This is a genomic window from Streptomyces sp. AC627_RSS907 (assembly GCF_019049165.1).
Genome location: NZ_JAGMUE010000152.1, coordinates 1 through 55721, shown reverse-complemented (window position 1 = coordinate 55721; position 55721 = coordinate 1). Strand labels below are relative to the sequence as shown.

Here is a 55721-nt window from a genome sequence, read left to right as displayed (position 1 = left end):
CTCCGAGGCGGCCCTTACCGGCCGACTGCCGCAGACCGGTCTGCTCAAGCCCCTGCGCGCGATCCGCTCCACCCGGGACGTCACCAAGGCGGACATGATCCACAACGACGGCCGACCGAAGATCGAGGTCGACCCCGACACCTTCGACGTCACCATCGGCGGCGCCACCACCTCCGACGTCCGCACCACCGTCGACGGACAGGAGGTCGGGCGGAACTACGCCACGGAACTGCCCATGGCCCAGAGGTACTTCCTGTTCTGACTCCCTCTCCTCGTCCGGGTACGGGGCCGGCCCGCGCGGGCCGGCCCCGTACCCCCTCGCGAAAGGCGGGCCTGCCGCCCCCATGAGCCGCACTGCCCTGCTCCTCCTGGCCGACGGCCGCTTCCCCGCCGGCGGGCACGCCCACTCGGGCGGGATGGAGGCCGCCGTCGCCTCCGGACGTGTCCACGACACCGCGAGCCTGGAGGCCTTCTGCCGGGGGCGCCTGCACACCGCCGGGCTGGTCGCGGCCGGCCTCGCCGCGGCGGCCGCCGGGGGACACGACACCCTCGCCCTGGACGAGGCCGCCGACACCCGCACCCCCTCACCGGCCCTGCGGGGCATCGCGCGTCGCCTGGGCCGGCAGATGATGCGCGCGGCCCGGGCCACCTGGCCCTGCGCCGGCCTCGACCACCTCGCCCGCCACCGACCCCAGGGCGCCCATCAGCCCGTCGTCCTCGGCGTCGCCGCCCGTGCCGCCGGACTCACCGCGCGGGACGCCGCCCAGGCGGCCGCCTACGAGAGCGTCGGCGGTCCGGCGACCGCGGCGGTGCGCCTGCTGAGCCTCGACCCGTTCGACGCCACCGCCGTACTGGCACGGCTCGCCGACGACCTCGACACCGTCGCCGGCACCGCGGCCGACGCGGCGGGGCGGGCGGTGACGGAGGGGGTCGCCGCCCTGCCCTCCGCCTCCGCCCCCCTGCTGGACATCACCGCCGAGCAGCACGCCGCCTGGACCGTCCGCCTCTTCGCCTCCTGACAGTCCTGACCAGCTCGGGCAGCCCTGACCAGCCTCGGCAGCCCTGACCAGCCTCGGCAGCCTTGACCAGCCCCGACAGCGCAGACCAGCGCCGGCAGTCCCGACCAGCCCGGCAGCTCACACCAGCCCTGACAGGCCCCGACCAGCCCGGCAGCGCACACCAGCCCTGACAGCCCCCACCAGCCCCCGCAGCCCGACCGACCTGGAGCCCCCTCGTGCATCTCGACCACCCCGTGACCATGCCGCAGCGCCACACCCACGGCGCCGACCCGCTGCTCGCCGACGGCAGCCGCCGTGCCCTGCGCATCGGCTTCGGCGGGCCCGTCGGCTCGGGAAAGACCGCGACCGTCGCCGCGCTGTGCCGCACCCTGCGCGACCGGCTGTCCATCGCCGTGGTCACCAACGACATCTACACCCAGGAGGACGCCGCCTTCCTGCGCCGCGAAGCCGTCCTGCCACCGGAGCGGATCACCGCCGTCGAGACCGGAGCCTGCCCGCACACCGCCATCCGGGACGACATCTCGGCCAACCTCGAAGCGGTCGAGCAGCTCGAACAGACCCTGCACCCGCTGGACCTGGTCTTCATCGAGTCCGGCGGAGACAACCTCACCGCGACCTTCTCCCGCGGACTCGTCGACACCCAGGTCTTCGTGATCGACGTGGCCAGCGGCGACGACATCCCCCGCAAGGGCGGCCCCGGCATCACCACCGCCGACCTCCTCGTGGTCAACAAGACCGACCTGGCCCCCCACGTCGGCGTCGACCTGGGCACCATGAGGGCCGACACCCGCAAGCAGCGCGGAGACCTGCCGTACGCCTTCACCAGCCTCACCACCCCCGACGGCGTCCGACCGGTCGCCGACTGGGTCACCGGCTGTCTCGCGGCCTGGCACGCCGGAGCCTCCCGGTGAGCGGCACCGCACAGACGTCGGCCAGCCTTCGGACACCGGTCGGCGCAACGCCCCTGGCCGACGGCGGACCGGCCGGCCGGCGCCCCGCCGAGGCCGGCCCACCGCCGAACGCGTCGCCCACCACCCGCCCTGCCGGGGCGCATTCCTGCGGTGTCCACGCGACCGCCCGTATCCGGGCCGCCCACAACGGCCGCACCACGACGGTCCCCCTCCTGCACCACGACGGCCCCTTCCACCTGCGCCGGCTACGGGCCCGTGGAGAGCGGGCACGAGTCCGCGTGCTCGGCGCGATGAGCGCGCCGCTGGGCGGAGACCGGCTCGCCCTCGACGTCGCCGCCGGGGCGCGCACCCGGCTGGAGGTGACCACCGCGGCCGCCACCATCGCCCTGCGCGGGTCCACCACCGACCCCGCCACCTACGCCGTACGGATCGCGGTGGGCGAGCACGCGTCCCTGCACTGGCTGCCCGAGCCGCTGATCAGCACCCGGGGCAGCACCCTGCACCAGACGTTCGACGTGGACCTCGCCGCCACCTCCCACCTGCTCATGCGGGAGGAACAGCTCCTGGGCCGCTCCGGCGAGCCACCGGGCCACCTCACCACCCGCCTGACCGTACGCCGCGCCGGTCGGCCGCTCCTCGTCCAGCACACCGCCTACGGCGCCCCGGCCCCGGCCTGGGACGGCCCCGCCGTGCTGGGAGGCCACCGCGCGACCGGGCAACTCCTCCTGGTCGACCCGGAGCTGGACACCCCCCAGGAGCCGCGCGTCATCGGCGACGACCCGGCGAAGGGCCACGCGGTGCTGACCCCTCTCGCCGATGCCCAGGCCCTGGTCGCCACCGCCGTCGCCCCGACACCGGCCCTGCTGCGCCACCTCCTCGACACGGCGCTCGCGGTCGTCCACGCGACGCCGGGGCGCGAGGGCGGGCCGGAGCGAGAGACCCGTTCGTGAACCGGGGAGGCGGCCCGTCCGCTCAAATGCGGGCAGAACGCCCCCGGTTGCTCAGTCGGCCAAACGTTCTGCCCCTGTGATGCTCGTCACAAGTGCGAGGTTCGACAGTGTGTCCGGACGGGCGGGAGTGACCTCTTCCGGGTGGCGTGGGGCGGGTGTTCTCCCAGGTCGCACAGGGTGTCCGAGCGGTGACGCAACGCTGCGGCCTATTCCTGTGCGTGCCGGAGTGATCACCTTGCGTCAAAATCTGGTCGGGAAGGGCATGCGCGTTTGACCCCTCCGATCCGAAATCCTGCAGTCGAGGACCCAGAGCGGTGTCCTCCGCAGCGCCATCTCTCCTGCGCCCAGGACGAGTTGACGCTGTGTTGGCAGGAGAGGACCAGGTCCCGTGACCGTGAACGATCTGCTCGTGCTGCTGGCGGCCACCACCGCCGCGCGCGTCTTCCTCCCCGACGTCGTCGCGGGACTGCGCCGGCTGCTCCGCGCCGGCGCCCGGGTCGGCGTCGCCGAGCTGCTCAGCACGCAGCCGGCACGCGCCGCGGCCACCGAGGCCCTCGCCGCGGCACCCGCCCGGGACGAGGAGGCATGACGATGGCCGTCCCCGAGGACAGCAACACCCCCTACACCCTCCCCACTCCCTCCGGGGAACTGAACACCCTGCGGGGCGTCCACTACGAGATGCCCTCCGACCTGGACGCCTTCTACCGCATGTACGCCCGGCCGCAACTGCGGTACGCGGCCACCGTGCTGGGCGACATGAAGGCCGCCCAGCACGTCGTACGGCGTCTCTACAGTCACCTCGCCCTCAACTGGGCCGTCGTCCTCCTCCAGGACGGCGGACCGGAGGCCTACGCCTGGCGCGTGCTGAAGATGCGCGTCGAACTCCACCTGCGCATGTCCGTCGGCCCCGCCGCCGACGGACGCAGCACCACGCCCGCCGGAACCGCGCGAACCACCGCCGTCCACGACGCCGTCCGTGCCACGCTGGAGCACATGCGCGCGCAGCTGGCGGCGATCGAGTCCCCCCTCGGCCTCTACACGGCCATCGCCGCCCTGCCCGAACGCCAATTCGACGTGATCATCCTGCAATACGTCCTGGGCTACCCCTGCAAGCAGGCCGCCAACATCATGGGCATCAGCCCGGCCACCGCCCGCACCCACCGCCGCCTGGCCCGCAAGCGCATCGCCACCAAACTCGGCATAGAGCTGGGTGACGACGAGGAGAAGGAGTAAGACCGTGCCGCGCAGCATCGACGACTACCTCGACCAGGCCTTCCTCCCGGACACGGTCACCGACGCCGATCTCGACGCCCTGCACCGGGAAATCGTCCGCGACGTCACCGCCACCCTCATGTTCGGCGCCCGCCCCGCACCCGAAGGCCACTACCCCACTGCCCTGGGCAACGCCGAAGCGGCCCTGACCGCCCTGTCCACCGAACTCATCCAGAGCACCGACGCCGCCGAACACCTCGCCCGCATCGCCGACGCCCCCTCCGACGCCGACGGCGCCCTCCACTTCGCCTGCATCCTCAGCCTCGCCCAGGAACCCGACAGCGCCCTGTGGTGGTGGCAGTTCGCCGCCGGCGCCGGCAACGCCACCGCCGCGTACTGCCTCCACCTGCACCACCTGCTGCGCGGCGAACTCCGCGACGCCGACCACTGGGCCCACCAGGCCCTCGACCTCGACAGCGACCTCCACCTCACCCCGGCCACCCCCGGGCCCGCCCGCCGCCTGGACCACCCCGTCCTGGCCCTGCGCGAAGCCGTCGAACGCCTCAAGGTCGAAGAACTGGCCGGCGCCCCCTTCCACCACCCCGACCACCGCCTCGCCGACCAGATCGAAGAACTCGTCGACGCCTGCTGAACCCGCGCCGACCACCGGCCACCGCTCAGTGGCCGAGCGGCCCGGCCTGCGGCCGGGCCGCTCCCCACCAGCACCCGAGGCCCTGCCGACGCGACCGGCCGCACGCGGGCTGCTACGGGATCGCGCGTGCCCCGCTCACGCCGTCGCTTCCGGCTTCTCCGGGGCGATCTCGGCGATGAGGCCCTCGACCAGGGTCCTGATCTCGTCGCGGATCGGGCGCACGGCCTCGACGCCCTGGCCGGCCGGGTCGTCGAGCTGCCAGTCCAGGTAGCGCTTGCCGGGGAAGACGGGGCAGGTGTCGCCGCAGCCCATGGTGACGCAGACGTCCGACTCGCGGACCGCGTCGACGGTGAGGATCTTCGGCGTCTCCTGGGAGATGTCGATGCCGGCCTCGGCCATGGCCTCGACGGCGGCCGGGTTGACCTGATGCCCCGGGGCGGAGCCGGCGGAGCGGACCTCGACGCGGTCTCCGGCCAGGTGGGTCAGCCACGCGGCGGCCATCTGGGAGCGGCCGGCGTTGTGGACGCAGACGAACAGGACGGAAGGCTTGTCGGCCATGGTGATCGTTCTCTCTCGTCGCAGGGCGGAACCTGGCCGCCGGTGACTTCAACCCACGCTGGTATCAGCGGGCGATGATGTGAAAGTATCAGTGCATGCTGACTTCAGTCGATTCTGATGTGATCCGGGTGCTGGGCGATCCGCTCCGCCTGAGGATCGTGACCCTGCTGGCGCGCGAGACGCTCTGCACGACGCACCTGGTCGAGGAGACCGGAGCCAAGCAGACCAACCTGTCCAACCACATGAAGGTGCTGCGGGAGGCCGGGATCGTGGAGACCGAGCCGTGCGGCCGTTTCACCTACTACAGGCTCAAGCCCGAGGTCCTGGCCGGCCTCTCCGAGCAGTTCGCCGAACTGGCCGCCTCCGCCCGTGATGCCGCCGGGAACAAGAGGGCCTGCCCGTGACCTCCACCGAACCCGCCGCCGCCCGCGGCCGGAAGGCCGACGCGGCAGGGGACGACTCGATCGTCAAGAAGCTCTCCACCCTCGACCGCTACCTCGCGGTGTGGATCCTGCTCGCCATGGCCGCCGGCCTGGCCCTGGGCCGTCTCGTCCCGGGCATGAACGACGCGCTGGCGAAGATCGAGGTCGGCGGGATCTCACTGCCGATCGCGCTCGGCCTGCTGGTCATGATGTACCCGGTCCTGGCAAAGGTCCGCTACGACCGGCTCGACCGCGTGACCGGCGACCGCAGGCTGATGGTCTCCTCGCTGCTCATCAACTGGATCGTCGGCCCGGCGGTGATGTTCGCGCTGGCGTGGATCTTCCTGCCCGACCTGCCCGAGTACCGCACCGGCCTGATCATCGTCGGCCTGGCCCGCTGCATCGCCATGGTCATCATCTGGAACGACCTGGCCTGCGGCGACCGGGAGGCCGCCGCCGTCCTCGTCGCCCTCAACAGCGTCTTCCAGGTCCTCGCGTTCGGGCTGCTCGGCTGGTTCTACCTCGACCTGCTGCCACGCTGGATGAACCTCGGCGACGGCCAGGGCCTGGACGTGTCCGTCTGGCACATCGCGCTGAACGTCGTCATCTTCCTCGGCGTCCCGCTGCTGGCCGGCTTCCTCACCCGCCGCGTCGGCGAGCGGAAGGCGGGCCGCGAGAAGTACGAGGCGACGTTCCTGCCGAAGATCGGCCCGTGGGCCCTGTACGGGCTGCTCTTCACGATCGTCATCCTGTTCGCCCTCCAGGGGAAGACGATCACCTCGCAGCCGCTGGACGTCGCCCGGATCGCGCTTCCGCTGCTGGTGTACTTCGCGGTCATGTTCTTCGGCACCTTCCTCCTCGGCAAGGGCCTCGGCCTGGCCTACGACCGCACCACGACCCTGGCGTTCACCGCGGCGGGCAACAACTTCGAGCTGGCCATCGCCGTCGCCGTCGCCACCTTCGGCGTCACCTCCGGCCAGGCGCTCTCCGGCGTCGTCGGCCCGCTCATCGAGGTCCCGGTCCTCATCGGCCTGGTCCACGTCGCTCTCGCCTGGCGCAAGAGGTTCGCCGCCGACGCGGTGACGACGGCCCCGTGACGCGGCCCGGCGCCGCGATGGCGGCCGGCGGCGGCCGGACAGGGCTCGCCGCCGGCCGCCATCGCGGCCTGTCCCGCCGTCAGGCCGCGGTGGGCAGGGCCAGCAGCTTGCCCATGGCGGCGAGGACCGACGGCTCGACCCGGTAGTAGACCCAGGTGCCACGTCGCTCGGAGGTGAGGAGGCCGGCCTCCTTGAGCTTCTTCAGGTGGTGGGACACGGTGGGCTGGGAGACGCCGACGTCGGAGATGTCGCAGACGCACGCCTCGCCGCCCGCGTGGGAGGCGACGGCGGAGAACAGCCGCAGGCGGACCGGATCGCCGAGCGCCTTGAACATCCGCGCGGCCGTCTCGGCTTCCTCGGCGGTCATCGGGCGCTCGGTCAGCGGCGGGCAGCACGGCGCCGCACCCTGGCCGTCGGCGGGCTCGGGCAACGGCAGCACCTTCGCATTCGACATACGTCTATGTTGACACACGTCGAACCAGTGCGGGGAGGTCCGTCACCGGCGCGCGAGGGGCGCCCATGTCGCGCGGTGAGTCCGGTGACGGGCTGCGCCGCCCCTCCCGCTCCCCGCGCGTCGGCCCCGCCGCCTCGGTGGTGACCCCTTGATGGTGCCGGGCCCGCAGCCGCGTCAGGGATGCCGCGTCCTCATGAATTCGATGAATGTCTATGTTGACGTTCATCGATACAGGTGTCATGCTGGCCGCGCAAGCCATCGACAGATGTCGAAACACGCAAGGAGTCGCCGTGAACGCGTCCGCCACCACCGAGCTGCCCGTCGTCGTCATCGGGGCCGGTCCCGCCGGTCTGGCCGCCGCCGCCCACCTCGTCGACCGGGGCCTCGACCCCCTGGTCCTGGAAGCCGGGCCCGTGCCCGGTGCCGCGGTGCGCGAGTGGAGCCACGTGCGCCTGTTCTCCACCTGGGGCGAGGTCGTCGACCCGGCCGCCGAAAAGCTCCTCGCCCCGACCGGCTGGACGCGCCCCGATCCGGCGGCCTACCCCTCCGGCGGCGACTGGGCCGAGCGCTACCTGCGGCCGCTGGCCGACGTCCTCGGCGACCGCGTCCGTGTCGGTGCGACCGTCACCGGTGTCTCCCGGGCCGGCCGCGACCGGATCGTCGACGCCGACCGCGAGGCCCAGCCGTTCGTCGTGCAGGTCGCCTGTGCCGACGGCCGTGAGGAGCGGGTCCTCGCCCGCGCCGTGATCGACGCCTCCGGCACCTGGGCCACCCCGTCCCCGGCAGGCGGCAGCGGTCTGCCCGCCCTCGGCGAGAAGGCCGCCGCGGACCGGATGACCTACCGCGTCCCGGACCTGAGGGACCCCGTCGTCCGCGCCCGGTACGCCGGCCGGCGCACCGCCGTGATCGGCTCCGGCGCCTCCGCCTTCACCGCCCTGGCCCTCCTCGCCGACCTCGCGAAGTCCGACGACGGGGCCGGCACGAAGGCCGTGTGGATCCTGCGCAGGGGCATCTCCGGCTCCACCTTCGGCGGGGGAGAGGCCGACCAGCTCCCGGCACGTGGTGCCCTGGGCCTGGCCGCGAAGGCAGCCGTCGACGGCGGCCACGCGGACGCGGTCACCGGCTTCCGCACCGAGGTGATCGAACGCGGCACCGACGGCCGCCTGGTCCTGGTCGGTGACGACGGACGCCGCCTGGACGCGGTCGACGAAGTGATCGTGCTGACCGGCTTCCGCCCCGACCTGTCCTTCCTCGACGAGCTGCGCCTCGGCCTCGACGAGCGCCTCCAGGCCCCGGTCGCGCTCGCACCGCTGATCGACCCCAACCAGCACTCCTGCGGCACCGTCCACCCGCACGGCCACCGCGAGCTCTCCCACCCCGAAACCGGCGTCTACCTGGTCGGCATGAAGTCCTACGGCCGCGCCCCGACCTTCCTCGCCATGACCGGCTACGAGCAGGTCCGCTCCGTCGCCGCCGCGATCGCCGGCGACCTCGACTCCGCCGACCGCGTCGAACTCACCCTCCCCGAGACCGGGGTCTGCGGCGGCGCCGGCCTCTTCGACGCCCCCGACACCACCCAGGCCGACGACGGCGGCTGCTGCGCGCCCGCGCCCCAGCTCGTCCGGCTCACCCCTCCCGCGGCGGCGCCGGCAGCCGCTGACGAGGCCCCGGCGGGCGGCTGCTGCGCCTCGTGACCGGCTCGGCGCCCGAGGGCGGTGGGCCGTGACCGGGGCGCCCGAGGAGGTGGGGCCGCGACCGGAAAGGGACGGAGCGGTTCACGCCCGGCCGGCAGGCCGCCTCGACGCCCTCAAGGTGCCGTGAGATCCCGGCCGATCGTCGCGAGGGAGCCGTCGACGAGGTCGCGCAGCTGGGAACGGGCGGTGACGCCCAGCCTGGGGAAGCTGCGGTAGAGGTGCGAGCCGACCGTGCGCGGGGAGAGGAACAGCCTTTCGCCGATCTCGCGGTTGGTCAGTCCCCGCGCGGCGAGCCTGACGATCTGCTGCTGTTGCGGGGAGAGTGCGGCGAGTGCGTCGGGGACCGTGTCCGTGACGTCGAGGCCGGCGGCGCGCGCTTCGGCCCGGGCGCGCTCGATCCACGGGCGGGCACCCAGGCGCCGGAAGACCTCCAGGGCCTCGGTGAGCGGCCCGCGCGCCTCCGCGATGCGCCGGCGGCGCCGCAGCCACTCGGCGAGGTCGAGCAACGTCTGGGCGCGTTCGAACGGCCAGTGAACGAGGACCGGGTCGGCCAGGGCGGCCCGGAAGTGCGGCTCGGCGTCCTCCGGGGAGGCCAGCAGGCCACGGGCCCGGTCGAGCAGCGCGCGCAGGCGGGGCGAGGCGTCGTCCGCGAGCGTGCGTGCACTCCGCTCGACGATCGCCGCGGCCTCCTCGCGGTGGCCGCAGCGCACGGCGGCGGCGGCCAGGTCCGCCACGGCGGGGTAGGAGGCGTGGTAGTGCACAGGCGTGCCGTCCGACGTGAAGACCTGGCGGAGCCGGTCGTACACGGTCTCGTACGCGCCCTCCGCGAGGGCCGCCGCGGCGAGCGCACGACGGGCGTAGACCCAGACCGAGCGGCTCTCCAGCGGGTCGACCAGGGTGAGCGCCTCGTCGGCCCGGGCGCGGGCCGCGGCCGCGTCTCCCCGGTAGGCCAACACGGTGGCATCCACGGTGGCCGCGCAGGCCACGGCGTGGTCGAGGCCGGCGGCCCGGCCGATCGCGGTGGTGCGGGCGCAGGCCTCCCGGGCCTGGTCCCAACGCCCTCGTTCCACATAGGCCCAGGCGACCGCGCCGCCCAGCCCCTCCGGCAGGGCTCCCTGCGACTGCCAGCGGTCGAGGGCCGCGTCGAAGGCGCGGACGGCCCGCGGGGTCTCGTCCAGCAGCCACGCCATGATGCCGACGGTGGCGAGCTGCTCCGGCCGGGCCTGTGCCGGGGCGGCCGGTCGGGGGAGCAGGGAGACGAACTCGCGCCTGTGGCCGAAGGGGTCCGACACGGCCCTCACCCAGGTGCGCAGGTCGGCGGATGAAGGGTCCTCGGGAAGGCGCCGCAGAATGTCCTGGATGCGGCGGAGCTGGGTGTCGTCTCCGGAGTAGAAGCGGACCACGGCGGCGCCGGCCAGAAGATCCAGTACGGCGGCGGGCCGGGAGGCGGCCAGCTCCTCCTCGGCGGCGTCGGTCAGTCGTGAGAAGACCGTGGTGTGGCGCAGGGTCAGGATCGCCAGCCGTCCTGCCTGCGCGACGGCGGCGGCCGCCAGCGACGGGTCGTCGGTGCGTGCGCGTGCCGCGGCGGCCAGTTCCTCCACCCAGGCGAGGTCACCGGTGAACACCGCCGCCGAGGCGGCTTCGACCAGCAGCCGGGCGCCGTCCTCGCGTCGCGGTGCGAGTTCCGCCGCGCGCTGGAGGGCCGTGGCCGCCGCGGCGTGGCCGCCGCGCCGGGTGGCCCGGGCGGCGGTCCGCTCCAGCTCCGCCGACACGGCGGCGTCCGGGCCCGGGCAGGCGGCGGCCAGATGCCAGGCACGCCGGTCCGGTTCGTCCCGTAGCAGCTCGGCGAGCGCGAGATGGGTCTCGCGCCGGGCGTCCGGGGACGCGGCGTGATACACGGCCGCCCGGACCAGCGGGTGGCGGAACCGGACGTGCCCGCCGGTCCGCCGGACCAGCCCCGCCTCCTCGGCGGGCGGCCAGGCGCCGTCGGCGGCGCTCGGCAGCCCGGCCGGGACGGCGATCGCGAAGTCGGCGCCGTCCATGGCGGCCAGGAAGAGCAGCGCCCGCGCCGTGGCGGCGGGGAGTCCGTCCAGGCGGGCGGCGAAGACCCGCTCCAGGTGGTCGGTGAGGGGGAGTGGACCCGCGGACGGCAGCTCGGTGGCCGTGCCCTCGGCGGTGGCCGCCCTCGCCAGTTCCACCAGTGCCAGGGGGTTGCCGCCGGCCTGGTCGAGGATCCGTGCCCTGGTGCGGCCGGTGGGGCTCTTCGGCCGCAGGTCCAGCAGCCGGTTCGCCGTGACGTCGTCGAGCGGTTCGAGGACGAGCGTCGGCACGTGCCGGCCGAAGCCCGCGAGGTGGTCGCCGGCGCGGGCCGCGATCAGCATCGTGACCGGTTCACCTGCCAGCCGTCTGGCGGCGAACGACAGTGCGTCCAGGGAGGCGCGGTCGCACCACTGGGCGTCGTCCAGCACCACGAGCACAGACTGTCGGTCGCCCAGGTCCGACAGCAGACCCAGGACGGCGACCCCGATCAGCATCGGACCGGGTGCGCTCGCGTGATGCCGGGGGACGGCAGGTCCCGTGCCGAAGGCGTCCTGGAGCGCGCGGCGCTGCCGCTGTGGCAGTTCGTCCACCTCGGCCGACAGCGGCCGCAGCAACTGGTGCAGGGTGGAGAACGCCAGGCTCGACTCCGACTCGGTGCCCTCGGCGCGCAGGACGCGAGCACCGTGGGCTTCGGCCCGGCGCACCGCACGGTTCAGCAGCGCGCTCTTCCCCGTGCCCGGGTCGCCGACCAGCATCACGGCCGGGTCGGCCGACGGCGAGTCCACCGCACGGAAGAGGCGTGCCCGTTCCGCGTCCCGGCCGACGAACGGCTCACCCGGATCCGGCTCCGGTCCCGTGACCGCGCCGAGGCCGCCTGTGTGCCCGTCCACGAGGTCTCCCGGAACCGTGGCTCCCCGAACCGGAGCCGCCTTGCCCTGCCCGACCAGGTTACAAGCGGCCGGCTGCTGCCCGTGCCGCGCACGGGTGCAGTCACCTGACGGATACCCCGACCGCAGGGGCCGCTCGTACGGTGCGGGAAACCCCCGGATTCCCAAGGACGCCCATGGACCAGATCACGCTCGGCAATGTCACGGTCACCCGTGTACGGGAGTACTTCGGCCCCGTCGGCATGACGCCCGACGCCTTCTTCCCGGAAAGCCCGAAGGAGGTGTGGGAAGACGGCGGCTCCTGGCTGGCCCCGCATTTCCTGGATTCCGACACCAACATCGTGAACTCCGCGATCCAGACGTGGCTGCTGCGCAGCGAGGGCAGGACCATCCTCGTGGACACGGGTGTGGGCAACCACAAGGAGCGCCCGTACGCGCCGGTGTGGAGCCACCTCAGCACCGGCTTCCTGGCCAATCTCGCCCGCGCCGGTGTCGCGCCCGAGGACGTGGACATCGTGGTCAACACGCATCTCCACATCGACCACGTCGGCTGGAACACCTACCTGGACGGGCGGCAGTGGGTGCCCACCTTCCCCAACGCCACCTACCTGATGCCCAAGGACGACTTCGACTTCTGGAACCCGGAGAACGGCCACGAGCCGCTGCTCGGCCGCGGCAACCAGAACGTCTTCGAGGACAGTGTCGCCCCGGTGCACCGGGCCGGCCAGACGCTGCTGTGGGAGAACAGCCACCGGATCGACGCCGGCCTGCGCCTGGACGCGGCTCCCGGACACACGCCCGGCTCCTCCGTCCTGACCCTCACCTCCGGGACCGACCGCGCGGTGTTCGTCGGCGACCTGCTGCACAACCCGGTGCAGATCCTCGAACCGGACGCCAACAGCTGCTTCTGCGAGGACCCCGCCGGCGCCCGCGCCACCCGCCACAAGGTGCTCGGCTGGGCGGCCGACCACAACGCCCTGGTGATCCCCGCGCACCTGGGCGGCCACGGCGCCGCCGAAGTGGCGCGCGAGGGAAGCAAGTTCGCCATCAAGGGCTGGGCACCCTTCGCCCCGTACACCGAGCAGGCCTGAGTCCCCCGGAAGGGCACCACCGTGAACCACCACCCCGGACCCGTCGTGACCACCGCGCTGGGAGCCGTCCGCGGCCGGCGCCAGGACGACGGCACCACCGTCTTCCTGAACATCCCCTACGCCGCCCCGCCCCGCGGAGCCGGCCGGTTCGCACCCCCGCGGCCGCACGAGCCGTGGGACGGCGTACGGGACGCCACCGTGCCCGGGCCCAACGCGCCGCAGGCAGAGCGCAGGCTCGGCGGCATCGACATGTCCCCCTACTTCGGCGCCGGGTGGAGCCGCGCCGAGGACTACCTCACGGTCAACGTCTGGACGCCCACGGCCCCCGGGGGCGACCTGCCCGTCATGGTGTTCGTCCACGGCGGCGGATTCGTCGCCGGATCGACGCGGTCCGCGCTGTACGACGGTTCCGCCTTCGCCCGGGACGGCGTCGTCCTCGTCACCCTCAACTACCGGCTCGGCATCGCCGGGTTCCTCGACCTCCCCGGCGCGCCCGCCAACCGCGGCCTGCTCGACGTCGTCGCCGCCCTGCGCTGGGTGCGGGGGAACATCGCCGTCTTCGGCGGTGATCCGCGCAACGTCACCCTCTTCGGTCAGTCGGCGGGGGCGACCATCGTCGCAGGCGTGCTCGCCACCCCTGACGCCGCGGGCCTCTTGCGCCGGGCGATCGTCCAGAGCGGCAGCGGCCTGGGGGCGTTCACCACGGAGCAGGCCGCCCGTGTCACCCGGGCGGCGGCCGAGGCCCTCGGCGTCGAGCCGCACGTCGACGCCCTGGCGGAGATCCCCGACGAGCGCCTGGTCGAGGCTGCCTCGCGGCTCGCGGGCATCGACCTGCGGACCGGGACGCACCACGACCCGCTGATCGGGCTGAGCCCCTTCAGCCTGGTCCTGGACACTCAGCCCGCCGACTCCGTCGCCGCCGGCCTCAGCGCCGGCGTCACCCTGCTCGTCGGGACCAACACCGAGGAGGGAAACCTCTACCTGGTCCCCGTGGACCAGTACGCCGCCTCGACCGCCGGGGACGTCGACGACGTGGCGACGCGCTCACACCCGGATCCGGCGCGGCTCGTCGAGACCTACCGGGAGACACGCCCCGGGGCGTCCTTTGGTGAGCTGCGCTCCGCCATCATGGGCGACGCGCTGTTCGGCGCGGGCAGCTGGGCCCTGGCCGACGCCCATGCCGCCCGTCCGCGGTCCGCCACCTACGCCTACCAGTTCGCCTGGCGCTCCGGGGCCCTGGACGGACAGCTCGGCGCCACCCACGCCGTCGAGCTGCCCTTCGTCTTCGACCTCGCGCACCTGCCCCGGCTGCACGGCCGCACCGCCCTGCTCGGACCCGACGAGCCCCCCACGGATCTCGCCGCCCGCGTGCACGAGACGTGGATCCGGTTCGCCAGGAGCGGCGACCCCGGCTGGGACCCGTACGACACCGAGCGCAGGGCCACCATGCGCATCGACGCCGAGTGGGCCCAGGCCGACGACCCCCGCGGCCGGGAACGGCAGGCCTGGCGCCGGCCCTCGTAGGGGAGCGTCCCCGCCCCGGCGGCCCCGCTGTCCCGAGGCATCCGCGAGGGCTCCGCCCCGAAGGTCTCCGGGCACGGGCGAGGTCATCGGCGCCACTCAGCCCGTGCCCGGCAGAGCGTGGTCCAGGAGGACCTCTGCCGCTGCCCGCGCGTGTCGTCCGTAGTCCGCGTCACCGAGCACCATGGCGCGGCTGGCGGCGCCGTCCGCGAGAGTGACGAGTTGTTCGGCGAGTGCGGCGGGCTCGCGGCAGCCCAGTTCCGTCACCAGCGCGGTCACCAGCCGGACCATCAGCAGCTTCTGCTCGCGGGCGTAGGAGTGGACCGCGCTCTGCGGGTCGGGGAACTCCGCGGCGGCGTCGATGAACGGGCATCCGCGTACGGGCGCCGCGTCCGGCGCGGGCAGGACGAACAGCGCGAGGATCCGGTCCCTCGCCGGGATGTCCTCGCGGGTCAGCGCGCTCTCCAAAGTGTGCCCCGTCGAGGCGAGGTCCTGAAGGTGGGCGATGACCAGGTCGCTCTTGGTCCGGAAGTGCGCGTAGAGGGTGCGCTTGGACACCGGTGCCCGCTCCGCGACCTGTTCCATGCCGGTCGCGTTGATCCCTTGGGCCGCGAACAGTTGGGCGGCGGCGGCCAGGATGCGTGCGCGCCCCCCACGTCCCTGCCGCCGAGGCGCCGTCGTCACCGTACTCATGAGGGAAGTATACGTTCTCGTTTACTTCAGGGGGAGTGGGTGGTTACAGTGGGGTCCGCGGGTAAACAAACCCGTTTACTTAAGCGTCCTTTGAGGAGAGTTCCATGAGCGGGCTTGTTCCCACCGACCTGAGTGACCACAGCGACCACAGCGACTACAGCGATCTCAGCGACTACAGCGACTACGCCGAGAAGCTGATACGCGGCCGCCACGCGACACGCGCGTTCCGTCCCGAACCCGTTCCCGAGGACACCATGCGCGCGATCTTCTCGCTCGCCGGTGCCGCGCCCTCCAACTCCAACGCGCAACCGTGGCGGGTCGAGGTGGCCAGCGGTGCGAGGCGCGAACGCCTGGCCGACGCCTTGCAGGCGGCCCACGCCGAACAGCGCACCTCGGCCGACTTCCCGTACTCCGAGGACATGTACGCCCCCGTCCACCAGGAGCGGCGGGCGGCGTTCGGCGCCGGTCTGTACGGAGCGCTGGGCATAGGCCCCGACGACCACGCGGCACGCGCGGCCTACGACGCGGAGAGCCTGCGCTTCTACGGGGCACCCCACGCCGCGTTCCTGTTCGTCACCGGCGACGGCGGGCCGCGGCTGGCCGCCGACGTCGGCGCCTACATGCAGACGCTGCTGCTCGCCATGGCCGCCTACGGCGTGGACAGTTGCCCGCAGGGCCTGCTCAGCTTCTACGCCGACACCGTCCGGGCCGAACTCGGCGTCACCGAAGGAAAGCTGCTCGTGGGCATCTCCTTCGGCCACGCCGACCGGAGCGCGCCGGTGAACCGGGTCACGACCGGGCGGGCCGCCCTCGACACCACCACCGCCTTCCACGCCTGAGCGCCCCGGGGAGCGGACCGGCCACGTCGGCGTGCGCTCGGGCAAGCGGTCAGCGAGCCGGTGTACCCGCCGTCGGCCCGCACACGAAGTCGGCCCCCGCGCCCGGCTCGCCCGCCACACCGGCGCCCGCGCCCGCCACACCGGGGCCCGCGCCCGCCACACCGGGGCCCGCGCCGGTCACAGCGTCGGAACGCGCCGGTCGTCCCAGGTGAACACCCCCGTGCCCTTCGCCCGACTGAGGCCGTGGATCCCCACCGGCGTCAGGATCGCGGAGGCACTCGCCGCATCCTGCCGGGGCCGGTGGAACCGGGTCACGTACCAGGCGCCCCGGGTCCGGTCGCGGCAGTACTGCCACGGCGGTACGTGGCACTTGGGGCAGGCCACCGCGGCGCACGCGTTCCAGGCCCGGCGGAGGGCGGCTTCGACGCCGGACGGGTCATGGCCGGTCGGCTTCGTGGTGAGGGTGAAGTACTTCATCCGCCGATGACGGCAGCGGGCACCCCTGCTCGTCCGGCGTACCCTCCCGGGCCGACGCGCCGCTCACGCCGGGCGGGCGCGGGATGCCAGACGACCGGCGAGCGCGGTGACGAGGTCGCGCAGTTCGTCGGGGCGCTCGATGACGAACGGCCGGTCGAGCGAGGCGAGCACCGGTGGCAGCCAGTCGAGCCGTGCCGCCCGTAGCTCGACGCGCAGCCAGCGTTCGGCCGCCCGGTCCCGGCCTGCCGCGGGCTCGTGCTCCTCCAGGCTCGCGACGCCGGCGGGGAGGTGGGCACGGATCTGCTCGACCGTCCCGTGGATCCGCAAGGTCACCTCGTGCTGGTACTCAGCCGTGGCGAACCCCGACAGCACGCGCTGTGCCGGACCGGGACCCGCGGGCACCTCGAACGAGCCGGGCAGGGTCCTCGCGTCTGCGATGCGCTCGAGCCGGAAGGTCCGGTCCTCGCCGATCCCGGCGTCGACGCCCGTGACGTACCACCGGCCCGCGTGGGCGACGATCCCGTACGCGTGCAGCGTGCGTTCGCTGCGCCGTCCGCCGCGGTCGGTGTAGCGGATCGAGACCGGCCGGCGGTGGCGCACCGCGTCGGCGAGGGTGAGCAGGACCCCGGCGTCCGGGGTGTCGAACTCGCCGGGCTGATCCGTGAAGGCGAGAGTCTCCAGGAGGGCGTCGAGCCGGCGGGCGACGTGCCGGGGCAGCACCCGCCGGATCTTCGCCGACGCCGTCTCGTTCGCCGTGCGCTCCGTCGTCGTCAGCCCTGCTCGGCGGCCGGCGACCAGCCCGAGCAGCACGGCGAGTGCCTCGTCGTCGCTGAGCATGAGCGGAGGCAGGCGGTACCCGGGGGCGAGCCGGTACCCGCCGTAGCGGCCGCGCACGGATTCCACGGGCACGTCCAGGTCGATCAGATGGTCCACGTACCGCCGCACGGTGCGCCCTTCGACCCCGAGCCGGTCGGCGAGTTCGGCCACGGTCCGGGTGCCCCCCGACTGCAGCAGTTCCAGGAGTGTCAGCACGCGGCTGGTGGGTCGGGACATGGACCCAACGTAACGCGCATACCGGACCGATTCTGTCCTCTATCTCTCCTAGCCTGCGACGTGCACGCCTCCCGTACAGCCAAGGAGATCCCCATGGACTTCGTCTCGATCCGCGTCATCACCAGCGACGTGGCGCGCCTCGTCGAGTTCTACGAGCGCGCCACAGGGGTGGGGGCGGTGTGGGCCACCGAGGACTTCGCCGAGCTCAGGACCGCGGGGGCCACCCTCGCCATCGCCGGCATCCGCACGGTCCCGCTGTTCGCCCCGGGCTCCGCACGCCCGGCGGACAACCACAGCGTGATCACCGAGTTCCTCGTCGACGACGTGGACCGCGTGCACCGGAACCTGACCGGCTTCGTCACCGACTTCGTCAACGGGCCCACCACGATGCCCTGGGGCAACCGGTCCCTGCTGTTCCGCGACCCCGACGGCAACCTCGTCAACTTCTTCACCCCCGTCACTGCGGAGGCCGCCGGACGACTGGCACGGTGACGCCGCGCACGGCCCGCGCTCAGCCTGCCCGGGCGGGCAACCGGCGTCACCCGGGGCGCGTGTGTCGGCGACGGGCCGTGGCGGACGCCCCTCAGCGGGCGCCCGGCACCACCCGCCACACGCGGAAGTCGGTGATGCGGAAGTGGCTCCACGTGGTGCGGAAGGCGAAGTGCCCGGCGGTGTACGGCTCCGGGTCCCGGTAGTCGAAGACCAGGCGGCCGTTGTTCCACCAGCGCACCGTCGGCCCGTCGGAGACGATCCGGACGTGGTGCGGCCGGTCGGGCACGAGCAGGGGTTCCCTGTAGTCGCGCACCAGCGGGCGCACGCCCGCCTCGCCGATGTAACGGCGCAGCCGGGTGGTGGTGTTGGTGTTGGCGCCGTAGCCGACGTAGTACGTCCGCAACCGGTCGTAGTCGGCCAGCGTGCCGTCCCGGTGGGTGGCGAAGAGGTCGCGCGGGGAGCGCGTGTCGGTGGCGTTCCAGAAGTTGTTGAGATCCGAGACCCGGTCGTCGGGGCCGCTCCCGGAGACCGGCGTCGCGGTGTACTCCAGGACGTACGGGCCGGTCAGCCGTTCCCTGAACCAGACGGTGGCGCCGGCGGGCACGTCGATCTCCAGGGTGCCCCGGGAGGCGGTGACGCTGCCGCCGTCCTCCAGCTCGACGGCCCACCGGCGCAGGCCGTGCCGGAAGTCGTCGTGGGCGAGGAGACGTCCGCGTCGGCGGTGCGGCGCCGCCTGCGCGGTGCCCGCGGGGACGGTGGCGGCCAGCGCCGCTCCTGCCGCCAGGGCGGTGAAGGTCCTACGGGTGGTGGTCATGGGAGCCGGCTCCTTCGGGGGTGGTGAGGGCGGGCCTCGGGACCCGGCGGGTCTCCGTGCCGAGGTAGTAGTCGGTGTACGTGGACTGCAGATAGCCGCGCACGGTCCAGCCCAGCCGGTAGGCGGGGTTCTGCGCGAGGGTGTAGAGGCGCGTGGAGGTCGGCTCGGTGGTGGTGTACAGGCGCAGCGCCCCGTGGTCGGCCGTCTCGGCGAGGATCTCCTCGCGCCAGTCGCCGAGCAGGTCGCCGTAGAACGGGGTCGCGTTGCGGGCGCCGGAGACCACGCCGGAGGGGGCGAAGAGCTTCGTGCTCGTCCCCGTCGACGGGTCCCACTTCTCCACGTGGGTGAAGTCGAGGAGCTCGGCGGCCCGGTCGCCGTCCCACCAGATGCGGAAGTTGACGCTCGGGGTGGTCGCGGCGACCTTGCCGTCCCGGACGTTGAAGACGCCCGCGCCGGGCCGGGTGACGTCGGCGGTGGACGTCCAGTACTCGTAGCCGGGGTGCCCGGGGTCGATGTCGGCGGCGTTGCCGCGGCCGACGTCCAGGTCGGCCTCGCTCACCGGGCCGGCCGGGTGCGTACCGGTCGCCAGGCGCTCACCGGTCGCCGCGTCGTAGTAGTACCAGGGGAAACGGGAGAGGACGCCCAGCTCGGACTGCTGGACGGCGAAGCCCTCCAGGCCGGGGCGGGCGGGGTCGAGGTCGGCGATGGCGAAGCGGTCGCCGTGGCCGGCGCCGTCGACGACGTAGCGCAGGGTGCCGTCGTCGTCGACGACGTAGTTGCCGTCGGCGATCTCGTCCCGGCCGTCGCCGTCCAGGTCGACGGTGCGGAGCTGGTGGAAGCTGGTCGCGCCGCTGCCGGCGGGCACCACGTACTTCCAGCGGCGGGTGAGGTCGGTGCCGTCGAAGTCCCAGGTCTGGAACAGGACGCGGAAGGCGCCGCGCTTGGCGCCGACGCGGGTGACCAGCTTGGTGACCAGGCTGGGGCGGGAGCCGTCCAGGTAGGCGATGCCGAAGTGGCCGCCGGAGGGGCCGTCGGCGGTGAAGTCGTCGGGCACCGGCTGCCGGGCCCGTTCCCTGCCGGTGCGCCCGTCCACGACGGACACGAACTGGGCGGCGGGCGACGCCGCTTCGACGCTCGCCCCGTCGGCGAACGCGGTGCCGTCGGCGGTGTGCAGCAGCACCTCGGCGCGGCCGTCGCCGTCGAGGTCGTAGACGGTCACGTTGTCGTCGTTGCGGTAGCCGCCGATGGCGGTCGAGCCGCTGACGGCCGCGGGGGCCGGGTCGTTGGCCCCGTTGCCGGGCGCCCGGGCGAGCGAGTTGGGCCCGAGGTCGACGCGCCACAGCCGGCGGCCGGTGAGCGTGTACGCCTCCAGCAGATCGGTCCCGGTGCGGTCCGTGGAGAGCCGGCTGACGACGAGTTCGTACCGCCCGTCGCCGTCCAGGTCACCCGGCCAGGCGTGCTGCACCGTGTAGCCGTCGGCGGCGGCGAGCGGGATCTCGGCGTACCCGCCGGCGAGTCGGAGCGCGGCACGGCTCGGCCGGCCCTCCCGCCCGTCGACGACGGCGCGCACGGTGTACGTGCCCCTGCGCGCGCCCGCGGAGACGTCCCGGTACGTCGTCGAGCGGGTGACCGGCGTGCGGTTGAGCCTGCGCCCGTTCCGGTAGACGTTGAAGGCGATGCCGTCGCCCTCGCGGGCGTACTCGGTGCCGAGCAGCCGCCAGCTCAGGAAGGTCCCCCCGTCCAGGGGGACCGCGACCAGGCCGCGGTCGAGGTCCTCCGTCACCCGGCGGGGGGCCTGCTGCGCGGTGGTGGCGGCGTCGGCGGTGTGCGTGCCGAGCAGGGCGGTCAGGACGACGGCTGCGGTCGCACCGGTTCTTCGGCGGCGCGTGGGCTTCATGGGACGGAGCTCCTTCGAGGGCGGTGTCACGTGCCCTCACTCTGCCGTCCCGGTCGCCGCCCGGACCGTCCTGCCACAAGGCCGCAATGAAATGATCACGAAGGGCCCGCGGGGACGCCGGTGCGACCGCTTCGGAGGCCGACGTCCGGAAGGGGGCCCGTGCCGGAGCGCGTGCCGTCCACGACGGTCGCCTCTCGGCGTCGACGCCGGGTTGCGTCGAGGACGGCGCCCCCGCGGCCGGCACCCTCCTGGGACACGCCGCCCGACGCGTGACGCCGCTGCCCCCGCCGGACGGCCGCGGCGCGGCACATCGCGTCACGCGTGGGGTGCGCGCTTCCGCGCGGTGACGAGGACCGGGGGAGGAGGGCGAGAGCGAGGACGGCGCCGGTGAGGGCGAGCAAGGGGTAGCTGCCCGCTGCGACGACGACGCCGGAGGCCATGCCGCCGGTGGCCCCGGCGATGGCGATGGCGACGTCGACGATGCCCTGGGTCTTGGCGCGCGTGGCCAGGGGGTCGGCGTCGGTGATGAGGGTGGTGCCGCTGACGAGCCCGAGGTTCCAGCCGATGCCGAGCAGGACGAGGGCGAGGGTGAGGAGGAGGACGGAGTCGGCGGGCGCGGCGGCGGCGCCGGCAGCCAGCAGGGTCAGGCCGGAGGCGACGGCCGTCGTGGTGGGTCCGTAGCGGTCGGTGAGGGCTCCGGTCAGGGGCGGGGGCAGGTACATCGCGCCGACGTGCAGGGCTATGACGAGGCCGGAGGCGGCGGTGCTGTGACTGACCGTGGTCGTGCATGTGCACGGGGGTCATCGTCATGATCCGGTGCGCGACCCCGCCCCGCCGCCGGTGCGCGAGACCCGCGCCGGGGCGTGGGTCTCGCGCACCCCCTTCGTCCCCGACGAGAACACCCCCGTCCGAGCGCTGACCGGCCGTTAGACACGTGATCCTCGGGTACTCGCCTCAGCGTGCCGAGGCCGGGCGCCGTTCGCCGGTCCCGGCCGCGACGAATCCGTAAAGAGGGAGGTTCCCAGATGAGCACGGTCAAGGAAACGGTGGAAGTCGAAGTCCCGGTGCACACCGCCTACAACCAGTGGACCCAGTTCGAGGAATTCCCGCAGTTCATGGAAGGGGTCGAGGAGGTCAGGCAGGTCGACGACCGCCACAACCACTGGACCACCAAGGTCAGCGGGGTGAAGCGCGAGTTCGACACCGAGATCGTCGACCAGCTCCCCGACGAGCGCATCACATGGCGCACCACCACGGGCGACACCAAGCAGAAGGGCACGGTCCGCTTCCAGCGCCTGGACGACACGCACACCCGGGTCGAGCTCGTCATGGACATCGAGCCCACCGGCGTCGCGGAGAAGGCCGGTGACATGCTGGGAGTGGTCGACCGGCGGGTGAAGGGCGACATGCGGCGCTTCAAGGAGTACATCGAGGGCCGCGGCGGCGAGTCCGGATCCTGGCGCGGGCGCATCAAGCCGGGTGGGTGACCCCGTCCCGCCCCCGAAGCGCGTCGCTGTCGGCGCCGGTGACCGCATGGTGCCGCCGGCGCCGACGGCCGCGACCGTGTGTCACCATCACGGTGCCGGCCCGACCCCGTCCGCGCCCCTCGGCGCCACTTGGGCGCGGCTCCCGCGGCGAGCAGGACGAGGCCGGCCTCCGCGGGGCCGCCCGGCGTCAGGACGCGCCGGAACGGGGCCGCGGCGGCGTACCCCACACCCGCCGGGCACCTTCAAGGCACACGTGAGCCGCATCCTGACCGCGTCGGGAGTGAGCAGCCGAGTGCAGGCGGCACTTCCGGCACGCGACGCGGGACTGACCGTCTGACCGCGGGTTCCGCACGCCCGGACCCCGGGGAAGGCTCACCGGACGACGCGGCGGGAGCGCCGGCGCCGGCCAGGGCGTCCTCGAGGCAGCGCGACGGGCGCCGCCGAGGACCGGGTATCAGTTAACCCCTTCATCATTCACGGGACGCATTCCGTTTTCCTTTCGGTCGACGGAGTGCGTCCCGAATTGTTGCGACGCGCCCCGCGCGTATTTCGTCATTCACCATTCGCCCACCGTTCACCGGCCATGACACAACTCTGGGGGAATACCCCCGGTCTAATCGGTCGAACAAAGCGCGCAGGGAGTGACGTCCCCACAAGAGGCGCTGTACGCAACGAATTCCTGGGGGCCCGCCGAGAATGGATCGCTCAACCCTGCGCGGCAGACCGCGACAGGCCGCCGCACTGCTCGCCGCGGCCATCACCGTCACCGCGTTCTGCGCGGCCGACGCCGTCGCCCGCAGCTATCCGTTCGGCCCGCGCACCCGCGCGGTCAACGACCTGGGCAACCAGTACGTGCCGTTCCACGCCCACCTGTGGGACCTGCTGCACGGCCGCTCCGACGGCGGCCTGCTCGTCAACTGGCAGTCCGGGTTCGGCTCCAGCTTCCTGCCCGACATCGGGACGTATCTGAGCAGCCCGTTCGCCCTGCTCGTGGCCCTGTTCCCGAGGGACCAGATCGACCTCGCCGTCTATACGGTCACCGTCCTGAAGACGGCGTGCGCCGGCGCCGCCATGGCCTGGCTGCTGCTCAGGCTGCGCCCCGGCCGCTGGTGGGCGGCGGGGCTGCTGGGCGCCGCCTACGCCCTGTGCGGCTGGTCCCTCGCCGACGCCTCGTACAACCCGATGTGGGTCGACGGCCTCATCGCCCTGCCCCTGCTGTGCCTGGTCGGCGAATGGGCGCTCACCGGACGGCGCCGGCTGCTCGGCGTGCTGATCGTGGCGCTCGCCTGGATCGCCAACTTCTACACCGCGTACATGGCCACCATCGGCGCCGGCCTCGTCCTGCTGCTCCGGCTGTGGCTCTCCGGACTCCCGCGCCGCCGGGCCCTGGCGGCGACCGGCCGGGCCGCGGTCACCGTCGGCCTGGGCGTCGGCCTGGCAGCACCGCTGGTCACGGTCATCTACTTCGGCACCAAGCACGCCTACCCGGGCCGGGTCACGCACTTCGCGCCGGTCGCCACGGAGGACCTGCTGGCCCGGCTGCTGCCCACGACGTACGGCTTCGGCAGCCCCGCGCTCTTCGTCGGCACCACCGCGCTGCTGCTGGCCCTCGCCCTGCCCTTCCACCGGGCGGCCCCCGTACGGGTGCGCGCCGGATGGAGCCTGCTGGTGGCCGCCGTCACGCTGTCGATGCAGTGGACGCCGACCCATCTGGCCTGGCACGCCTTCTCCACCCCCAACGGCAGCCCCTACCGCCAGACGTTCGTGCTGTGCGCGCTGCTGGTGATCGCGGCCTGGCACACCCTGTCCTACGGCGTGCCCGGCCGGCGCGCGCTGGCCGCGGCCAGCGGGCTGTTCGCCCTCATCGCCGCCGTCGCGGGCGGGAGCGCCCTGGTGCACTCCTACGCCTGGCCGGTGCTGCTCCTCGCCGTCGCCGGTGCCCTCGGGGGACTGCTCCTGCTGCGCCGCGCGGAGGCCGTCCGGCCCGCCGCGCCCACAAGCCCCGACGCCGAGAGCGCCCCCGCCGCTGCGGACGGTCCCGGCGCCGGGGACGGCACCGGGACCGGGGACGGCCGCGTCGCCGAGGCGGGCGCCGCAGCCGGCGGTACGACCGCGCGCCGCCGCACCGCGCTCGCCGGGCTCGCCGTCACCCTCCTGGTCGGCGCCCAGCTCGGCGAGGCCACCGCCACCGCCGCCGTGGCCACCCGGCTGCGGCTGAACCACATGGACGACTACGCCTCCTGGGGGGACCGGCAGGAGCGTCAGGCGGAGGCCATAGCCAGGGCCGACGGCTGGCCCGCCTACCGCACCGACCCCGGCCGTGAGCAGACCGTGGGCAACGACCCGATGATGGTGGGCGGCCAGGGAGCCCAGTACTACAGCAGCCTCACCGCGGACGTCCTCAGCCGTACCCTCACCGCCCTCGGCGGCGGCTGGACCTCACGCGGCCGGAACCTGCAGAGCCTGGACAACTCCGTCACCGACGCGATCTTCTCCGTGGGCGCCCGGGTGCACTCCCCGCCGGACCAGCACCAGAGGTGGAACCCCCGCGACCGCAGTCCGGCGACCGTGTCCCGGCAGGACGTACCGCCGCTGGTCACGGTCCGGCCGTCCCCGGCGGCCACCGCCCGCACCGGCGTCTCGGCCTTCGGGCCGTCGCCCTACCGCAACCAGGAACTGCTGCTGGGCACCCGCGTCTACACCGTGCCCGCGCTGACCGTGCGCACCGGCGACGGCGGGCAGCCCGACCGGGCGGCCGGTGACCGGGCGGGCGGTGACCGGGCGGGCGGTGACCGGGGGGGCGCGGTGATCGAGGCCCCCCGCAGGAAGGCCGCCGCACACCGGCCGACGATCGCGGCCCAGTGCCCGGCCGGCAGCGAGGTCTACCTCTGGGCCCCGCACTTCTCGGGCACCGCCCGCCTCACCGACACCCCGGCCCACCCGCTGACCGGCCGGTTCACCTCCGACGCCGCCAAGATCGCCGCGATGCAGCGGCTCGGCACGGCCCCGACGTCCGGCCGGGTGCGGATCGAGCTGTCGCCCACCCGGGCCGGCACCGTCCCGGACGGCGCGGTCGGCTGCCTGGACACCGCGCGCCTGAGCACCGCCGTCCAGCGGCTCAAGGCCACGGGCGCCGGAGAGGTGACCGTCTCCGACGGCACCGTCCGGGCCCAGCTCCCGGCCGGCAGCAAGGGCACCGCCGTGCTCGCCGTCCCCCGGATCGCCGGCTGGCGGTGCGCCGCGGGCGGAGCCCCGGCCGAGCCCGCCCAGACGCACTACGGCCTGGTCGCCGTCCCCCTGGACGGTTCCGCGACCAGCGTCACCTGCACCTTCCACCCGCCCGGCCTGCGACTGGGCGCGGCCGTCGGGGGCGTCTCGCTCCTGACCCTCGTCCTGCTCGGCATCGTCACCGCCGTCCGCGGACGGCGGCACGCACACCGCCCCGCGCTCCGCACCGCCACGCAGCCGCGCGAGCGCACCACCAGCACCCTCTGACCGCGCCCTCTGACCCGCGCCCCGGAGACAACCATGCTCATCTCGATCGTCGCCCCCTGCTACAACGAGGAAGACGTCATCGAACGCTTCCACGCCGCCGTGCAGAAGGTCGCCGACGACCTGCTGCCGCTCGGCCACGACATAGAGTTCGTCTACGTCGACGACGGCAGCCGCGACCGGACGCTCCCCCTCCTGGAACAGCTCGCCGACCGCGACCCGCGCGTCCGCTACGTCTCCTTCAGCCGCAACTTCGGCAAGGAGGCCGCCCTCCTCGCCGGTCTGCGCCACGCCACCGGCGACTCGGTGGTGGTCATGGACGCCGACCTCCAGCACCCGCCGGAGCTGATCGGACGCATGGTCGAGCTGCACGGGCAGGGCTACGACCAGGTCCTCGCCCGGCGCAGCCGACGCGGCGACCGCTTCACCCGCACCCTCACCGCCCGCCTGTACTACCGGCTGGTCAACCGGCTCGTCGACGTCGAACTCATCGACGGCGTGGGCGACTTCCGGCTGCTGTCACGACGCGTGGTGGACGCGGTGCTGGCCCTGACCGAGTACAACCGCTTCTCCAAGGGCCTGTTCGCGTGGGTCGGGTTCCCCAGCACCACCTTCGAGTACGAGAACGCCGTACGCGAGCACGGCCGCAGCTCCTGGACCCTGAAGTCCCTGCTCAACTACGGGCTCGACGGGCTGCTGTCGTTCAACAACAGGCCGCTGCGCGCCGCCCTCCACCTCGGCATGGCCCTGCTGACGTGTGCCGGGCTCTACACGGCCTGGATCGTGGGCGCCGCACTTGTCAACGGCGTGGAGACACCCGGGTATGTCACCATCATCACCGTCGTCACCGCGCTCGCGGGGGTGCAGATGGTGATGCTGGGCGTCATCGGGGAGTACACCGGCCGGATCTACTACGAGGTCAAGGGACGCCCGCACTTCCTGGTGAAGGCGACCAACGTGGAACGGACGAAAGACCTCATTCCCTGATGCTTACTGTCATGAACCGTCCGATGCCGAGACAGATGGCGACCTTCGCCCTGGTCGGCGTCGTCAACACCGGTACGTACTACGGGCTTTACCTGTTGTTCCTCATGCGCTTGCCCTACCTCCTCGCGCATGTTCTCGCCTTCCTGCTCAGCATGGCCGGGTCCTTCTTCCTGAACGCGCGCTTCACCTACCGGACCCGGCCGACCTGGCGGAAATTCCTGCTGTTCCCGCTGACGAACGCCGCCAACTTCGTGATCACCACGGCCGGCGTGTACGTGATCGTCGACGTGCTGCAGGCCGGGAGCCGGTTCGCCCCCCTGATCGCCTCCGCGGCGGCGATCCCGGTGACCTTCGTGATCTCCCGCCGGATCATGCTGTGACCAGGAACGCCGACGCCCGTCACCACGGCGTCCTGGCCGCCTGAGGCAGGGAGGCAGCGGCGGCGCCGGGCGACGCACCGCTCGGCGGCCGCCGACGAGCCGGGGTGTCACCGCCGGTCGGTGACGTAGAACTCCATCCACTCGATTCCTGGGACGGTGAAGCGGGAGCCGGTGTTCGCCGCGGCGATTCCGTCGAACTCGCCATCCGTCCCCGGGGCTCCGAGAACCCAGGGCGTCGCGATCCGCCACGCGCTGTGAAGGACGGTGAGGAGCGTGGCCTCCGGGCTGACCGTTTCGAGTGGCGAAGTCAGGCGCACCTCGGCGAGCTCGGGGTACTTCCCGTACCGCTCGTATGTCTCGAACCGAATGGTCCTGTCCAGCCGGGCCGCGAGCCGGCCGACCACGCGCTCGGCCCCGCGGCGGTCATGGGTGCGTACGTGGCAACGCCACCGAATCGTCTCGAACACGCAAGGACCATAGAGGCGTTCGCCGAAGTGCCCGGCTCCGTGCTCGTAGCGGTGGTGGAGCCTTCCCCGGCCGGCCACGACGCCGCGCCCCTTCCGCGCCGGCTCACGGCCGGTCGGGATACGGCGGTCCCCGGGCCCGGTTGTGCGGGCATACTCCTGTCGTGCTGTTGACGTGGATCGCTGAGGTGGCGGACGAGCCCCTGGTGCTGGAGCCGGCTGACCGGCGGGTGGAGTGGGAGACCAACACGTGGTCGCTGGGTGCGGCTGACGAGGACAGGAGGTCGTTGTCCGTCGCCGAGGTGGTGGCTGCCTTCGAGCGGACTGCTGCCGCCATCCGGGAAAGGATCCGTGATCTGGGCTTTTCCGGGGCGGCGACGTTCTACGTGTGGCACGACGAACAGGCGGGGCAGCTCCGGTGCTCGACCGGTTCCGTGCCCCCGGACGCGTTGCCGTTCGGCGGTACCTCTGTGGCGTGCGAGGACCTCGGTCGGATCGTCGAGGGATTCCTGGCCGCCGGCGAGCCGGGCCTCGTCGCCTGGTCGGACCGGTACGACGCGCAGAGCCTCTCGGCGCAGACCGGGACCGAGCCGGAGACCAGGCCCTTCGACGTCTGGGTCAGCGGTGTCGGAGCCTCACACTGACTGACCGGTGGCGGATGCCGCGCTTGCGGAGCCACCCTTCACTACCGCACCACGGTCGGTCCTGTGAGACGCCCCCGGGACCGGCATGGACGAAAGTCACGAGGTGCTCGACTTTCGGCCGATGTCCCCGTCCGGTGCGCGCCGTTGACTGGTGGGATGACGACCCAGGTATCCGGACCGACCACTGTCGCAACGCGTGCCCTCGCGCCTGACCTGGCGCGGGGCTTCATGCTGCTGTTCATCGCGCTGGCCAACTCGCACTATTTCCTTCGGGGCCCGGCGGTGCTCGGTGGCTATCCACAGGACGGCTCGACCATGGACTCGATCGTGATCTGGCTGATCTCGACCTTCGTCGACGGTCGGGCGTTCCCGATGTTCGGGCTGCTGTTCGGATACGGCGTCGCCCACATCGTGCGTCGGCAGGAGCCCCGGAAGCCGCGGTCGGTGCGCCGGCTGCTGTGGTGGCGCAGCCTGGTGCTGGTCGTCGTCGGTTCCCTGCACGCGGTACTGCTCTACGTCGGTGACATCCTGGCGGCATACGGGGTGCTGCTGTTCGTGGGCGCATGGATGGTCCGCTGGAAGGACCGCTGGCTGCTGCTGACCGCTCTGCTGTTCTTCGTGCTCGTCTCCTTGCCGAGCGGCGACTCCTCGACCATCAGCGTCGATCCGCCGGACAGCTCGATGCTCCCCGCGGACGTGCTCACGATGGTCACCGAGCGGGTCCAGGTGGCGCCGTGGGTCGCGTTGCTCGGCCCTCTCGGGTTCGTGTGCCCGTTCGCGGTCGGCCTGTGGGCAGGACGTCGACGGATCCTGGAGCGGTCCGAGCGGTACCGAACCCTGCTGCGTGTCGTGGCATCGGTCGGAATCGGCGCCGCCGTACTCGGCGCCCAGCCGATCTCGCTGATGCTCTCCGGCGTCGCGTCCGTTCCGGGCCGACCGACACTGGAGCTGATCGGCCCGCTGCACGACTCGACGGGCCTCGTGGGTGGCTTCGGGTACGCGGCACTGGTGTCACCGCTCGCGCGTCGTCTCGAACTCCGACGGGGAACGGTGGTGAGCGCGATCGCCGCCGTCGGGCAGCGGTCGATGACCTGCTATCTGGCGCAGTCGGTGGTCTGGGCACTGGTCTTCACGCCCTTCCTGCTCGACCTCTCCGAGACCCTGACCGTCACCACCACGGCGCTCCTGGCCCTCGCCACCTGGACCGGGACCGTGCTGCTGGCCCAGCGCATGCACCGAGCAGGACAGCGTGGCCCCTTCGAACTGCTGGTCCGCCGTGTCACCTACCGACGACCGGCCTGAGCCGCGGGCCGCGGGCCCGGCACCCTCGCGCGGGCGCCGGTGCTGCCGCTGACCACCGGTGACGCCGAGCGGCCCGGACCGCCGGGCTCCATCAAGGGGCTGCGATTCGTCCGGATCGAGGCGTTCGACACCGACGCCGCGGTCACCGCCACCGAGCTGCTGCGGTTCGGGTACTCCTGGGCCGCCGTCCACGCCATCCCCGCCGCCCGGCCGTCGGCCGCCCACCCCGCCGGACGGTTCCTCCTCACGCCGGCTCCCAAGGCGTACGCCGGCACCGGCGTCCAGGCCGTCCACCCCGGCCAGGAGGGCCGTGTGCCAAGCCGGAGGCCGCACGCCAGGCCGCGCCCGCCCTGACCGCGGTGAGGCCTGCCGAGTGGGCGGCGGCGAACGCGTCCCGGCTGCGAAGGCGCGCCGCCTGATCTCCCGCCGGAACACGGCAGGCCGACCACCTCTCAACCCTCAGGAGCGAACATCAGCACCCCGGCGGGCATCGGCTCCCTCGCCGGGATACGTACACACAACCGGTGCGGCCCGCGCGGTTCCCCGAGCGCGCGGGCGGGTGGATGCTGGACGACGGGGGTGGTCGGCCATGGCTGGTGAGCAGGAACGGCAGATCGTGATCGAAGTGGGGGAGATGAGGTGCTACCCGGAGCCACTGGGGCGGACCGGATACTCGTTCCACCCGGTCGGAGCCCGGCAAGGCGGCATGCTCGGCTGGAACGCCGTCCGGGGTACCGCGGCCGAACGCGACGAGTGGCGGGCGGCGGGCGAGTTGTTCCGCCGCTCGGTGCGCGAGGCGGAGGACGCGTATCAGGCCGTCACCCGACGGGGCGTGGGCCGTCACCTGCCCGGGGCACGGCGGCGGAAGGAGCGCGCCGCGGAACGCTTCCGGGACGTCCTGGCCGCGGCCGAGGAGCGCTATGCGCCGGTGCGGGCGGAGATCAGGCGCCGTCTCGCCCTCGCGAAGGAGGAGTCCCGCCGGGAGCAGGAGGAACGCAAGCGCCGCTGGGCGGCGGAGGAGGCCGAGAGGAAGGAGCGGGAGCGGGTGAGACTGGCGCGCGCGGAACGCTGCCACGCGCTGGCGAGCCGGGCGATCTGGGGCTGGCTGCTGATCGGCGGGGACGGCACGACCGCTCTCGTCCACCGTCACGACGTGCGCCCCGCACAGCCGCTGCCGACCGCCTCAAGACGGTCTTCGGACCCCCTGGACGCGTACGCGCTGGCGAGCGAACTGGAGGAACTCGGACAAGGGGAGGGGCTCACCTCCGTCCAGTGGGAGAAGGCAGCCCGCAAGAGGGTGGTCAGCGAATGCTCGACACCGGAGGACCCGGTGCAGTTCGGGCAATGGTGGGCCGAGGTCACCAGCCACCGCTGGCGGTCACCCGGTGAGCTTCCCCCGCCCTCGCCCGGCCCGGGCCACGGACACGGCCACGGCCACTCGGGCAGCGACTACGGCGGCATCGGCGGGGACTTCGGCAGCGGACACGGCGGCGGCTTCAGCTGTGGCTTCGGCGGCGGCTATTAGGCCGCTGCTCCGGAGGGGGGACCCAGGCCGGACCAGAGGGTCCTTCCACGCTTGCTGTCCTGTCCCGCTCTGTCCCCCGCCCCCGTCGCCGAGCCGGAGACTTCTGACGTGTCCTGGCTTCGCCGGTAGGCTGCGGCGGTGCGTACGGTCGAGCTTCTGTTGGACGAGGCGGCGGAACTGGCGGTTCGGGAGGCCTGGCGGCGGCTCGCGGACGCGGGGCTGCCCAGTCAGGCGCGGCGGCGTTCGCCGACCAACAGGCCGCATCTGACCCTGGCCGCCTGTCCGGAGCTGACCGCCCCGATCCGCTGGGAGCTCGCCGAGGTGGCCGCCGCCCTGCCGCTGCCGGTGCGGTTCACCGGCGTGGTCCGCTTCGAGCGGCCCACCTCGGTGCTGGCCTGGGCGCTGGACTGCGACCCCACGCTGGCGGGCGTGCACCGCCGGGTGTGGGAGGCGGTGGCCTCCGACAGCCCGCCCGCGACCCTCAGCCCCTTTCACGCACCCGGGCGCTGGAGCCCACACATCACCCTCGGCCGCACCCGGCGGGCCGGTGCCTTCGCCGGCCGGCGCGTCCCCGAACTGCTGCCGGCGCCACCGCTGACGGCCCGGCTCACCATCCTGCGCAGTTACGACACGGAAACCGGCGCCCTGGAGGTGCTGGAGCCCCGCCCCTGATACGCCCCCGGACACCGGCCGGCCGGCGCCCCGATGTGCCCCCGCCTGGTCCGACCCCTCCAGCACGCCCGGCCTTCTTCCCCTTTCCTCTTTCCTCGTCGCGGTCGCCTTGCCGGTGATGGCCGGGAGCACGTCTATCCGGCGTCGGCGTCGGTGCCGTTCCCGTCCGGACCGGGAGTGTCCTGTCCCAGGCCCCGGCGGATCGCGATCTCCACGGGTGAGTACGCGCCGTCGGCCCGCTCCAGTTCGTACGGCACGGCCGGCAGCAGCGGCGGCTGGGCCATGAAACGCGGCCGCACCCCGTGGTGCGGTTGCGCCGCGTGCACCAGGAACGGATGGCACAGGAAGACGTCGCCCGGGGACCCGGTGGCGAGGGCGACCGGCCGGTGGTCGGAGGCCGCCACCAGGTCGGGGGCGAGGGTCAGTCCGCTCGCCCCGTCCTCCCCGTACTTCTCCAGCACCTTCGGCACGTCGAGGTGTGAGCCGACCCGGATCCGGGTCGGGGCGTCCTCCTCACCGACCTCGCTGAACAGGAACAGCATCAGCAGCGCCCGGCCCCGCGAACGCAGATTCGTGAAGTACCAGCTCTCGCCCTCCGGAAGATAGCTCCCCTCGATGTGCCAGCCCGTGTCTGCCGGCTCCTCCTCGTGCGGGAAACGCAGCGGGAACGTCCCCAGCGAGTAGCGCGGCTCCCAGCGTCCCGCGCCGACGAGCAGGTCGTACGCGTGGTGCAGGGACGGGGAGTTGGGTGCGGCGGCGAACGGTCCCTGCGCCATGCCGCCCACCCAGTGCACGGGCCGTGTCCACGTCGAAGGGTCGTCCGGGGCGCAGCCCGTCTCCCGCCACAGCAGCCGTGCGCAGTCCGCGGCCACGCGCGGCGCGACGGCGCCCTCCACCTTCACGAAGCCGTCGCGGAGGAAACGGGTTACCAGGGTCGTGTCGTCCATGCCCCCATCGTGCGGCGACACCGGTGCCGATCACCCGACATTCCCCGCACCGCCTTTGTCGGGCACGAGGCTGGGCGTGTGGTTCCCGGTCACGCCGTTCACGCGGCAGGCGGAGCTGCGACAACTGGTGGGTTGAGGCGGGCGAAGCCTTCCTGGCGCTGGTAGGGGAAGTACGGGTAGGGCGCTGTCCTGGCGCTCGCCGCGTCGAGTTTCGCCACCTGGTCGGGCGTGAGCGACCAGCCGACGGCACCGAGGTTCTGGCGAAGCTGGTTCTCGTCGCGGGCACCGATGATGACGGAGGAGACGGTCGGTCGCTGGAGCAGCCAGTTGAGGGCGATCTGCGGAATGCTTTTGCCGGTCTCCTGCGCGATCTCGTCGAGGGCGTCGACCACGCGGTAGAGATGTTCGTCCTCGACGGGCGGGCCGTAGTCCGCGGTGTGGTGCAGTCGGCTGTTGGCCGGGAGCGTCTGGCCGCGGCGGACTTTGCCGGTGAGCCGTCCCCAGCCGAGCGGGCTCCACACGAGGGCTCCGAGGCCCTGATCGAGCCCGAGGGGCATCAGCTCCCATTCGTAGTCGCGGCCGATGAGTGAGTAGTAGACCTGATGTGCGACATAGCGCGGGTGGCCGTATCTCTCCGCGCTCGCGAGGGACTTCATCGCCTGCCAGCCGGAGAAGTTGGAGATGCCGAGGTAGCGGACCTTCCCTGCCCGTACGAGATCGTCGAGCGTGGACAGGACTTCCTCGATCGGCGCGCCGGCGTCAAAGGCGTGCAGCTGGAACAGGTCGATGTAGTCGGTGCCGAGCCGGCGCAGGGCGTCCTCGCATGCGGTGATCAGGCGTGAGCGAGAGGTACCCGCATCGCCGGGGCCGTCGCCCATCGGCAGGCCGGTCTTGGTGGACACGATCACCTGGTCCCTGCGGCCTTTGATCGCTTCGCCCAGCACCTCCTCGGAGGCCCCGCTGGAATAGACGTCGGCGGTGTCGAACATCGTGATCCCGGCGTCGAGGCAGATGTCCACGAGACGGCGTGCTTCTCGCGCGTCGGTGTTGCCCCAGGCACCGAACAGCGGTCCTTGGCCGCCGAAGGTGCCGGCACCGAAGCTCAGCGCGGGGACCTTGAGGCCGGATGCGCCCAGCCGCCTGTATTCCATAGCTGTTCCTCTCGTCGCCTGATCTGGCTAATGGTTCTGTAGTTCCGTTAGTGTGTGCCTCAACGTAGCAGGTGTGAGTGATTAAGGGAACTGGAGTCCCGTTATGAGTCTTGAGGGTGCGGATCCGGGGACTGTCCGTCCTGGTGGGCGCACGGCACGGGTGCGGGCGTCTGTGCTGCGGGCGGCTGAAGACGCGTTGGCGGAGCATGGCTTTGCCCAGTTGGACCTCGCCGACATCGCGCGCCGTGCCGAGGTGGGCAAGACCACCGTCTACCGCCGCTGGGGAACGGTCACCAGCCTGGTGGCCGATGTGCTGCTGGACATGGCCGAGCAGTCACTGCCGCGTACCGAGACCGGCTCGCTGCTCGGTGATCTCCAGGCCAACGCCCGGCTCGTGCAGCGCACCTTGGCCGACCCGCGGCAAGGAGCGCTGTTCAAGGCAGTGATCGCCGCCGCCACCTGCGAGGCGAAGACAGCCGAGGCCCTGCACCGTTTCTACGACATCCGCGTCAAGGAGTGGGCACCCTGTGTCCAGCAGGCCATCGACCGGGGCGAGGTCCCCGAGGGTACCGATGCCCACGAGGTGATCCGCGCTGTCTCCGCTCCCCTCTACTACCGCCTCCTGACCAGCGGGGCCTGCCTGGACGAAGCCGCCGCGGACCAGGCCGCCGAAGCCGCAGCGGCCGCGGCACGCGCGGGAGCGTACCTGCGGAACGGCAAAGACTGAGCCTGACCGGACACCTCGTCCGGGACGCCCGTCAAGCGGGTGCCGGGCCCGCATCAGCGGGTGCCGGGCCACCACCGGCTGCCCCGCGCCCCGGGACGGTGTCCAGGGCCGGCGCGATGACGGCGAAGGCCCGGTCGGTCAGTGCGGCCGGATCCGCGGCACCGTTGCTCTCGCTCCAGCGCTGCAACACGGTGTGGAAGGCCGTCAGCGCCATCCCCGCGGCCATCTGCGGATACAGCTCCTCCGCGGGCTCGATGCCGAGCCGACGGGCCACGGTCACCGCCAACGCGTCCCGCCACTGCGCCTGGTGCTCCAGGAAACGTGCGTGCAGGGCCGGTGTCCCCAGGATCAGCTGAACGACGGGCAGCGCCCGGTCCGCATGCCCCGCACAGGCGTCGATGGAGCACCACACGGCGTGCCGCAGGGCGGCCGACGGCGGCTCCTGCGCCGGGCGCCCGGCGAGCTCGTTCCGCATGCCGGTACCCATCTCGGCCAGGAACTGGACGACCACGTCCTCCTTGGAGGAGAAGTACCGGAAGAACGTCCGCTTGGACATACCCGCGGCGGCGGCGATCGCGTCCACCGTCACCGTGTCGAAGCCCTCGCGTGCCAGCAAGTTCAGCGCGGCCCGTGTCAGCTCGTCCGCGACGAGCTGACGTTTGCGCTGGGCCAGGGTCTCTGCGGGGCGGGAAGTCATGCGCCCATCGTATGCAACGTGCCGTTGCTGTCCTGAGGTGTCACTCTTGACACTCGATGCCACGTCGGGCACGGTGAGTCATATGACGAGTCAGAAACGCTGGAGCGCCGACCAGATCCCGGACCAGAGCGGACGGGTGTTCGTCGTCACCGGGGCGAACAGCGGCCTTGGCCTGGCGACCACCCGCGCCCTCGCCCGCAGGGGCGCCCGAGTGATCCTCGCCGTACGCGACGAGGAGAAGGGCCGCAGGGCCGTAGCGGACCTGACGGCCGAACTGCCGGGCGCACGCCTGGAGGTGCGCCGACTGGAGCTTTCCGACATGGAGTCGGTCCGCATGTTCGCCGACCGGCTGAAGTCCGACGGCGTGCGGCCCGACGTGCTCGTCAACAACGCCGGCGTGATGGCCCCGCCCCGCACACTCACCGGGCAGGGCGTGGAGGTGCAGTTCGCCGCCAACCACCTCGGCCACTTCGCCCTCACCGGCCTGCTGCTCGGTCGGATGGCAGAGGGCAAGGACCCCCGCGTGGTCACGGTGACGTCGGCCAACCACCGTCAGGCGAAGATCTTCTTCGACGACCTGACGGGCGAACAGAAGTACTCACCGATGGGCTACTACAACCAGTCGAAGCTCGCCAACGCCGTCTTCGGCTGGGAGCTGCACCGGCGGCTGACGGCGGCGGGCAGCCCGGTCCGCAGCATCCTGGCCCACCCCGGCTACACCTCCACCAACCTGCAGACCAGCGCCCCCGTCGGGATGGTGAAGCTGCTCTTCGGCCGCCTCCTGGTGCCGCTCGCCCAGTCCCCGGACCAGGGCGCGCTGCCTCAGCTGTACGCGGCGACCGCGCCCGACGTACGCGGCGGCGAGCTGTTCGGGCCTGACGGTACGGGGGAACTGCGCGGGGCGCCCAAGCGGGTGCAGCTGGCACCGCGGGCCGCCGATCCGGAAACCGGCAGCCGGCTGTGGCAACTGTCCGAGCCGCTGACCGGCGTGCGCTTCGCGCTTCCGGCCGCCGCCTGAGCCGCGAAGTGGCCCTGCTCACGAGAACCGAGAACCGAGAACCCAGAACCGACGGCACATGACCATCGATGCCGGCAGTAGGCAGCGGGCCCGAGTGATGCGAACGGTCCGGGACCGATGGCGCCGGACAGACCTCGGGCCCGAGGCGCGCAAGAGGCGGTTGCGAGGCTAGCGAGGTGCCGCGAGTACGTCCCGGAGTACGTTCGCGAGCGTGACGCGGGCCAGCTCCTGTCTCAGGGTCTCCTCGATGCCGTCGTAGACGCTCTGCATCACCGGCTGGATGCCGTGACCCACCACGCATTCCTGGTCCGGCGTGGTGCGGTGCATCGCGAACAGCGGGCCGGGTTCCACTGCCTCGTACACGTCGAGCAGGGTCATCGACTCCAGCTCGCGCGCCAGCGACCAGCCCGCGCCCACGCCCCGCCGGGACTCCACGAGCCCGGCCCTGCGCAGCTCGCCGAGCAGCCGTCTGATCACCACGGGGTTGGTGTTCGCGCTGGTCGCGATCTGCTCGGAGGTGGCGACCTCGTGGCCCTGGCGCTGGTAGAGGCCGATCCAGGCCAGCGCGTGGGCGGCGATGGTCAGCCTGCTGTTGGCACTCACGGACTCCTCCTCTCGGCCGCAACGCTTCATGTTACGACAGCGCAGTCGTAACAGAGACGGTTGCGACAATCTGTCGTAACAACTAATGTTGCGACTGCCGGAAAGGGTCAATCAACGAGGTGAGAAGAATGAGCAAGCCACTCAGGGGCAAGGTCGCCCTGGTCACCGGGGGTTCGCGCGGGCTGGGAGCCGCGACCGTACGGCTGCTGGCCGAGCAGGGCGCCGACGTCGCCTTCACCTACGTCAGCTCCGAGAAGCAGGCGCGGGCCGTCGTCGACGAGGTGCACGGCAGGGGAGCCAAGGCCGTCGCCTTCCAGTCCGACCAGGCGGACACGAGCCGGGCGCCGGCGCTGATCGACGACGTGGTCGCGCACTTCGGCGGCCTGGACATCCTCGTCAACAACGCGGCGATCTCCGTGGCCGGCACGGTGGACGACCCGGACGCCGACACCGCCGCACTGGACCGGATGCACGCCACCAACTACCTCGGCGTGATCGCCGTCATCCGGGCCGCCTCCCGAGTGCTGCGCACGGGCGGCCGCATCATCACGGTGAGTTCCGGACTGGGCTCCCGGGTCGGCACCCCCGGCCTTGCCGACTACTCGGCGACCAAGTCCGGCATCGAGAGGTACACCATGGGCGCCGCACGCGACCTCGGGCCCCGGAACATCACGGCCAACGTCGTGGAGGCCGGACTGATGGAGGGCGGCATGCAACCGCCGGACCCCGAGACCCTCGATGCCCTGGTCAGCTCGCTGTCCCTGCAACGCATGGGGCACCCCGACGAGATCGCCGCGGCGATCGCCTTCCTGGCGAGCCCCGCCGCGTCGTACGTCACGGGCGCGGTGCTGGACGCCCACGGCGGCTACAACGCCTGAATCCGTACCCCTGGCGCGCGCCCCGAAGGACATCGCGCCGTCGGGGCGCACCGCCGGCGGCCCACGACAAGGCGTACGGCTCGAAGGCTGGGCGCGGTGAGCTGCGACGGACGTCAAGGGCCCGGGCAAACACCGCCAGGGCCTGTGTGATGCCGGGACCATCTTGTCGATCCGGGTCCGCCCGGACAGCGGATCCGGTAGGAAGGTGGTCGTGACGCGCAGGCGACTCGTCGATGAGCAGCGGAAGTCGACCGAGCCGTACCTGCCGACGGGCGACACGTCCCGTCCCGGGAGCCGGCGGGGAGACCAGCGGCGCGTTCTCATCGTCGCCTACAACGACGCGCAGATCCTCGACATCGCCTGTCCCAGCGGCGCCCTGGACATCGCCAACCGGTACGGCGCACAGCCGCCCTACGCCATCGAGCTGGGCACCCTCGGCCGCCGGGCCGCCCGGAGCTCGGCCGGGATCCTGCTGGCAGCCGGGCAGAGCCTGGAGGCGGTCGTGGGGCGGCTGGACACGCTGATCGTCGTGGGCGGCGTCGGCTGCGAGGACGCGGCGGCGGACGAGCGACTACTGGGCCAGGTGCGACGGCTGGCCGCACACAGCCGGCGTGTGGCCTCGGTCTGCACCGGCGCTTATGTGCTGGCCGCCGCCGGACTGCTCGACCACAGACGGGTGACGACCCACTGGGGATGGGGAGACCGGCTCGCCGAGCGCCACCCCGCCGTGGCCGTGGACGCGAACCCCCTCTACATCCGCGACGGAAACGTCTACACCTCGGCCGGGGTCACCAGCGCCCTCGACCTGACACTGGCCCTGATCGAGGACGACCACGGTCCGACGCTCGCCCGGACCGTCGCCCGCGAACTCGTGACTCACCTGCACCGGCCCGCCGACCAGGCCCAGATATCGATGTTCCTCGCCGCACCGCCGCCGGAAGACCGGCTGGTACGGGACCTGATGGGCCATATCGCCGGCCACCTGGCCGAAGACCTCACCCCCGCGGCCCTGGCGGCCCGGGCGGGGGTCAGCCCACGGCATCTGACCCGCCTGTTCACCGCACACCTCGGTACGACTCCCGCGCGGGCCGTCCGCGCGGCACGCACCCAAGCGGCGGCGCACCTCGTGCGCTCCAGCGCACTGTCCATGGCAGCAGTCGCCCGGCGCTGCGGTTTCCGGTCGCCGGAGACGCTGCGGCAGGCGTTCCTCGACCACTACGGGGTCACGGGGGACAGACTTCGCAGGATGCCGGACATGCCACCCCCACATGCCGCTCCGGGACAGAAGACTCCGGGCCCATGAGCCATTCCACGACACGCAGAAACGTCCTGCGCGGGACCGTGGCCACCGCCGCGCTCGCGGCCACGGCTGCGGCCGCCCGTACCGAAGCGGCGTACGCGGCCCCGCACGGCGGCGGCACGGGCCCGAACATCGGCATCCTGCTGTACGACGGCTACAGCCTGCTGGACCCCACCGGCCCGGCCGAGATCCTGTCCCGGCTGCCGGACGCCACCGTGACCATGATCGCCGAGAGACGGGGAGCCGTCCGCACGGACACGGCAGACGTGGCCGTGCTGGCCGAGCGCTCCCTCGCCGAGGTCGACCGTCTCGATGTCCTCCTGGTGCCAGGCGCGGGCAACCGCGGCACCACCGGGGCGATGAACAACCAGGCGCTCCTGCGCTGGATCCGCAAGATCCACCGCCACACCCAGTGGACCACCTCCGTCTGCACCGGCAGCCTCGTCCTCGCCGCGGCCGGCCTGCTGCACGGCCGGGAGGCGACGACCTACTGGGCCTCCGCCGACTACCTCCAGTCCACGTTCGACGTCACCTACCTGCCACAGCGCCACGTACGCTCCGGAAAGATCATCACCGCGGCCGGGGTATCGGCGGGAATGGACATGGCCCTGTACCTCGCGTCCCTGATCGCGGACGACGACACAGCGAAGGCCATCCAACTCGCCGTCGAATACGACCCTCATCCCCCCTTCGACTCCGGCAACGCCGCAGAGGCCAGTCCCCAACTGAAGGCACACGCGCTGCGATTGCTCGCCGCGTCACAGGTACAGGGGACGCCGGCGCTTATGCGCATGAGCCGATGAGCGGACGGGACCCTCGCGGCCCGCCAAGAACCCGGCGGCTGCTCCTCCGTCGGCCAGGACGAGATGGGTCCGGGGGGAGCCGGCCATGGCCAGGCGTCGGTCGAAGCGCCCGCCGGTGAAGGTGGCGGCGAACATCATGAACCCGGTGACCAGGGTGACGGCGGTGAGGACCCCGGTGATCTGGGTCAGCTCAGTGCCGGCGCGCGCCGGCTTCTCTCCGGTGGAGGCCAGACGGAAGGGGGCCGCCTTGTCGGGGATGGTGAGGTGGACCAGGCCGAGCCAGGTGGGAATGAAGAAGACGACCAGCAGCACGGCGAACCGGTTCCGGGCGTGCTCGATCAGGTCGTACCGGGTGGCTGTGGTGAACAGGTCCAGGTGTGCCTCATGCCGGTGCCGCCGTCTCCAGGCGCAGCGCCCCCGCCTCCAGACGCCACAGCTCATCGAGGCGTTCGGTGTCGTAGGCCAGGTGGGAGACCACCAGGACAGAGCGGCCGGCGTCGCGCAGCTGGGCAGCCAGTTCCCAGAACCGCTGGTAGGTGTCCCAGTCGAAGCCCTGGTACGGCTCGTCCAGCAGCAGAACCTGCGGATCGTGCATGAGCGCGAGCGTGAGGTTCAGCTTCTGCCGGGTCCCGCCGCTGAGCACCCCGGCGCGCACATCGACGTACTGGGAGAACTGCAGCGCCTCCATGACCTTCTCGGCGTGACGCAGGTCGGCCAGCGCGAAGGCCGTCCTGAAGAATTCCAGGTGCTGCCGGACGGTCAGGGCGTCGTTGAGGACCACATCCTGGGGGCAGTAGCCAAAACGCCCCCGGTGACGCACCGTGCCACGGTCCGCACGCAGTTCACCGGCGAGGATCTTCAACAGGGTTGTCTTGCCCGCACCGTTCTCGCCGACGATCCCGGCCAGCGCACCGGGCCCGAGGCGAAAGTCGATACCCCGCAGGACCGCCCGCCGACGGTAGGCGTGATGCACCCCGCTTACTTCCACCGCGCCGCCCCCAGCCCGTCCGGCAAGCACTCTCGTCATGTCAACCGCAAGTGTGATGACACGGAAACGGGCAGGCCCACAATCTGATCACCAAACCGCCCGAAACGGTGAAGCGAGTGAGGTCGCCGATCAACGGGCGGCGGTCAACCGGCTGCGCTGCCCCGGTTGCCGGCACCCGAGGCAGCCAGTGCACGGCGTCGGCGCGGAAGGACGGGTGAACGGGGGCGTCCGGCTGCTGGAGCAGACGGCGTCACCGCCAGTGGCAAGGGGCCTGGCCCAACGGTGTCCGGCTGGGCGGGGGAGAGCCCCGGGCGGCCGTCGAGCGGGTACCGGTCGGCGAAGTCCTCGTCCCGCCGGCAGAGCCGGGCGTGCCCGTTGATCACGCTGCCCCGCCGGGATCCCCAAGGCCCCCCGCAGAGTCAGGCCAGGAGAACTTGTATCCGGCGAAGTCGGCGACGTGGACATACCCCATGCGCTGGTAGAGGGCGTTGCTGGTGGGGTTGTCCGGGTCCGTGAACAGGACGACGTCCGACGCCCCCGCGGCCAGCGCGGCCATGCTCACCTCGGCCGTCACGGCTCCGGCGTAGCCACGGCCGCGGAGGTGGGCCGGGGTGTAGACGGGGTCCACCCGGACCATGCCGCCGACGAGCGAGGTCGCGGCCGCCATCGAGACGGGGGTGCCCTCCGGGCTCTCCCAGAACGTGAAGTGCCTGTCGCCGAAACGCGACTCCTCCCAGGAGCCGGCGTCGATCAAGTCGATGGAGGACTGCTCCCCGACGTCGACACAGAACTCACGGCACCAGCGCACGACGTGGTCCCGGTCCTTACCGTCCGTGAGACGCCCCTGGCCCGCCGGGCGCGGCTGCGGCGGGGTGAGCGCGCCGAGACGGTAGAGACGCGTCCGCCAGAAGGGTGCCGACGCCGCGCCCGTGTGCCGCTGCCACGACTCGGCGAAGGCACCCGCGGTGTCGTGGTCGGCGATGACATTGGCGGGTGAGTGGCCGAGGCCGGCCAGGTGCGCGGCGAGGGTGTCGGTCTGGTCGACGGAGAGAGGCGTGAGGCCCAGGCGGCCGCGGGAAGTGAGATAGAAGATCGCGCGGACCTCGCCCTCTGCCTCCAGTCGACCGAGAACGGCGGCTTCGGCGTCGTGATCGGCCGCCCTGCGCATCCGCAGCTTCTCGATGTCCGTCAGCGGCGTGTTGTGCAGGGCGGCGCGCGAGCACAGGAACTCCCCCGCTCGGGCGAGGAAGTCGTCGACGTCTTGGGTGAGGTGCCAGTCGTCCAGGGCCATGCTTCATGGTCCCGGACGACCTCGGCTCGGGGACCGCTTCCTCAGCAGGTTTCAGCCACGCGCCCTCACCCCGTCCAGCGCGGGCGCGTACCGGTCGCACAAAGAACACTGGCCGGGGTGCAGTTGAGCACGTTTCACGCGCGCGGTCCGGCACCGGCAGCCCGTGCGCGTCACCCGGTCCCGTTCGACGTTCTCACCCGGCAGTCGAAGTCGCCCAGCAGGAGGAGGACGATGTCGCGCGGGTCGGCGGTGAGCGGTCGCGGACGACGTCGGCGTACGACGGTGAGCCAAGACCGCGGACCACCGGGACCGGGCTGCCTGCGTGGTCGGGCCAGCCGGTCAGTTGCCGACGCAGCGTGTCGCGCCGACTCTCACTCGACGGGGTCGAGGCCGCGGGACTACCCGGGCGGCAGGAACACCGCCGGCCAGGCACGCTCGGCGATCAGCTCACGCATGGCCGCGGGAGACGGGGGCGTCAGCCGGTCCCACACCGGCACGACGGGCGCCGTGACGGAAGCCGTGCGGCCAGGAGATCGTCCGCTCGACGACCCGGCGGAAGGTGCCCAGGCGGGTGCCGTGGGGCTCGCCGCGTTCGTCGAAGAGCGGAACCGTCCTGTGGCGACGCCGGCACCCGGGCGTCCGGACGGGTCAGCCCTTGCCGCTGCCGTAGTCGTCGTAGAAGCCCTGCCCGGTCTTGACGCCGAGACGGCCCGCGTCGACGTACCTCTTCAGCAGCTCACGTGGGCCGGCGGGCAGGCCGGGGCGCTCGGCGGCGTAGTGCTCCTCGATGTCCAGGACGACGTCCAGGCCGACATGGTCCATCATCCGGAACGGGCCGGCCGGGGTGCCCATGTTGATCTCCCACATCCGGTCCACATCCTGCGGGGTGGAGACGCCCTCCGCGACCACTTCCAGGGATTCGCGCTTGATGGCCGCCCAGATGCGGTTGAAGATGAAGCCGGTCGACTCCTTCCGCGCCTCGAACGGGAAGACGCCGTACTTGGGCAGCTCCTCCTTGAGGAAGGCGAGCACCGCCGGGTCGGTCTGCCCGTCCGACATCAGGTCGACCGCGTTCTGCACCGGCGGCATGTAGAAGTGCATGTTCACCACCCGCTCGGGGCGGCCGACCCGGTCGATGAACTGGCCGGTGGGATAGGAGGAGGAGTTGCTGGCGAGGATCGCGTCGGGCTCGGCCATGGCGTCCAGGTCGGCGAAGACGCTCTTCTTCAGCTCAAGCCGCTCCGGGACCGCCTCGACGGTCAACCAGGCCCCGGCGAGTGCCTCGGTGAGGTCGTCGGTCACCTCGACCCGCCCCGGTGTGCCGCCCTCGACGCGGCCGGCCACCTCCGCGACGTTCTCCTCGACGTACGCCTTCGCCGCCTCGCCCGCGGGCTGCGACTTGTCGTAGACACGCACCACGCCGCCGCGGGTGGCGAACATCAGCGCGATCCGGCGCCCCAGGGTGCCCGCGCCGATGACGGCCACCGGCCGCTGCTCCACATCGGTGGGAAGGGTGAAACCCATCTGCTGCTCATCTCCTCTGCCACACCACTCGTCGGTGGTGGCTCGTATGGTTGCCAAGAACTGGTTGCTGCCAGGGTCCGGGCCGGGTCACGCTGCGGGCAGCAGGCACAGCCCGGTCAGCGGTGTGCCGAGCGCGGCGACCTCGCGCGGTGGGCGACCGGCGGCCGGGCCGTCGGGCAGCGGGACCTCGCGGATGTGTCCGCCCAGGTCGGCGACGTAGGCCAGGCCCGCCTCGCCGTCGACGGCCAGGCCGATCGCCTCGGAGAAGCCGCCGGCCAGGATCTCGGGGGCGCCGCCCAGGGCGCCCGGGGCGGGCACGGGCGCCCGGTTGAGGGTGTTGCCGTGCGGGGCGGCTCCGCGGTCGGTCCAGTAGAGCCAGTCGCCCTCCAGGTGCAGGTCGATGGGCTCGGGCAGGCCGCTCCACAGCACCTCGATGTCGGTGCGGTGCTCGGCGCTCCGGCCGGTGGGCAGGTCCAGGCCGGCGCGCAGGATGCGGCCCTGGCCGCCCTTGGCCGGGCCCTTCTGCGTCCAGTACAGGTATCCGCGGGCCGGGTCGACGGCGACGCCGACGCACTCGCCCAGCACCCCCTCCGAGGCAGGCGTCACCACGAGGTCGCTCAGGCCGCTGCCGTCCGTGCGGACCCGGCTGACCCGGTGGCCCTCCCGGTCGCCCCAGTACAGCGTGCCGGCGCCGTCCGAGGCCAGTTGCTTGCCGGTCGTCATCGCCCCGGCCGCCACGACGCCGCGCCGGACGTTGCTGTCCGGGCTCCAGGCATGGACGCCGCCGTTGCGCCGGGAGAAGTCGTAGCCGGCCTCGCCCGGCGTGCCGGGATCCACCTCGGGGGCGCCCATCGTGGTCCAGTACACGGTGCCGGACTCCACGACGACACCGTCCGGCGCGGCGCCGGCGTCGTCGACCAGGGTCTGCACCCCGCCGTCCGGGATGCCCACCTTCAGCACGCGCCCCGGGAACGGCTGCAGCACCAGCAGATACCGGCGCTCCGTCCCCGCGCCCGCCGGGCCGGCCCCGGTCACGTCCCCGGTCACTTGAGCCCTCCGTCCCGGACCTCCCAGCCGGCCTCGCCGAACAGGCGCGCCCACGAGATGCCGATGACGCCGGCACCGACGATCGTCACGACCGCCATGAAAATCACCCCAGACGAATCAGGAGAACCAGACAGCCCGGCGGGCCCGACCGCTCACGGGAACCGCTCCCGGCGAACGGGCGCGGGGAAGACGCGAAACCGACCACGCCGAACGGGGCCGGACGGGCGCCCGTGCCTCCGGGCTGTGTACGACGCAGTCCACACCCGCCGACCAAGGTCTGTCCAATATATGATCCATGCATGGAAGATATGGCTGATGATATTGCCCTGTCGCGGCGCCTCCTCGAGCAGTTTCTCGCCGTGGTCAGGGAAGGGCATTTCGGACGGGCCGCCGAGCGGCTCGGCATGAGCCAGCCGCCGCTCAGCCAGTCCATCCAGCGCCTGGAGCGGATGCTCGGCGTGCGCCTGCTGGAACGCGGCCCCGGCGGCGCGAAGCCGACCGCCGCCGGTGAGGTCTTCGCCGCCGACGCGCAGCGGCTGCTCGACCTGCAGACAGCCGCGGTCGCACGGGTGCGCCGGGTGGCCGGTGGTGTCGAAGGCGACATCCGGATCGGCTACGTCAGCCTCCTCAGCCACCTCCACCTGCCCGCGATGCTGCGCACGGTCGCCGAAGAACTCCCGGGGCTGCGGGTGCAGCTGCACCACGGGGCCGCGGAGGCCGTCGCCGACCTGGTGCGCACCGGGGCGCTCGACCTCGCCTTCGTACGCGATCCGGCCCGGCTGCCCGCCGGTCTCGTCAGCACGGTCGTGGCGACCGAGCGCATCCAGGCGGCCGTTCCCGAGACCCACCGCCTCGCCACCGCCGGCGAGATCGCCCTCGCGCAGCTGCGCGACGAGGACTTCGCGATGCCCGACCCGACAGCCCTGCCCGTCCTGGCCGAGCAGGTGCACCTGGCCTGCCACCGCGCGGGTTTCACGCCCCGAGGCCTCGTCCTGGCCGACGACCTGAGCGGCCTGTTCAGCTACGTCGCCGCCGGCCTGTGCGTGAGCCTGCTACCCGAGGGTGTCCAGCACTTCGCCGCCGACGGCGTGACCCTCCTGGCGCTGCGCGGAGACGCCGGACTGCTGGACACCACCGTGCAGGCCATCCGCCGAGCCGACGCCGACCCGACGGTGACCCGCCTGCTGGAGGCGGTCGCCGGCCCGCGGCCCCGACGGACCTGAGCTCGTGCGGAGTGACTCGCTGAGCCGGTTCAGTGCGGAGGGCTCAGGAGCCGACCAGGTCGTCGAGCAGAGCAAAGGCCAATGCGTCAAACGTACGTGCGGCATCGCTGTATGTGTTCACCATCACCACCACCGCCGTTCCGCTCTTCCGCTCGAACGCCGCACAGCTGCTGAAGCCGAAGGTGCCGCCGTTGTGCCAGGTCACCGTCCGGCCGTCGGACGGCGCACGGAAGTGCCAGCCCAGCCCGAGCCGCAGGCCCGTGACGGGATCGGTGAAGTGGTGACGCTGCGTCAGCTCGATCGCGTCCCGCAGCGGCGAGCGCTCCGGATGGAGCTGGGCCGCCAGGTACCGGAGCATGTCGTCGGCGGTGCTGTACATCGAGGTGCCCGCACCGCTGAGGACGCCGTCGCGCCAGTCGGGAACCACCTCCCCGGCCATATGGCCGACGGCCTTGCGTGAGGCCATGTCCGGCCGCAGGGTCGTGGTCGTGTCCGACAAGCCCAGTGGTGCGGCCACCCGGCGCCGCAGCATCGCGTCCACGCCGTCGAAGGCCAGCGCCTGGCCGAGCAGCCCGAAGCCCAGGTTGGAGTACGCGTACGCGCTGCCCGGCTCGTGGCCCAGAGGGGTCTGGGGCAGACCGGCGGCCAGGTCCTCCAGCGTGTAGTGGGCGTACGGGTTGTACGGGTCCGCCCCGGCCAGGAGGTTGGCGGGAAGACTGGGCAGGCCGGAAGAGTGGGTCGCCAGGTCGCGCAGGGTGATCCGCCGGGTCTCACCGCGGGGGACGGCGAACCCGGACGGCAGGCTCAGTGGCGTGGACAGGCGCACCGTGCCCTCGCCCACCGCGCGCGCCAGCGCGGTGGCGGTGAGCGTCTTGCCGATCGAGCCGAGCTGGAAGACGGTTCTGCCGTCGGGGGCGGGGCCGTCCTGACCGGCACCGGCCACATAGCGCCGGCCACCGCGGATCACACCGAACACCGCGGCCGGGGCGCCGGCGGCCAGCGCGCGGTCGAGGTAGGGCCGCACCTGCGCGGCCAGACTGTCCCCGGTCGCCATGGCCCTGCCTGGTATCAGCGCCACACCGGCCGCGGCCGCCACCGAACCCAGCAGCCTTCGTCGGTCCACGGTCCACTCCTTCGTCACCCGGCACGGCGTGCGGATGCGCACGCCGACGCCGAGTCAAGCCGCTACAGCCGCCGACATCAACAGCCGCATCGAGCCGCGCGGCCACACCAAACCCGAGCGGACGCCCGTGGTCAGCATCGGACGATGTGTCACGGTGATGTTCCCAGGTCGGTGAAGCCGCGTGCGGTGACCGGTTCCGTCCGCCGGGCCCTCCGGCCCCGGCGGACGGACGTCGGCTACCGGTGCGCTGCCAGGAACGGCAGGACCACGTCGGCCATCTCGTCGGGTACTTCCTCCGCGAGGTCGTGGCCCGCGTCGAAGACGTGCCCGGTGACGTTGTGGGCCACGAGCCGTGCCTGGTCCTCGTTGCGTGCGCCGATGAAGGCGGAGCCGCCGAGTGCCAGTACCGGGATGTCCAGCTTCTTCCGGGCGGCCTGCCGGTTCTGTTCGGCGTCGGTGAGCATCGCCCGGTAGACGGCGAGCATCGCGCGGATGCCGCCGGGCATGGAATAGCAGCGCACGTACTCCTCGATGGCGTCGGGGGTGGCGGTGTCGGGGTGGCTGCGCTCGTTCTTGATCATGTAGGTGATCAGTTCGCGTTCGTGCCCGGCGATCAGCATCTCGGGGACGTCGGGCTGGAAGTAGAAGCCCAGGTGCCACAGGTGCATGCCGCTGGAGACGTTCTCGGGGGTGAGGGCGGTGTGGTCCTCGAAGCCGAAGCCGGGGAACAGCGCCTCGGCGAAGACGAGGGCGGTGGCGTGGTCACGGTGGCGGGCGGCGAGCTGGTAGCCGATCACCGCGCCCCAGTCCTCGCCGATCACGGCGTAGGTCTCGTGTCCGAGGCGGGCCATCAGCTCGGCGATGTCGTCGCTCATCGTCGCGGAGTCGTAACCGTCCGCGGGGCGGGCGGAGTCGCCGAGACCGCGCAGGTCGGGCACGACGACGGTGTGGTGGGGCGTCAGCTTCGGGACCAGGTGGCGCCAGTGGTAGCCGGTCTTGGGTACGCCGTGCAGCAGTACCACGGCGGGGCCGGACCCGGCCGTCCGGTAGTGCAGGCTCGTTCCGTTGACGGCGGCACGTCCGGTGCGCAGGGACGTGGTGGTGTGGTCGTACATCATGACGTGGTGCTTCCTGTCCTGGACGGGTGTTGGTGGGCTGATGAGGCCGGCAGGCGGCTCGGACCGTCGGAGCTGACGGGGGTGCTGCCGGCGCGACCGGACGGCATTTTCTTTATCGAGCGTTACAGATTCAAGGCATGAAAAACGTCCGGCCGGGGCCGCGGGACCCCTCTCAGTCGAGAGCGGACAGCGCGACCTCCACGAGGGGTTCGAGGGCGTGCGCGTCCGGTGTGATCTTCGAGGAGACCAGCAGCCCGTTGAGGAAGGTGACCAGGAACGCGGCGACCGTGTGCGGGTCGTGTCGCGCCGCGATCTCGCCCCGCTCCCTCGCGATCCGCAGCACCTCGGTCAGCGCCTCCCGGCTCGCGTCCTGCATGTCGCGCACGCTGCGCCGGGTCGCCGCGTCCTGAGGCAGCCGCTCGCAGACGGCGTTGACGGCCAGGCAGCCCTGGCCGCCGTTTCCGACGGCGATGCGGATCCGTTCCGTGAGCAGCGTACGGATCGCCGAGCGGGCGTCCGCCCCCTCCTCCAGACTGCGCAGGGCGGCCGCCGCGAGGGTGGTGCGGTAGTGCTCCAGCGCGGCCCGGTACAGGCCGTCCTTGTCGCCGAACGCGGCGTACAGGGACCCCTGCCCGATCCCCAGGTGCTGGGTCAGGTCGCGCACCGAGGTGGCCTCGTAGCCTCGCGTCCAGAACAATTCCATGGCGCGGCTCACCGCCGCCTCGGTGTCGAACTCCCGGGTCCTTGCCATGCCTCCACCGTAAACGATCTGGATCGATCGCTCAAGAAAGAAGGCTGCGGCCTGACCACGCCCTGTCGCGCAGCGGACGCAGACACCGTGGGCCGCCCGGCCGGCCGCGCGTGTCGGAGCGGCAGGTCGTCAACGGGTGATCTACCAGATCCGTACCGGCCTCTCGTGGCGTGACCTGCCCGAACGCTGCGCCTGGTGATGCGTCCGGGTCAGCGGCATCTCGGCCGGGCCGCACGCCGTCCTCGAACTCCCGGCGAACACCGAGGAGGCGGCGCTGCGCGCAGCCCGCCGCCAGGGGCCGGCCCTCGACGGACTGCGGCCCTACCGTCACCCCGCCAGCACCATGCCGCCCCGCGACGGCCTGGTCATCGGCTACGGCACCCCGCCCGACCACGCCTTCCCCGCCGCCCTGGACGCCCTGTGCCTGGCCCTGCCGGACCCGCCCCGGGACGACCGCCCCGCCCCTGTGCGGCAACCGGTGGCCCGCTGATGACCGGCCCGGCCGGCTCGCAGAGGAACATGGTGCGGCGGGCATGGCCGACGCGCTCTTCGTCGGGGTGGAGAGTTCCTCACTCGCCGTGCCGGCCGGCCTCTTCCCGCCTCATGGCCCGTCCACCGCCCCGGTGGCCGCGGGCCATCCCCTGAGCACGGTCACTCTGTCCAGCAGCGACTGCGGAGGAGTTCCACTCCGCCGCCTTCGAGGTCGTCGTAGTACGTCGTGCGACCGGTCATGGCCGTCGTCAGGGCCAGGGCGGGGCCGGAAACGAGCGGCCGCAGCCGGGGGTGTTCGGCTCGCGTGAGGGTTTCCGCGCGAGCGACGTCAGGGGAACCCGTGGGGGGCGGTTGGCGGAGCCGGCCAAAGAGCCGGGTCTCGGCGTAGTCGCGTTGTGTCCGGTTTGTGATCATCCGAGGCCGAGGAGTGCGCGGGGCCACCGGGGATCGCGGGCGTTGCGTCGCAGGCCCGCGATGCACCGTGGGAGCACAGCGGTCCCTCACAGCGGGTCGCCGCAACTCCTACAGGTGTCTTCGCCATCCTCGTACATAACGCCGCAGCAGTACGTGGGCCCGCCGCTGACTTCAGCACAAGCGCTGCACATCTGGGACTCGTCGTCCCAGTCAGTCGCGTTCTCGACGGGATCGTCACACCCTGTACAGACAAGCGCTGTCACCGCGCCTCAACCCAGCAATCGGAGGAGGTGAACGGAGAGCAGTAATCGCTGTCGTGTCGCTCGGAGTAGTCGCTCATGTTGGCTGTCGGCTTACCACAGTTCGGACACATGGGGTGTTCACCCGGACATGTGCGATTGTTGTGCCCACCGAGTCCACACACCCTGCATGCCATGACGACAGAGTAGATGAACCTCAGCCGTCGGACTCAGGGCTTCGGCAAAGACTGGATGACGTCCGGTTTGTGATCACGCGAGGCCGAGGAGCGCGAGGGGGCGGCAGGCGTTGCGTGCGTTGCGGCGGAGGCCGTGTCCTTGATGCCGCCCAGCCGCGTGGCGCCGATGGCGAGATGGCGCCAGGTCGCCATCGCCCGGGGTGCATTGCCTGTCCGCAGTTGGGAGGCGTCCTCGGCGAAGGTGGTGTCGCGGACGTGGTGCAGTGCCTCGGTCTTCCAGTGGTCCCGGACCAGTTGTGCGAGCCGGGCGAGGACGGCCTGCTCGGCGGTCAGGCTGGTCACCGCGTAGACGGTGGTGATGGTGGTCTTGCCCGCGCGGACCGCGGCGATGAACCGGGTGACGGTGTCCTGGGAGGCCACCGCGTCGTCCAGCACCGTGGAGTCCAGTGCCCGCCGGTACTTGCCGCGCAGGACCCCGGTGGCCTGCACGACCTCCCGCACGGCCTCGGAGACCCGGTCGGGCCGGGCGGAGCGGGACAGACGGCGACGGAAGTAGGCCAGCAGCGACGGAGCGAACGACATGTCGTGCAGGCCCAGCCCGCACGCGGCCTTCCACCGCAGGTCACACCGCAGCTCCTGGACCGTCTCGAAGTCCGGCAGCCCGCGCAGGGCCTGCAGTGTGATCGCCGCGGCCAGGATCTGCGTCTGCGGCGGCATGCTCGGTCGCCCGTTCGCCGAGGGGTACATGTCCGCGAACATCTCCGCCGGGAAGCGCACCACGGTGCTCGGTCAGGAACGCGAACACACCCCGGCCGGGATCAACTCCCGGCAGGTCTCCCACACATCCGGCCCGACCGGCTCCCCCCGGCCCATTCCCCCATCACCACGAAAATGAGTCCGGCCCCTCCGCTCACGCGGGCCAGAACCCCAAGATCCTGATGAGCCTTCTAGCCGGACACGGGTGTCAGCTGCTCATGCGCCCACTCGGCGAAGGTGGTGACCGGGATGCCCAGCTCCCGGGCGAACTCGGGCCGGGCGGGCTGGAGGACCGCGTTGTTCCACTCGTGTCCGGCTCCCCACGTCGGCATGCCTGCGGCGAGGGCCTCTTCCAGGCTCATGGAGGGTGCGGTCACGGGCACGCTCCAGGCGGCGGACAAGGTCTGCGCGATCTGCTCCATCGTGCGCAGGTCACCGGCCAGTTCCAGTTCCACCCGGTGGAACCGGTCAGGGTCTCGAAGGGCGTGCGCCGCAGCCGTGCCGATGTCCCGCACGGCCACCAGGGCCAGTTCGGTCTCCGGTTTCAGTACCGTCAGCAGTCCGCCGCGCGGCCCCTTGGGTGCCAGCAGGGGCAGGTTCTCCATGAAGAAGGCGGGCTTGATCACCGTCCAGCGGGCAAAGCCCGCACCCCGCACCGCCTCCGTGATCGCCTGCTTGGTGTGGAAGTAGTCCGCCATCGCCGCCCAGCGGCCCTCGGCCCAGCCGGCGACCCGGGTGTGCTCACCGACTCCACTGGTCGAGGACTGCACGAACTGCCGTACTCCCGCAGCCTTCGCCGCGTCCACCAGGTTGGTGGCCTGGGCGAGCTCGCCCGCGAAGTCCACGCCGGTCTCGGTCATGGGCGGCCTCTGCACCGAGAACACCGCGCGGACCCCTTCGACCACCGGGCCGAGGGAGGCCCGGTCGGAGAGATCCGCCCGCACCAACTCGGCGCCCAGCGCCTCGATCGCTCGGGCGGACTTCGACCGCGGATCGCGTACGAGTGCACGTACGGGCACCTCGGCGGCCAGGAGTGCGCGGGCCGTGGCCCCGCCTTGCTGGCCGGTGGCTCCGGTGACCAGGACGGTACCGCTGTTGCTGGGCATGGTTGCCGCTCCTCACGAGCCGGAGAAAGAAAACGGCGGGGCCCGCCGCTTTGCCTGCCGCTAAGATATGGCGGGGCCCGCCGTTTAGCAATGAGGAGATCATGACCGGTCAGCGCTCGGACGCCCGACGCAACTACCAGCGCATCCTCGCCGTCGCCGAAGCCGAGGTCGCCGCGCACGGCGCCGAGGCATCCCTGGAGCAGATCGCCCGCACCGCAGGCGTCGGTTCGGCGACCGTGCGCCGTCACTTCCCCACCCGCCGTGCCCTGCTCGAAGCCGTCTTCCAGGAGCGCATCGAGGGCCTGTGCGAGCGCGCCCACCGGCTCAGTGCGACCGAGGACGGCCGCACGGCCCTCCTGGAGTGGCTCCACGCCCTCGTCCTCTACGCCGTCTCAGCCCGCGGATTCGCCAACACCCTCAGCTACGAGCCTCCCGCCGAGGAATCCTCCCCGCACTCCTGTGGCAACAGAATCGCAGCGGCCGGAACCCCCCTGCTCCAGCGGGCCATTCGCGACAAGGCGGTCGCACCGCACGTCACCTTTCACGACCTGCTGACCCTCGCCGTCGGCATCGCCCTGGCCACCGAGCACCACAAGGACCCCGAGACCCAGGCCGACCGCCTCTTCCGCCTCGCTGTGGAAGGGCTCAGCCCTGAGCACGGCATCGCTGGGGTATCCGGGAGCTAGGGATCTTCGGTACTGGTGACAGGAAGTCTGCCGAACGCTCGTCGTTCAAGGAAGCCGTTGCCCTGACGCTCACGGAGCTGGCCCGCCGGGGGATGGCCCTCGCGCCGGCGCCGTGGAGGACATGACCGAGACGCAGATCACCACCGTTTCCGAGCGGCTCCGCATCCAGGTGCGGTCCGCCTGGCGGGTACTTCGACGCCTCCGCCACGGCCGACCGCCTCGCCGAGAGCAGGGCCTCCTGCGAGGAGAGCGGCAGCGAGAAGGACGCCGGGCGGGCACCGATGCCGCCGCCCGACAATCCGGAGCTCGCCCTGGTCCTGGCCGGGGTGCCGGACTCTCTGGCGCAGACCGGCGGCGACCTGTACGCGGTCATCGTCAACGTGGCCGTCAACGCCTGGATGGCCGGCCACATCCACGGCGAGGACGGCTGCATCGGATGCGACGGCAGCCGCGGCCCGGCCGGACACGACTGGGAAGCCCGGATGCGCACCATCACCGAGCTGCAGCCGGACGTCACCAAGTGGTGCGACCGCGACGTGCGGACCCGCGCCGTCAACGATGCGGGCTACGCCGTCACCCGCCGCTGCTGTCAGCGAGCCGGGACCGCTTGTCCGGGCTCGCTCGCGTACCGGGATGACGTCACGCCTGGAGCGTCATGTCCAACGCTGGGCGGCGGGGGGCCGGTACGACGGTGCCGTCCTGCTCGGCGGAAAGCGTCTGCTCGACGAACTCCCTCACGAGCGTCGCCGTCTCAGCGACCGTGACGTCCTTCGTCCACGTCGCCCGTGCCACCAGAAGGACAGCTCGAATCGGTACGCGCCATGGGCGTGCCCCACGTGCGCGATCCACGGCACGTGCCGTGCCTGCATCGGCGGGAGCGGATGATCTGGCGTTCCGTCCCCTCCACGGGCATCCGGGCGAGGGCGGCGTGGTTCCGGACGGGCAGGATGCGGCGCTCCAGGTATCCGCTTCACTCCAGCAGGTGCGAGGCGGCTCTGTAGGAAGGGTCTGTCAAACGAGCGGTGTAACACCGAGAAAATCGAGCTGTTGGACGGTTGGATGTAAGCCCTCAGGGGGTGCGGGCGTCGTAGCTTTCCCGGTTTGCGAGGACCTCGGCCATGTGTGTCTGCGCCCAGTCTCTGAGCCCGCGCGTCATGTGGTGGAGTGAGAGGCCGAGGTCGGTCAGCTCATAGGAGACGGTGACAGGGACGGTTGGCGTCACGGTACGGGTGAGCAGACCATCCTGCTCCAGCGACCGTAGCGTCTGGGTCAGCATCTTCTGGCTGACCCCGGCCAGAAGACGAGAGATCTCGGAGTAACGCATCGCCTTCGGAGCGTCCGGGTGTGCTGCACCGGGCTGGCCAGAGCTGTTGTCGCCGCCCAGCGCACACAGGACCAGAACGACCCACTTGTCCGAGATTCGGTCGAGCAGCTGCCGGCTGGGGCACCCTGCCAGGAACGCGTTGTACTCCACCTTGGCCTGAGCCCTCTTCTGGGCCGCCTTCATCGTCGTCACTGATCGCACCTCTCACCGATGGGTGGGTTACGCACTTCCAAGTGCCTACTTCCCGACAGGAAGTTTCTCTCCAATGCTGATGCAGGGAGGCAGCAGGCGCCACCCCCAAGTGCACGACGAAAGGCAACAGGATGAGCACACCCTCCATCTCTCTTCCCGGCGGAACCCGGACTCTGGGTGACCTGACCGTCACCCGGTTCGGCTACGGCGCCATGCAACTGGCCGGCCCGTGGGTCATGGGGCCGCCCACCGATCGCGAGGGTGCCCTGGCCGTTCTTCGTGAAGCGGTCGACCTCGGTATCACCCACATCGACACCAGCGACGCCTACGGGCCGGGCGTCACCAACGCGTTGATCCGCGAGGCACTGCACCCCTATCCCGAGTCGCTGCACATCGTGACCAAGGTGGGCGCGACCCGTGACGAACAGGGTGGCTGGCCCACGGCCCGGCGACCCCAAGACCTGCGCCGTCAGGTCCACGACAACCTCAAGTCCCTCCGGCTCGACGTACTCGACCTGGTCAACCTCCGACTCGGCAACGCGGAAGGTCCCCAGCCCGGCTCGCTCGCCGAGGCGTTCGAGACGCTCGTGGAACTCCAGCAGCAGGGCTTGATCCGCCACCTCGGGGTCAGCAACGCCACCGATGAGCAGGTCACCGAGGCACAGAGCATCGCGCCGATCGTGTGCGTGCAGAACCTGTACAACCTCGCCCACCGCCATGACGACAAACTCATCGACCGGCTCGCCGCCGAAGGCGTCGCGTACGTGCCCTTCTTCCCCCTCGGGGGCTTCACCCCGCTTCAGTCCTCGGCGCTCTCGGCGGTCGCCGCTCGATTGAAGGCGACACAGATGTCCGTCGCACTGGCCTGGCTGCTGCAGCGATCACCGAACATCCTGCTCATCCCCGGCACGTCATCGACGGCACACCTGCGCGAGAACATCGCCGGCGCGGGGCTCTCCCTCTCTCATGAGGACTTGATCGAGCTGGACGACATCGGCCACTGAACGCCCCGTAGCTGAACGGCCCACAAGGCACGGCCGAAGCCACCGTTCAGGTTTCGGCCCCGGTCACCTTCGCGCGACCGGGGCCGGAGCAGGACGACTCGCCCTCACCTGGTTGACTTCAGATCATCGACCGTCAGGAACTTGTGTCCACCGGCGGTGGCAGCTGACCCCGCGTCAGTGGCCGGGTATGCGTCGAGGTCTCCGAAGAAGGGGGTTCCTAGGCCGTGTTTTAGGTCGGGATTCTGATCCACGCCTCGTGCTGTGATGATCACGTTGTGGGGCGTGGGGATCTTTCTGATGAGCAGTGGTCTGTGTTGGAGTCGTTGCTTCCTGCGGCGGGTGTGAGTCGCAGGTCGCCGGGTCGTCGGCGGCTGGTGGACGGTGTTCGGTGGCGGG

At 72.1% G+C, this 55721-nt stretch carries 54 protein-coding genes and 4 pseudogenes (1 of these 58 running past the window's edge); 32 read left to right on the top strand and 26 right to left on the bottom strand.

The features are described from left to right. The 7 genes from KUM32_RS28975 to KUM32_RS28945 form a co-directional block, all read left to right on the top strand. On the top strand, window positions 1-262 hold the end of the coding sequence (locus KUM32_RS28975; protein WP_217144927.1) for an urease subunit alpha. 1577 nt of this gene lie to the left of the window's left edge; 262 of the gene's 1839 nt are visible here — the last part of the coding sequence; the start codon falls outside the window, past its left edge; it ends in the stop codon at window positions 260-262. A gap of 82 nt (window positions 263-344) precedes the next feature. Then, a complete protein-coding gene (locus tag KUM32_RS28970) occupies window positions 345-1019 on the top strand; it encodes an urease accessory protein UreF (RefSeq protein WP_217144926.1) in 675 nt (224 codons plus the stop codon). A 215-nt stretch (window positions 1020-1234) separates the two neighbouring features. Beyond that, window positions 1235-1930 (top strand): urease accessory protein UreG, encoded by a 696-nt coding sequence (gene ureG, locus KUM32_RS28965; RefSeq protein ID WP_217144925.1) that lies wholly within the window; start codon window positions 1235-1237, stop codon window positions 1928-1930. Beyond that, window positions 1927-2880 carry an urease accessory protein UreD gene (locus KUM32_RS28960; protein WP_308408743.1) on the top strand — a complete coding sequence of 318 codons (954 nt, stop codon included), beginning with the start codon at window positions 1927-1929 and terminating at the stop codon, window positions 2878-2880. Before ureG ends, KUM32_RS28960 begins: the two co-directional genes overlap by 4 nt. A gap of 388 nt (window positions 2881-3268) precedes the next feature. Further along, window positions 3269-3469: a hypothetical protein gene (locus KUM32_RS28955; RefSeq protein ID WP_217144924.1), complete on the top strand. Its 201-nt coding sequence runs from the start codon at window positions 3269-3271 to the stop codon at window positions 3467-3469. After that, window positions 3466-4113, top strand: coding sequence for a sigma-70 family RNA polymerase sigma factor (locus tag KUM32_RS28950; protein ID WP_217144923.1), 648 nt, complete (start codon window positions 3466-3468; stop codon window positions 4111-4113). The genes KUM32_RS28955 and KUM32_RS28950 overlap by 4 nt, the downstream gene beginning before the upstream one ends. A gap of 4 nt (window positions 4114-4117) precedes the next feature. Continuing rightward, window positions 4118-4744, top strand: a complete 627-nt coding sequence (locus KUM32_RS28945) for a hypothetical protein (protein WP_217144922.1) — start codon at window positions 4118-4120, stop codon at window positions 4742-4744. Window positions 4745-4879: 135 nt separating this feature from the next. On the opposite strand, the gene KUM32_RS28940 is transcribed toward KUM32_RS28945, so the two are convergent. Next, window positions 4880-5302, bottom strand: a complete 423-nt coding sequence (locus tag KUM32_RS28940) for an arsenate reductase ArsC (protein WP_217144921.1) — start codon at window positions 5300-5302, stop codon at window positions 4880-4882. Window positions 5303-5397: 95 nt separating this feature from the next. Between KUM32_RS28940 and KUM32_RS28935 the strand changes: the two genes are divergently transcribed. After that, entirely contained in the window at window positions 5398-5706 is a 309-nt protein-coding gene (locus tag KUM32_RS28935; protein ID WP_217144920.1) for a helix-turn-helix transcriptional regulator, read from the top strand. After that, window positions 5703-6821 carry an ACR3 family arsenite efflux transporter gene (gene arsB / locus KUM32_RS28930; RefSeq protein WP_217144919.1) on the top strand — a complete coding sequence of 373 codons (1119 nt, stop codon included), beginning with the start codon at window positions 5703-5705 and terminating at the stop codon, window positions 6819-6821. The genes KUM32_RS28935 and arsB overlap by 4 nt, the downstream gene beginning before the upstream one ends. 79 nt (window positions 6822-6900) lie before the next feature. Here the strand turns inward: arsB and KUM32_RS28925 are convergent, their stop codons facing one another. Continuing rightward, complete coding sequence (locus KUM32_RS28925) at window positions 6901-7275, bottom strand: helix-turn-helix transcriptional regulator (protein ID WP_217144918.1); 375 nt, start codon at window positions 7273-7275, stop codon at window positions 6901-6903. Window positions 7276-7565: 290 nt separating this feature from the next. Here KUM32_RS28925 and KUM32_RS28920 point away from each other — a divergent pair, with 290 nt between their 5' ends. Next, window positions 7566-8969 (top strand): NAD(P)-binding domain-containing protein, encoded by a 1404-nt coding sequence (locus KUM32_RS28920; protein ID WP_217144917.1) that lies wholly within the window; start codon window positions 7566-7568, stop codon window positions 8967-8969. Between the two features lie 113 nt (window positions 8970-9082). Here the strand turns inward: KUM32_RS28920 and KUM32_RS28915 are convergent, their stop codons facing one another. Beyond that, window positions 9083-11899, bottom strand: coding sequence for a helix-turn-helix transcriptional regulator (locus tag KUM32_RS28915; RefSeq protein ID WP_217144916.1), 2817 nt, complete (start codon window positions 11897-11899; stop codon window positions 9083-9085). Window positions 11900-12072: 173 nt separating this feature from the next. Between KUM32_RS28915 and KUM32_RS28910 the strand changes: the two genes are divergently transcribed. Continuing rightward, window positions 12073-12987, top strand: coding sequence for an MBL fold metallo-hydrolase (locus KUM32_RS28910; protein ID WP_217144915.1), 915 nt, complete (start codon window positions 12073-12075; stop codon window positions 12985-12987). A 21-nt stretch (window positions 12988-13008) separates the two neighbouring features. Then, entirely contained in the window at window positions 13009-14511 is a 1503-nt protein-coding gene (locus KUM32_RS28905) for a carboxylesterase/lipase family protein (RefSeq protein ID WP_217144914.1), read from the top strand. A 96-nt stretch (window positions 14512-14607) separates the two neighbouring features. Here the strand turns inward: KUM32_RS28905 and KUM32_RS28900 are convergent, their stop codons facing one another. Next, complete coding sequence (locus KUM32_RS28900) at window positions 14608-15201, bottom strand: TetR/AcrR family transcriptional regulator (protein WP_217144913.1); 594 nt, start codon at window positions 15199-15201, stop codon at window positions 14608-14610. 104 nt (window positions 15202-15305) lie between these two features. Here KUM32_RS28900 and KUM32_RS28895 point away from each other — a divergent pair, with 104 nt between their 5' ends. Next, window positions 15306-16040, top strand: a complete 735-nt coding sequence (locus tag KUM32_RS28895; RefSeq protein ID WP_254406284.1) for a nitroreductase — start codon at window positions 15306-15308, stop codon at window positions 16038-16040. 177 nt (window positions 16041-16217) lie between these two features. Here the strand turns inward: KUM32_RS28895 and KUM32_RS28890 are convergent, their stop codons facing one another. Continuing rightward, entirely contained in the window at window positions 16218-16517 is a 300-nt protein-coding gene (locus KUM32_RS28890) for a hypothetical protein (protein ID WP_217144912.1), read from the bottom strand. Window positions 16518-16580: 63 nt separating this feature from the next. Continuing rightward, the gene (locus KUM32_RS28885) at window positions 16581-17570 is read right to left on the bottom strand and encodes a YafY family protein (protein WP_217144911.1); all 990 of its coding nucleotides are present in this window, start codon (window positions 17568-17570) and stop codon (window positions 16581-16583) included. A gap of 93 nt (window positions 17571-17663) precedes the next feature. Between KUM32_RS28885 and KUM32_RS28880 the strand changes: the two genes are divergently transcribed. Further along, window positions 17664-18062, top strand: a complete 399-nt coding sequence (locus KUM32_RS28880; RefSeq protein WP_217144910.1) for a VOC family protein — start codon at window positions 17664-17666, stop codon at window positions 18060-18062. Window positions 18063-18153: 91 nt separating this feature from the next. Here the strand turns inward: KUM32_RS28880 and KUM32_RS28875 are convergent, their stop codons facing one another. From KUM32_RS28875 to KUM32_RS28865, 3 genes and pseudogenes are all read right to left on the bottom strand, one after another. Further along, window positions 18154-18876: a DUF6250 domain-containing protein gene (locus KUM32_RS28875; protein WP_217144909.1), complete on the bottom strand. Its 723-nt coding sequence runs from the start codon at window positions 18874-18876 to the stop codon at window positions 18154-18156. Further along, window positions 18860-20773, bottom strand: a complete 1914-nt coding sequence (locus KUM32_RS28870; protein WP_217144908.1) for a hypothetical protein — start codon at window positions 20771-20773, stop codon at window positions 18860-18862. Before KUM32_RS28870 ends, KUM32_RS28875 begins: the two co-directional genes overlap by 17 nt. A 356-nt stretch (window positions 20774-21129) precedes the next feature. Beyond that, window positions 21130-21586, bottom strand: a pseudogene (locus tag KUM32_RS28865) (MFS transporter); the annotation flags it as partial. Window positions 21587-21798: 212 nt separating this feature from the next. Here KUM32_RS28865 and KUM32_RS28860 point away from each other — a divergent pair. The 4 genes from KUM32_RS28860 to KUM32_RS28845 all read left to right on the top strand — a co-directional run bounded on the left by KUM32_RS28860 (window position 21799) and on the right by KUM32_RS28845 (window position 27119). Continuing rightward, window positions 21799-22260, top strand: a complete 462-nt coding sequence (locus tag KUM32_RS28860; protein ID WP_217144907.1) for an SRPBCC family protein — start codon at window positions 21799-21801, stop codon at window positions 22258-22260. Window positions 22261-22956: 696 nt separating this feature from the next. Beyond that, on the top strand, window positions 22957-25755 hold the full coding sequence (locus KUM32_RS28855) for a YfhO family protein (RefSeq protein ID WP_217144906.1): 2799 nt from the start codon (window positions 22957-22959) through the stop codon (window positions 25753-25755). Window positions 25756-25788: 33 nt separating this feature from the next. Continuing rightward, window positions 25789-26739, top strand: coding sequence for a glycosyltransferase family 2 protein (locus tag KUM32_RS28850; RefSeq protein WP_217144905.1), 951 nt, complete (start codon window positions 25789-25791; stop codon window positions 26737-26739). Next, window positions 26739-27119, top strand: a complete 381-nt coding sequence (locus tag KUM32_RS28845; RefSeq protein WP_217144904.1) for a GtrA family protein — start codon at window positions 26739-26741, stop codon at window positions 27117-27119. Before KUM32_RS28850 ends, KUM32_RS28845 begins: the two co-directional genes overlap by 1 nt. Window positions 27120-27226: 107 nt before the next feature. Here KUM32_RS28845 and KUM32_RS43920 read toward each other — a convergent pair whose 3' ends face one another. Then, window positions 27227-27586 carry a hypothetical protein gene (locus KUM32_RS43920; protein WP_254406283.1) on the bottom strand — a complete coding sequence of 120 codons (360 nt, stop codon included), beginning with the start codon at window positions 27584-27586 and terminating at the stop codon, window positions 27227-27229. A gap of 161 nt (window positions 27587-27747) precedes the next feature. Here KUM32_RS43920 and KUM32_RS28835 point away from each other — a divergent pair, with 161 nt between their 5' ends. The 5 genes from KUM32_RS28835 to KUM32_RS28815 all read left to right on the top strand — a co-directional run bounded on the left by KUM32_RS28835 (window position 27748) and on the right by KUM32_RS28815 (window position 31726). Next, the gene (locus tag KUM32_RS28835) at window positions 27748-28227 is read left to right on the top strand and encodes a hypothetical protein (RefSeq protein WP_217144903.1); all 480 of its coding nucleotides are present in this window, start codon (window positions 27748-27750) and stop codon (window positions 28225-28227) included. Between the two features lie 156 nt (window positions 28228-28383). Next, window positions 28384-29529 (top strand): DUF418 domain-containing protein, encoded by a 1146-nt coding sequence (locus KUM32_RS28830; RefSeq protein WP_217144902.1) that lies wholly within the window; start codon window positions 28384-28386, stop codon window positions 29527-29529. Between the two features lie 39 nt (window positions 29530-29568). Beyond that, the gene (locus tag KUM32_RS28825; protein ID WP_254406282.1) at window positions 29569-29883 is read left to right on the top strand and encodes a hypothetical protein; all 315 of its coding nucleotides are present in this window, start codon (window positions 29569-29571) and stop codon (window positions 29881-29883) included. A gap of 235 nt (window positions 29884-30118) precedes the next feature. After that, window positions 30119-31054 carry a hypothetical protein gene (locus KUM32_RS28820; protein WP_217144901.1) on the top strand — a complete coding sequence of 312 codons (936 nt, stop codon included), beginning with the start codon at window positions 30119-30121 and terminating at the stop codon, window positions 31052-31054. A gap of 138 nt (window positions 31055-31192) precedes the next feature. Next, the gene (locus KUM32_RS28815; protein WP_217144900.1) at window positions 31193-31726 is read left to right on the top strand and encodes a 2'-5' RNA ligase family protein; all 534 of its coding nucleotides are present in this window, start codon (window positions 31193-31195) and stop codon (window positions 31724-31726) included. 134 nt (window positions 31727-31860) lie between these two features. On the opposite strand, the gene KUM32_RS28810 is transcribed toward KUM32_RS28815, so the two are convergent. After that, window positions 31861-32673, bottom strand: coding sequence for a phytanoyl-CoA dioxygenase family protein (locus tag KUM32_RS28810; protein ID WP_217144899.1), 813 nt, complete (start codon window positions 32671-32673; stop codon window positions 31861-31863). A 98-nt stretch (window positions 32674-32771) separates the two neighbouring features. After that, window positions 32772-33824 carry an aldo/keto reductase gene (locus KUM32_RS28805; RefSeq protein ID WP_217144898.1) on the bottom strand — a complete coding sequence of 351 codons (1053 nt, stop codon included), beginning with the start codon at window positions 33822-33824 and terminating at the stop codon, window positions 32772-32774. Window positions 33825-33927: 103 nt separating this feature from the next. Here KUM32_RS28805 and KUM32_RS28800 point away from each other — a divergent pair, with 103 nt between their 5' ends. Next, window positions 33928-34551 (top strand): TetR/AcrR family transcriptional regulator, encoded by a 624-nt coding sequence (locus tag KUM32_RS28800; protein ID WP_217144897.1) that lies wholly within the window; start codon window positions 33928-33930, stop codon window positions 34549-34551. A gap of 31 nt (window positions 34552-34582) precedes the next feature. Here the strand turns inward: KUM32_RS28800 and KUM32_RS28795 are convergent, their stop codons facing one another. Further along, window positions 34583-35248: a TetR family transcriptional regulator gene (locus tag KUM32_RS28795; RefSeq protein ID WP_217144896.1), complete on the bottom strand. Its 666-nt coding sequence runs from the start codon at window positions 35246-35248 to the stop codon at window positions 34583-34585. An 82-nt stretch (window positions 35249-35330) separates the two neighbouring features. Between KUM32_RS28795 and KUM32_RS28790 the strand changes: the two genes are divergently transcribed. Next, window positions 35331-36266 (top strand): oxidoreductase, encoded by a 936-nt coding sequence (locus KUM32_RS28790; protein WP_217144895.1) that lies wholly within the window; start codon window positions 35331-35333, stop codon window positions 36264-36266. A 168-nt stretch (window positions 36267-36434) separates the two neighbouring features. On the opposite strand, the gene KUM32_RS28785 is transcribed toward KUM32_RS28790, so the two are convergent. Next, on the bottom strand, window positions 36435-36869 hold the full coding sequence (locus KUM32_RS28785; RefSeq protein ID WP_217144894.1) for an Rrf2 family transcriptional regulator: 435 nt from the start codon (window positions 36867-36869) through the stop codon (window positions 36435-36437). 128 nt (window positions 36870-36997) lie between these two features. Here KUM32_RS28785 and KUM32_RS28780 point away from each other — a divergent pair, with 128 nt between their 5' ends. The 3 genes from KUM32_RS28780 (at window position 36998) to KUM32_RS28770 (ending at window position 39850) form a co-directional block, all read left to right on the top strand. Continuing rightward, a complete protein-coding gene (locus KUM32_RS28780) occupies window positions 36998-37747 on the top strand; it encodes an SDR family NAD(P)-dependent oxidoreductase (RefSeq protein ID WP_217144893.1) in 750 nt (249 codons plus the stop codon). 262 nt (window positions 37748-38009) lie between these two features. Then, window positions 38010-39050 carry a GlxA family transcriptional regulator gene (locus tag KUM32_RS28775; protein ID WP_217144989.1) on the top strand — a complete coding sequence of 347 codons (1041 nt, stop codon included), beginning with the start codon at window positions 38010-38012 and terminating at the stop codon, window positions 39048-39050. After that, a complete protein-coding gene (locus KUM32_RS28770; protein WP_217144892.1) occupies window positions 39047-39850 on the top strand; it encodes a DJ-1/PfpI family protein in 804 nt (267 codons plus the stop codon). Before KUM32_RS28775 ends, KUM32_RS28770 begins: the two co-directional genes overlap by 4 nt. 51 nt (window positions 39851-39901) lie before the next feature. Here the strand turns inward: KUM32_RS28770 and KUM32_RS28765 are convergent. From KUM32_RS28765 to KUM32_RS28745, 5 genes and pseudogenes are all read right to left on the bottom strand, one after another. Continuing rightward, window positions 39902-40291: pseudogene (locus tag KUM32_RS28765) on the bottom strand (hypothetical protein); the annotation flags it as partial. Further along, complete coding sequence (locus tag KUM32_RS28760; RefSeq protein WP_217144988.1) at window positions 40233-40838, bottom strand: ATP-binding cassette domain-containing protein; 606 nt, start codon at window positions 40836-40838, stop codon at window positions 40233-40235. The pseudogene KUM32_RS28765 and the gene KUM32_RS28760, both read right to left, overlap by 59 nt. A gap of 379 nt (window positions 40839-41217) precedes the next feature. Beyond that, window positions 41218-42129: a GNAT family N-acetyltransferase gene (locus KUM32_RS28755; RefSeq protein WP_217144891.1), complete on the bottom strand. Its 912-nt coding sequence runs from the start codon at window positions 42127-42129 to the stop codon at window positions 41218-41220. A gap of 648 nt (window positions 42130-42777) precedes the next feature. After that, entirely contained in the window at window positions 42778-43653 is an 876-nt protein-coding gene (locus tag KUM32_RS28750) for a 3-hydroxyacyl-CoA dehydrogenase family protein (protein ID WP_217144890.1), read from the bottom strand. A gap of 87 nt (window positions 43654-43740) precedes the next feature. Beyond that, window positions 43741-44700, bottom strand: a complete 960-nt coding sequence (locus tag KUM32_RS28745) for a hypothetical protein (RefSeq protein ID WP_308408741.1) — start codon at window positions 44698-44700, stop codon at window positions 43741-43743. Window positions 44701-45008: 308 nt separating this feature from the next. Here KUM32_RS28745 and KUM32_RS28740 point away from each other — a divergent pair, with 308 nt between their 5' ends. Next, window positions 45009-45923 (top strand): LysR family transcriptional regulator, encoded by a 915-nt coding sequence (locus KUM32_RS28740; RefSeq protein WP_217144889.1) that lies wholly within the window; start codon window positions 45009-45011, stop codon window positions 45921-45923. 43 nt (window positions 45924-45966) lie between these two features. Here the strand turns inward: KUM32_RS28740 and KUM32_RS28735 are convergent, their stop codons facing one another. From KUM32_RS28735 to KUM32_RS28725, 3 genes are all read right to left on the bottom strand, one after another. After that, the gene (locus KUM32_RS28735; RefSeq protein ID WP_308408740.1) at window positions 45967-47046 is read right to left on the bottom strand and encodes a serine hydrolase domain-containing protein; all 1080 of its coding nucleotides are present in this window, start codon (window positions 47044-47046) and stop codon (window positions 45967-45969) included. A 236-nt stretch (window positions 47047-47282) separates the two neighbouring features. Next, a complete protein-coding gene (locus KUM32_RS28730; RefSeq protein ID WP_217144888.1) occupies window positions 47283-48164 on the bottom strand; it encodes an alpha/beta fold hydrolase in 882 nt (293 codons plus the stop codon). A 172-nt stretch (window positions 48165-48336) separates the two neighbouring features. Then, window positions 48337-48915: a TetR/AcrR family transcriptional regulator gene (locus KUM32_RS28725; protein WP_217144887.1), complete on the bottom strand. Its 579-nt coding sequence runs from the start codon at window positions 48913-48915 to the stop codon at window positions 48337-48339. 202 nt (window positions 48916-49117) lie between these two features. Between KUM32_RS28725 and KUM32_RS28720 the strand changes: the two are divergent. Further along, window positions 49118-49405 (top strand): annotated as a pseudogene (locus KUM32_RS28720) (PLP-dependent aminotransferase family protein); the annotation flags it as partial. Window positions 49406-50632: 1227 nt separating this feature from the next. On the opposite strand, the pseudogene KUM32_RS28710 reads toward KUM32_RS28720, so the two are convergent. Further along, a pseudogene (locus KUM32_RS28710) lies at window positions 50633-51062 on the bottom strand (transposase); the annotation flags it as partial. A 142-nt stretch (window positions 51063-51204) separates the two neighbouring features. After that, a complete protein-coding gene (locus KUM32_RS28705; RefSeq protein ID WP_217144886.1) occupies window positions 51205-52119 on the bottom strand; it encodes an NmrA/HSCARG family protein in 915 nt (304 codons plus the stop codon). A 101-nt stretch (window positions 52120-52220) separates the two neighbouring features. Between KUM32_RS28705 and KUM32_RS28700 the strand changes: the two genes are divergently transcribed. Next, window positions 52221-52805, top strand: a complete 585-nt coding sequence (locus KUM32_RS28700) for a TetR/AcrR family transcriptional regulator (protein WP_217144885.1) — start codon at window positions 52221-52223, stop codon at window positions 52803-52805. A gap of 639 nt (window positions 52806-53444) precedes the next feature. Here the strand turns inward: KUM32_RS28700 and KUM32_RS28695 are convergent. Next, complete coding sequence (locus KUM32_RS28695) at window positions 53445-53597, bottom strand: hypothetical protein (RefSeq protein WP_217144884.1); 153 nt, start codon at window positions 53595-53597, stop codon at window positions 53445-53447. Between the two features lie 277 nt (window positions 53598-53874). Further along, entirely contained in the window at window positions 53875-54312 is a 438-nt protein-coding gene (locus KUM32_RS28690) for a helix-turn-helix domain-containing protein (RefSeq protein ID WP_254406298.1), read from the bottom strand. A 140-nt stretch (window positions 54313-54452) separates the two neighbouring features. Here KUM32_RS28690 and KUM32_RS28685 point away from each other — a divergent pair, with 140 nt between their 5' ends. Continuing rightward, window positions 54453-55325, top strand: coding sequence for an aldo/keto reductase family oxidoreductase (locus KUM32_RS28685; protein WP_217144882.1), 873 nt, complete (start codon window positions 54453-54455; stop codon window positions 55323-55325). Window positions 55326-55721 lie beyond the last annotated feature (396 nt).

Excerpts from the sequence above, each read along its gene's own strand:
- KUM32_RS28870 (WP_217144908.1), bottom strand. The coding sequence starts at position 20,773 with ATGAAGCCCACGCGCCGCCGAAGAACCGGTGCGACCGCAGCCGTCGTC.
- KUM32_RS28725 (WP_217144887.1), bottom strand. The coding sequence starts at position 48,915 with ATGGCAAGGACCCGGGAGTTCGACACCGAGGCGGCGGTGAGCCGCGCC.
- KUM32_RS28940 (WP_217144921.1), bottom strand. The coding sequence starts at position 5,302 with ATGGCCGACAAGCCTTCCGTCCTGTTCGTCTGCGTCCACAACGCCGGC.
- KUM32_RS28700 (WP_217144885.1), top strand. The coding sequence starts at position 52,221 with ATGACCGGTCAGCGCTCGGACGCCCGACGCAACTACCAGCGCATCCTC.
- KUM32_RS28925 (WP_217144918.1), bottom strand. The coding sequence starts at position 7,275 with ATGTCGAATGCGAAGGTGCTGCCGTTGCCCGAGCCCGCCGACGGCCAG.
- KUM32_RS28900 (WP_217144913.1), bottom strand. The coding sequence starts at position 15,201 with ATGAGTACGGTGACGACGGCGCCTCGGCGGCAGGGACGTGGGGGGCGC.
- KUM32_RS28910 (WP_217144915.1), top strand. The coding sequence starts at position 12,073 with ATGGACCAGATCACGCTCGGCAATGTCACGGTCACCCGTGTACGGGAG.
- KUM32_RS28950 (WP_217144923.1), top strand. The coding sequence starts at position 3,466 with ATGACGATGGCCGTCCCCGAGGACAGCAACACCCCCTACACCCTCCCC.
- KUM32_RS28830 (WP_217144902.1), top strand. The coding sequence starts at position 28,384 with ATGACGACCCAGGTATCCGGACCGACCACTGTCGCAACGCGTGCCCTC.
- KUM32_RS28800 (WP_217144897.1), top strand. The coding sequence starts at position 33,928 with ATGAGTCTTGAGGGTGCGGATCCGGGGACTGTCCGTCCTGGTGGGCGC.
- KUM32_RS28740 (WP_217144889.1), top strand. The coding sequence starts at position 45,009 with ATGGCTGATGATATTGCCCTGTCGCGGCGCCTCCTCGAGCAGTTTCTC.
- KUM32_RS28880 (WP_217144910.1), top strand. The coding sequence starts at position 17,664 with ATGGACTTCGTCTCGATCCGCGTCATCACCAGCGACGTGGCGCGCCTC.
- KUM32_RS28750 (WP_217144890.1), bottom strand. The coding sequence starts at position 43,653 with ATGGGTTTCACCCTTCCCACCGATGTGGAGCAGCGGCCGGTGGCCGTC.
- KUM32_RS28860 (WP_217144907.1), top strand. The coding sequence starts at position 21,799 with ATGAGCACGGTCAAGGAAACGGTGGAAGTCGAAGTCCCGGTGCACACC.
- KUM32_RS28770 (WP_217144892.1), top strand. The coding sequence starts at position 39,047 with ATGAGCCATTCCACGACACGCAGAAACGTCCTGCGCGGGACCGTGGCC.
- KUM32_RS28820 (WP_217144901.1), top strand. The coding sequence starts at position 30,119 with ATGGCTGGTGAGCAGGAACGGCAGATCGTGATCGAAGTGGGGGAGATG.
- KUM32_RS28850 (WP_217144905.1), top strand. The coding sequence starts at position 25,789 with ATGCTCATCTCGATCGTCGCCCCCTGCTACAACGAGGAAGACGTCATC.
- KUM32_RS28755 (WP_217144891.1), bottom strand. The coding sequence starts at position 42,129 with ATGGCCCTGGACGACTGGCACCTCACCCAAGACGTCGACGACTTCCTC.
- KUM32_RS28805 (WP_217144898.1), bottom strand. The coding sequence starts at position 33,824 with ATGGAATACAGGCGGCTGGGCGCATCCGGCCTCAAGGTCCCCGCGCTG.
- KUM32_RS28895 (WP_254406284.1), top strand. The coding sequence starts at position 15,306 with ATGAGCGGGCTTGTTCCCACCGACCTGAGTGACCACAGCGACCACAGC.
- KUM32_RS28855 (WP_217144906.1), top strand. The coding sequence starts at position 22,957 with ATGGATCGCTCAACCCTGCGCGGCAGACCGCGACAGGCCGCCGCACTG.
- KUM32_RS28730 (WP_217144888.1), bottom strand. The coding sequence starts at position 48,164 with ATGATGTACGACCACACCACCACGTCCCTGCGCACCGGACGTGCCGCC.
- KUM32_RS28845 (WP_217144904.1), top strand. The coding sequence starts at position 26,739 with ATGCTTACTGTCATGAACCGTCCGATGCCGAGACAGATGGCGACCTTC.
- KUM32_RS28780 (WP_217144893.1), top strand. The coding sequence starts at position 36,998 with ATGAGCAAGCCACTCAGGGGCAAGGTCGCCCTGGTCACCGGGGGTTCG.
- KUM32_RS28810 (WP_217144899.1), bottom strand. The coding sequence starts at position 32,673 with ATGGACGACACGACCCTGGTAACCCGTTTCCTCCGCGACGGCTTCGTG.
- KUM32_RS28705 (WP_217144886.1), bottom strand. The coding sequence starts at position 52,119 with ATGCCCAGCAACAGCGGTACCGTCCTGGTCACCGGAGCCACCGGCCAG.
- KUM32_RS28790 (WP_217144895.1), top strand. The coding sequence starts at position 35,331 with ATGACGAGTCAGAAACGCTGGAGCGCCGACCAGATCCCGGACCAGAGC.
- KUM32_RS28685 (WP_217144882.1), top strand. The coding sequence starts at position 54,453 with ATGAGCACACCCTCCATCTCTCTTCCCGGCGGAACCCGGACTCTGGGT.
- KUM32_RS28970 (WP_217144926.1), top strand. The coding sequence starts at position 345 with ATGAGCCGCACTGCCCTGCTCCTCCTGGCCGACGGCCGCTTCCCCGCC.
- KUM32_RS28875 (WP_217144909.1), bottom strand. The coding sequence starts at position 18,876 with ATGACCACCACCCGTAGGACCTTCACCGCCCTGGCGGCAGGAGCGGCG.
- KUM32_RS28885 (WP_217144911.1), bottom strand. The coding sequence starts at position 17,570 with ATGTCCCGACCCACCAGCCGCGTGCTGACACTCCTGGAACTGCTGCAG.
- KUM32_RS28935 (WP_217144920.1), top strand. The coding sequence starts at position 5,398 with ATGCTGACTTCAGTCGATTCTGATGTGATCCGGGTGCTGGGCGATCCG.
- KUM32_RS28795 (WP_217144896.1), bottom strand. The coding sequence starts at position 35,248 with ATGACTTCCCGCCCCGCAGAGACCCTGGCCCAGCGCAAACGTCAGCTC.
- KUM32_RS28890 (WP_217144912.1), bottom strand. The coding sequence starts at position 16,517 with ATGAAGTACTTCACCCTCACCACGAAGCCGACCGGCCATGACCCGTCC.
- KUM32_RS28690 (WP_254406298.1), bottom strand. The coding sequence starts at position 54,312 with ATGAAGGCGGCCCAGAAGAGGGCTCAGGCCAAGGTGGAGTACAACGCG.